Source organism: Novosphingobium panipatense (assembly GCF_900182875.1).
GTDB classification, from domain to species: Bacteria; Pseudomonadota; Alphaproteobacteria; order Sphingomonadales; family Sphingomonadaceae; genus Novosphingobium; species Novosphingobium panipatense.
In genome coordinates, this window is record NZ_FXUI01000007.1 from 1 (window position 1) to 56,427 (window position 56,427).

Annotated in this window: 56 protein-coding genes and 1 tRNA gene; 15 read left to right on the top strand and 42 right to left on the bottom strand. The window is 62.8% G+C overall.

Translation table 11 applies throughout. From position 1 onward, the window contains the following. Positions 1-73 precede the first annotated feature (73 nt). The 11 genes from QOL62_RS12030 to grxC all read right to left on the bottom strand — a co-directional run bounded on the left by QOL62_RS12030 (position 74) and on the right by grxC (position 7,649). Positions 74-484 carry a hypothetical protein gene (locus QOL62_RS12030; protein ID WP_283406431.1) on the bottom strand — a complete coding sequence of 137 codons (411 nt, stop codon included), beginning with the start codon at positions 482-484 and terminating at the stop codon, positions 74-76. Between the two features lie 250 nt (positions 485-734). Continuing rightward, on the bottom strand, positions 735-917 hold the full coding sequence (locus QOL62_RS12035; RefSeq protein WP_283406432.1) for a hypothetical protein: 183 nt from the start codon (positions 915-917) through the stop codon (positions 735-737). An 8-nt stretch (positions 918-925) separates the two neighbouring features. Then, positions 926-1,159, bottom strand: a complete 234-nt coding sequence (locus tag QOL62_RS12040) for a helix-turn-helix domain-containing protein (protein WP_283406433.1) — start codon at positions 1,157-1,159, stop codon at positions 926-928. Between the two features lie 94 nt (positions 1,160-1,253). Next, positions 1,254-1,751 (bottom strand): glycoside hydrolase family protein, encoded by a 498-nt coding sequence (locus QOL62_RS12045; protein ID WP_283406434.1) that lies wholly within the window; start codon positions 1,749-1,751, stop codon positions 1,254-1,256. 11 nt (positions 1,752-1,762) lie between these two features. Beyond that, positions 1,763-2,191, bottom strand: coding sequence for a hypothetical protein (locus QOL62_RS12050; protein WP_283406435.1), 429 nt, complete (start codon positions 2,189-2,191; stop codon positions 1,763-1,765). Further along, a complete protein-coding gene (locus QOL62_RS12055) occupies positions 2,191-2,874 on the bottom strand; it encodes an ssDNA-binding protein (protein ID WP_283406436.1) in 684 nt (227 codons plus the stop codon). Before QOL62_RS12055 ends, QOL62_RS12050 begins: the two co-directional genes overlap by 1 nt. A 215-nt stretch (positions 2,875-3,089) precedes the next feature. Continuing rightward, entirely contained in the window at positions 3,090-5,684 is a 2,595-nt protein-coding gene (locus QOL62_RS12060; RefSeq protein ID WP_283406437.1) for a DNA-directed RNA polymerase, read from the bottom strand. A gap of 182 nt (positions 5,685-5,866) precedes the next feature. Then, positions 5,867-6,007 (bottom strand) — tRNA-Arg (locus QOL62_RS12065). 41 nt (positions 6,008-6,048) lie between these two features. Continuing rightward, positions 6,049-6,546 (bottom strand): DUF1178 family protein, encoded by a 498-nt coding sequence (locus QOL62_RS12070; protein ID WP_283406438.1) that lies wholly within the window; start codon positions 6,544-6,546, stop codon positions 6,049-6,051. A 7-nt stretch (positions 6,547-6,553) separates the two neighbouring features. Further along, the gene (locus QOL62_RS12075; RefSeq protein ID WP_283406439.1) at positions 6,554-7,381 is read right to left on the bottom strand and encodes a carbon-nitrogen hydrolase family protein; all 828 of its coding nucleotides are present in this window, start codon (positions 7,379-7,381) and stop codon (positions 6,554-6,556) included. A 4-nt stretch (positions 7,382-7,385) separates the two neighbouring features. Continuing rightward, positions 7,386-7,649, bottom strand: a complete 264-nt coding sequence (grxC, locus tag QOL62_RS12080) for a glutaredoxin 3 (RefSeq protein ID WP_103730231.1) — start codon at positions 7,647-7,649, stop codon at positions 7,386-7,388. Between the two features lie 150 nt (positions 7,650-7,799). Between grxC and QOL62_RS12085 the strand changes: the two genes are divergently transcribed. Then, a complete protein-coding gene (locus QOL62_RS12085; RefSeq protein WP_103730232.1) occupies positions 7,800-8,267 on the top strand; it encodes an Hsp20 family protein in 468 nt (155 codons plus the stop codon). 152 nt (positions 8,268-8,419) lie between these two features. Here QOL62_RS12085 and QOL62_RS12090 read toward each other — a convergent pair whose 3' ends face one another. From QOL62_RS12090 to tpiA, 4 genes are all read right to left on the bottom strand, one after another. Continuing rightward, positions 8,420-9,814: an alkaline phosphatase family protein gene (locus tag QOL62_RS12090; RefSeq protein WP_283406440.1), complete on the bottom strand. Its 1,395-nt coding sequence runs from the start codon at positions 9,812-9,814 to the stop codon at positions 8,420-8,422. Between the two features lie 110 nt (positions 9,815-9,924). Next, on the bottom strand, positions 9,925-11,559 hold the full coding sequence (gene pyrG, locus QOL62_RS12095; RefSeq protein ID WP_283406441.1) for a CTP synthase: 1,635 nt from the start codon (positions 11,557-11,559) through the stop codon (positions 9,925-9,927). A gap of 143 nt (positions 11,560-11,702) precedes the next feature. After that, positions 11,703-12,104, bottom strand: coding sequence for a preprotein translocase subunit SecG (gene secG, locus QOL62_RS12100; RefSeq protein ID WP_283406442.1), 402 nt, complete (start codon positions 12,102-12,104; stop codon positions 11,703-11,705). Positions 12,105-12,231: 127 nt separating this feature from the next. Then, a complete protein-coding gene (gene tpiA / locus QOL62_RS12105) occupies positions 12,232-12,987 on the bottom strand; it encodes a triose-phosphate isomerase (protein ID WP_283406443.1) in 756 nt (251 codons plus the stop codon). A gap of 322 nt (positions 12,988-13,309) precedes the next feature. Between tpiA and QOL62_RS12110 the strand changes: the two genes are divergently transcribed. From QOL62_RS12110 to lexA, 9 genes are all read left to right on the top strand, one after another. After that, the gene (locus QOL62_RS12110; protein ID WP_283406444.1) at positions 13,310-15,256 is read left to right on the top strand and encodes a peptidylprolyl isomerase; all 1,947 of its coding nucleotides are present in this window, start codon (positions 13,310-13,312) and stop codon (positions 15,254-15,256) included. A 19-nt stretch (positions 15,257-15,275) separates the two neighbouring features. Beyond that, complete coding sequence (locus QOL62_RS12115) at positions 15,276-16,787, top strand: anthranilate synthase component I family protein (protein WP_283406445.1); 1,512 nt, start codon at positions 15,276-15,278, stop codon at positions 16,785-16,787. A gap of 37 nt (positions 16,788-16,824) precedes the next feature. Then, complete coding sequence (locus QOL62_RS12120; RefSeq protein ID WP_283406446.1) at positions 16,825-17,604, top strand: phosphodiester glycosidase family protein; 780 nt, start codon at positions 16,825-16,827, stop codon at positions 17,602-17,604. Then, the gene (locus QOL62_RS12125; RefSeq protein ID WP_103730614.1) at positions 17,601-18,206 is read left to right on the top strand and encodes an anthranilate synthase component II; all 606 of its coding nucleotides are present in this window, start codon (positions 17,601-17,603) and stop codon (positions 18,204-18,206) included. The genes QOL62_RS12120 and QOL62_RS12125 overlap by 4 nt, the downstream gene beginning before the upstream one ends. Then, a complete protein-coding gene (gene trpD / locus QOL62_RS12130) occupies positions 18,207-19,205 on the top strand; it encodes an anthranilate phosphoribosyltransferase (RefSeq protein WP_283406447.1) in 999 nt (332 codons plus the stop codon). 10 nt (positions 19,206-19,215) lie between these two features. Beyond that, the gene (gene trpC / locus QOL62_RS12135) at positions 19,216-20,007 is read left to right on the top strand and encodes an indole-3-glycerol phosphate synthase TrpC (RefSeq protein ID WP_283406448.1); all 792 of its coding nucleotides are present in this window, start codon (positions 19,216-19,218) and stop codon (positions 20,005-20,007) included. Positions 20,008-20,038: 31 nt separating this feature from the next. After that, positions 20,039-20,524 (top strand): cyclic pyranopterin monophosphate synthase MoaC, encoded by a 486-nt coding sequence (moaC, locus tag QOL62_RS12140; RefSeq protein ID WP_283406449.1) that lies wholly within the window; start codon positions 20,039-20,041, stop codon positions 20,522-20,524. Beyond that, entirely contained in the window at positions 20,521-21,741 is a 1,221-nt protein-coding gene (locus QOL62_RS12145) for a molybdopterin molybdotransferase MoeA (protein ID WP_283406450.1), read from the top strand. The genes moaC and QOL62_RS12145 overlap by 4 nt, the downstream gene beginning before the upstream one ends. A 96-nt stretch (positions 21,742-21,837) precedes the next feature. Beyond that, positions 21,838-22,530 carry a transcriptional repressor LexA gene (gene lexA, locus QOL62_RS12150; protein WP_283406451.1) on the top strand — a complete coding sequence of 231 codons (693 nt, stop codon included), beginning with the start codon at positions 21,838-21,840 and terminating at the stop codon, positions 22,528-22,530. Positions 22,531-22,577: 47 nt separating this feature from the next. Here lexA and QOL62_RS12155 read toward each other — a convergent pair whose 3' ends face one another. After that, positions 22,578-24,908: a ComEC/Rec2 family competence protein gene (locus tag QOL62_RS12155; protein ID WP_346770690.1), complete on the bottom strand. Its 2,331-nt coding sequence runs from the start codon at positions 24,906-24,908 to the stop codon at positions 22,578-22,580. On the opposite strand from QOL62_RS12155, the gene gltX reads away from it, so the two are divergent. The 3 genes from gltX (at position 24,822) to QOL62_RS12170 (ending at position 27,925) form a co-directional block, all read left to right on the top strand. Then, positions 24,822-26,273 carry a glutamate--tRNA ligase gene (gltX, locus tag QOL62_RS12160; protein ID WP_283406453.1) on the top strand — a complete coding sequence of 484 codons (1,452 nt, stop codon included), beginning with the start codon at positions 24,822-24,824 and terminating at the stop codon, positions 26,271-26,273. The two genes, QOL62_RS12155 and gltX, sit on opposite strands and share 87 nt — an antisense overlap. Positions 26,274-26,284: 11 nt before the next feature. Next, positions 26,285-27,568 (top strand): citrate synthase, encoded by a 1,284-nt coding sequence (locus QOL62_RS12165; RefSeq protein WP_103730607.1) that lies wholly within the window; start codon positions 26,285-26,287, stop codon positions 27,566-27,568. Between the two features lie 159 nt (positions 27,569-27,727). Beyond that, positions 27,728-27,925 (top strand): hypothetical protein, encoded by a 198-nt coding sequence (locus QOL62_RS12170; RefSeq protein ID WP_283406454.1) that lies wholly within the window; start codon positions 27,728-27,730, stop codon positions 27,923-27,925. Between the two features lies 1 nt (position 27,926). Here QOL62_RS12170 and QOL62_RS12175 read toward each other — a convergent pair whose 3' ends face one another. The 4 genes from QOL62_RS12175 to QOL62_RS12190 all read right to left on the bottom strand — a co-directional run bounded on the left by QOL62_RS12175 (position 27,927) and on the right by QOL62_RS12190 (position 31,703). Continuing rightward, the gene (locus QOL62_RS12175; RefSeq protein WP_283406455.1) at positions 27,927-29,288 is read right to left on the bottom strand and encodes a sensor histidine kinase; all 1,362 of its coding nucleotides are present in this window, start codon (positions 29,286-29,288) and stop codon (positions 27,927-27,929) included. 8 nt (positions 29,289-29,296) lie between these two features. Then, entirely contained in the window at positions 29,297-30,235 is a 939-nt protein-coding gene (locus QOL62_RS12180; protein WP_283406456.1) for a hypothetical protein, read from the bottom strand. Between the two features lie 35 nt (positions 30,236-30,270). Beyond that, a complete protein-coding gene (locus tag QOL62_RS12185) occupies positions 30,271-31,452 on the bottom strand; it encodes a hypothetical protein (RefSeq protein ID WP_283406457.1) in 1,182 nt (393 codons plus the stop codon). A 77-nt stretch (positions 31,453-31,529) separates the two neighbouring features. After that, positions 31,530-31,703 (bottom strand): hypothetical protein, encoded by a 174-nt coding sequence (locus QOL62_RS12190; RefSeq protein WP_283406458.1) that lies wholly within the window; start codon positions 31,701-31,703, stop codon positions 31,530-31,532. A gap of 68 nt (positions 31,704-31,771) precedes the next feature. Here QOL62_RS12190 and QOL62_RS12195 point away from each other — a divergent pair, with 68 nt between their 5' ends. Continuing rightward, entirely contained in the window at positions 31,772-34,402 is a 2,631-nt protein-coding gene (locus QOL62_RS12195; RefSeq protein ID WP_283406459.1) for a coiled-coil domain-containing protein, read from the top strand. Between the two features lie 44 nt (positions 34,403-34,446). Here QOL62_RS12195 and trhO read toward each other — a convergent pair whose 3' ends face one another. Genes trhO through QOL62_RS12300 form a run of 21 tightly spaced genes read right to left on the bottom strand, consistent with a single transcriptional unit; the run spans position 34,447 to position 54,086 of the window. After that, complete coding sequence (trhO, locus tag QOL62_RS12200) at positions 34,447-35,418, bottom strand: oxygen-dependent tRNA uridine(34) hydroxylase TrhO (protein WP_283406460.1); 972 nt, start codon at positions 35,416-35,418, stop codon at positions 34,447-34,449. Between the two features lie 43 nt (positions 35,419-35,461). Beyond that, positions 35,462-35,749, bottom strand: a complete 288-nt coding sequence (locus tag QOL62_RS12205) for a DUF1467 family protein (RefSeq protein ID WP_283406461.1) — start codon at positions 35,747-35,749, stop codon at positions 35,462-35,464. Positions 35,750-35,760: 11 nt separating this feature from the next. Then, positions 35,761-37,386 (bottom strand): ribonuclease J, encoded by a 1,626-nt coding sequence (locus QOL62_RS12210; protein ID WP_283406462.1) that lies wholly within the window; start codon positions 37,384-37,386, stop codon positions 35,761-35,763. Then, complete coding sequence (locus QOL62_RS12215) at positions 37,383-38,162, bottom strand: type III pantothenate kinase (RefSeq protein WP_283406463.1); 780 nt, start codon at positions 38,160-38,162, stop codon at positions 37,383-37,385. Before QOL62_RS12215 ends, QOL62_RS12210 begins: the two co-directional genes overlap by 4 nt. Before the next feature lie 20 nt (positions 38,163-38,182). Beyond that, positions 38,183-38,893 carry a biotin--[acetyl-CoA-carboxylase] ligase gene (locus tag QOL62_RS12220; protein WP_283406464.1) on the bottom strand — a complete coding sequence of 237 codons (711 nt, stop codon included), beginning with the start codon at positions 38,891-38,893 and terminating at the stop codon, positions 38,183-38,185. Next, on the bottom strand, positions 38,890-40,353 hold the full coding sequence (gene nuoN / locus QOL62_RS12225; RefSeq protein WP_103730599.1) for an NADH-quinone oxidoreductase subunit NuoN: 1,464 nt from the start codon (positions 40,351-40,353) through the stop codon (positions 38,890-38,892). The genes QOL62_RS12220 and nuoN overlap by 4 nt, the downstream gene beginning before the upstream one ends. Continuing rightward, complete coding sequence (locus QOL62_RS12230; RefSeq protein ID WP_283406465.1) at positions 40,353-41,885, bottom strand: NADH-quinone oxidoreductase subunit M; 1,533 nt, start codon at positions 41,883-41,885, stop codon at positions 40,353-40,355. Before QOL62_RS12230 ends, nuoN begins: the two co-directional genes overlap by 1 nt. 4 nt (positions 41,886-41,889) lie before the next feature. Further along, entirely contained in the window at positions 41,890-44,007 is a 2,118-nt protein-coding gene (nuoL, locus tag QOL62_RS12235; protein ID WP_283406466.1) for an NADH-quinone oxidoreductase subunit L, read from the bottom strand. Between the two features lie 4 nt (positions 44,008-44,011). Next, positions 44,012-44,317: an NADH-quinone oxidoreductase subunit NuoK gene (gene nuoK / locus QOL62_RS12240; protein ID WP_103730597.1), complete on the bottom strand. Its 306-nt coding sequence runs from the start codon at positions 44,315-44,317 to the stop codon at positions 44,012-44,014. Continuing rightward, the gene (locus QOL62_RS12245; RefSeq protein WP_283406467.1) at positions 44,314-44,931 is read right to left on the bottom strand and encodes an NADH-quinone oxidoreductase subunit J; all 618 of its coding nucleotides are present in this window, start codon (positions 44,929-44,931) and stop codon (positions 44,314-44,316) included. Before QOL62_RS12245 ends, nuoK begins: the two co-directional genes overlap by 4 nt. Before the next feature lie 27 nt (positions 44,932-44,958). Continuing rightward, positions 44,959-45,444 (bottom strand): NADH-quinone oxidoreductase subunit NuoI, encoded by a 486-nt coding sequence (gene nuoI / locus QOL62_RS12250; protein WP_103730595.1) that lies wholly within the window; start codon positions 45,442-45,444, stop codon positions 44,959-44,961. Then, positions 45,441-46,487 (bottom strand): NADH-quinone oxidoreductase subunit NuoH, encoded by a 1,047-nt coding sequence (nuoH, locus tag QOL62_RS12255; protein ID WP_283406468.1) that lies wholly within the window; start codon positions 46,485-46,487, stop codon positions 45,441-45,443. Before nuoH ends, nuoI begins: the two co-directional genes overlap by 4 nt. Continuing rightward, the gene (nuoG, locus tag QOL62_RS12260; RefSeq protein ID WP_283406469.1) at positions 46,484-48,502 is read right to left on the bottom strand and encodes an NADH-quinone oxidoreductase subunit NuoG; all 2,019 of its coding nucleotides are present in this window, start codon (positions 48,500-48,502) and stop codon (positions 46,484-46,486) included. Before nuoG ends, nuoH begins: the two co-directional genes overlap by 4 nt. Further along, complete coding sequence (gene nuoF, locus QOL62_RS12265) at positions 48,502-49,812, bottom strand: NADH-quinone oxidoreductase subunit NuoF (RefSeq protein ID WP_103730592.1); 1,311 nt, start codon at positions 49,810-49,812, stop codon at positions 48,502-48,504. The genes nuoG and nuoF overlap by 1 nt, the downstream gene beginning before the upstream one ends. After that, complete coding sequence (locus QOL62_RS12270) at positions 49,812-50,480, bottom strand: complex I 24 kDa subunit family protein (protein WP_283406470.1); 669 nt, start codon at positions 50,478-50,480, stop codon at positions 49,812-49,814. Before QOL62_RS12270 ends, nuoF begins: the two co-directional genes overlap by 1 nt. After that, complete coding sequence (locus QOL62_RS12275) at positions 50,473-50,676, bottom strand: hypothetical protein (protein WP_283406471.1); 204 nt, start codon at positions 50,674-50,676, stop codon at positions 50,473-50,475. The genes QOL62_RS12270 and QOL62_RS12275 overlap by 8 nt, the downstream gene beginning before the upstream one ends. Before the next feature lie 19 nt (positions 50,677-50,695). Beyond that, complete coding sequence (locus QOL62_RS12280; RefSeq protein WP_103730589.1) at positions 50,696-51,046, bottom strand: nuclear transport factor 2 family protein; 351 nt, start codon at positions 51,044-51,046, stop codon at positions 50,696-50,698. Then, a complete protein-coding gene (locus tag QOL62_RS12285; RefSeq protein WP_103730588.1) occupies positions 51,043-52,254 on the bottom strand; it encodes an NADH-quinone oxidoreductase subunit D in 1,212 nt (403 codons plus the stop codon). The genes QOL62_RS12280 and QOL62_RS12285 overlap by 4 nt, the downstream gene beginning before the upstream one ends. Before the next feature lie 2 nt (positions 52,255-52,256). Continuing rightward, positions 52,257-53,150, bottom strand: a complete 894-nt coding sequence (locus QOL62_RS12290) for an NADH-quinone oxidoreductase subunit C (RefSeq protein WP_283406472.1) — start codon at positions 53,148-53,150, stop codon at positions 52,257-52,259. 7 nt (positions 53,151-53,157) lie between these two features. Further along, on the bottom strand, positions 53,158-53,715 hold the full coding sequence (locus QOL62_RS12295; RefSeq protein WP_103730586.1) for a NuoB/complex I 20 kDa subunit family protein: 558 nt from the start codon (positions 53,713-53,715) through the stop codon (positions 53,158-53,160). Continuing rightward, positions 53,712-54,086: an NADH-quinone oxidoreductase subunit A gene (locus QOL62_RS12300; RefSeq protein ID WP_103730585.1), complete on the bottom strand. Its 375-nt coding sequence runs from the start codon at positions 54,084-54,086 to the stop codon at positions 53,712-53,714. Before QOL62_RS12300 ends, QOL62_RS12295 begins: the two co-directional genes overlap by 4 nt. Before the next feature lie 391 nt (positions 54,087-54,477). Here QOL62_RS12300 and QOL62_RS12305 point away from each other — a divergent pair, with 391 nt between their 5' ends. Continuing rightward, positions 54,478-55,671, top strand: coding sequence for an acetyl-CoA C-acyltransferase (locus QOL62_RS12305; RefSeq protein ID WP_283406473.1), 1,194 nt, complete (start codon positions 54,478-54,480; stop codon positions 55,669-55,671). 152 nt (positions 55,672-55,823) lie between these two features. Here QOL62_RS12305 and QOL62_RS12310 read toward each other — a convergent pair whose 3' ends face one another. Next, a complete protein-coding gene (locus tag QOL62_RS12310; RefSeq protein WP_283406474.1) occupies positions 55,824-56,309 on the bottom strand; it encodes an SH3 domain-containing protein in 486 nt (161 codons plus the stop codon). Positions 56,310-56,427: the final 118 nt, after the last annotated feature.

The following is a 56,427-nucleotide window of genomic DNA, read 5'->3' on the forward strand; positions in this document are numbered from 1 at the left end:
CCAGCGACAATCCGAACAGGCACTCACGGCAGCGCCGCGACAATCTGTTCTCATCCTGATTGACGCGCGCCTCTCATCCAGATCGTCGCGCTATACCTGTGGGTAGCGAAACGACGGGGTATTTGCCTTGGGTGAACTGGTAGTAGGCGGCAGCATCGCCCTCGCCCTCGAAGATGACCAGGGACCGCGTATCGCAGCCTTTGGCCCAACGATGCATGAGCCACAGCGGGGGCTTTCCGTCAGCGTGAGGGAAGCTGTAGGTCTTCTCCTCCTCACTGATCTTATACCTGATCTTCTGGCCCCATAGGGAGCCCTTCTCGTTGTGATAGTCGAAGGAGATGCAGGACTTGCGGGGCAGCGGCTCGCCATCCGGGTCTTTGCAGGACCAGGAGACGATTTTGATGCCGAGGGCCTTACAGGTCGGCAGGTCGATGCCATACGCATCGGCGATCGGGCGGAACTCACCCTCGATCGGATCAAACACTCGGGGTTTCCTTGGGGCCGCCTGGGCCTTGGCGTCGTCGGCAGGCTCCCAGTAGTTGCAGCCGAAGCAGTGGGCCCTGCCAGAGGCATAGCGGGCTAGGTTGTCTCGGGAGCCGCACTCAGGGCAGCTCTCGTGGCGTAGGAAGGCGCTGTCGTCGCGCTCGTATTCAGACATTTGGCAGTCGAAAAAAGACCCCCAGCACACAAGGTACCCGGGGGCCGCGTCAGGGACAGACGGGAGGTCGAACGCCTTAGCGGCGCTTCACCTCGACCAGCTCACCAGAGCCATTCGTGACGACGCGGTAGTCGCCCACGATCACGGTCTGGGAGGGGAGGACGGACACTGCAGCGACGAGTGCGTCGAGAGCATCCTTAGCTGCGCTATCGGCAGCCGGGGCCGCCTTGGGGGCGGCGTTGGGGGTCTTGGTAGCCATGGGGCTCCTTAACGGTGGAGGTCGTAGTAGTACCGCACGTAGCGGCGCTGGGAGACCGGATGGAACTTGGTCTCGCTGCGTATCGGGATGCCTGCCTCGCGCAGCTCGGTGATGCGGCGGGTGAACGATCCCGAGTTGATGTCGAGGTCGAGCATGGCTTCACGCGATGAAGCATTGCCCGTGCGCTGGAGGTAAGCGAGGACTTCCTTCGCTCGGGGCGAAAGGCGGATGTTGCGGGGCATGTGGATGGTCTCCGGGGAGCGAGGGGCGCCGATCAGCGGCGAATGATCTGGACGGTGCCGTCCGGGAAAACGTGGTAGAGCATGGGTGCGGGGCTCACTTCTTCGGGCCGAGCTTCATCAGCTCAGACAGACGTGTTGCGCGGGCGCCGACCTGGCTGGCCCAAAGGGACTGAAGCATTCCGGCTGCAGCGGCCTTGAAGTCTCCCCGCTGGATCATCGCGAGGGTGTTCTTGAAGCCGAGCAGTTTGGAGATGCCGAGGTTGAAGCACATATTCACCAGGACGCGCTTGCGGACCTGATCGAGACTCTCGACCCACGGCAGCCGCCTGGCGAGCTGTCGGAGACATTCGTCGATGTCGTTGTCGAGGAGGACCATGGCCTGGGCGCGGGTGATGCCCTTCGCCTTAACGCTGGCGAGAGTGATCTTCAGCGCTGCAGTCTCCGAAGGCCGAATGCCCACGTCGTCCAGATTACGCCCAACGCCGATCGACAGTTTGCCTGCGGTGCAGCGGTAGGTCTTGGCTCGAAAGCCTTCGTCTCGCTCCAGCTCAGCGCGGAGGATTTCTCGATTGATGGGTTCAAGCGTAATCATGGGAGGGTCCTTCAGGCCGAGGCCACGTCGATCGCTGCGAGGCGCCGCTCATCAGCGGGCTCGTCGATCCAGGCTTGCGGGATTGATTTGTCGGCGAACTGGAAGCCGTTCTTCAGGCACCAGTCGGCGTAGGTGGACTTCGCGCCCTTCCTCAGGGGGGACTTGGAGCGCGAGAAAACGAAGCGGACGTCCAGGTCCGGGTGCTGGCCTTTGAGCCAGGCGTGCTTCTTCCTGTCGTCGACGTCGAAGAGCCCTTTGGTCTCCACGATGACGCCATTCGGCAGAATGAAGTCAGGGGTATAGGTGTGCGGCGTCTCTGGCTGGATGTAGCGGAGCTTGACCTCTTCGTAGCGGAAGGGGACCCCACGAGATGTGAGGTCCTCTGCCGTCTTCGCTTCGAGGCCGGAGCGCCAGGAGACCGCCGCTCGGCGGGCAGGCATTAGATGTCGAGGCCGCCCTCGTCGCCGTCCGCATCTCCTGCGTCACGGTCGTCGCCGTCGTCGGCTGAAAGGTCGAGTGCATCCTCGTCGCCATCGTCACCGGAGTACGTGAAGCCGCCCTCGTAGCCCTCGTAGGCTCCGAAGCGCGATCCACCGCCGCCGTTGACCAGCTTCAGGAGCTGAATGCCGGTAAGGGTGAACGAGACGCCCTTGATCGTGATGACCTCGACTTCGCCGTCTGCGTTTCGGACGCGTTCGGTCGTCTCGTAATCGGTGAAGTAGCCTTCGATGCGGCCTTCGGAGCCCGCGCCGATCTTCATCTTCTTGAGGGCTTCCTTCGGGATCGGCTTGCCCGAGGCGTCGACGATGAGCGGGGCCCGGTTCGACTTGGCACGCAGGAAGAGCTTGCCGGTCTCCTGCTTCTTGCCGTCGACCTTCTCCATCTGCTTCTTCAGTGGGAGGTTGGTGCCCTTCGCCGGGAGGCCGACCTTCTTGAGAACGTCCTTGAGCGTTGCCTCGACTTCGGCGATGGCCTTGCTCTTGGGATCAGCTACGCCGTCGACCTTGTACTTGTTGTCGGCGAACTGCCCTTCTGTGTCCGGGGACGACAGGTGGACGTGAGAGAAAACGAACGGGCCAAGGATGGCGTCGACGTAGGTCTTCTTGGGTTTGGCTGCTGCCATGGGTAGAGAAACTCTGGTATTCTGGCGAATGTCGCCGATTGTGTAGAAAAAATGGGCAGCCATTGGATGACTGCCGGAAGCCACTTAAGGGAGCCTTAAGGGGAACGCATGGGGGTCGAACGCAGAACACCCCCAGCTCGGTGGAGCCAGAGGTGCCTGAGGAAGACTTGTGCATAGATCGGCACTAATGGAAACCATCGCCGATTGTGGACCTTTTAGGCAAAGGCAAACGGCGCCTCTAGGACCAAATTGAGGTCCAGGTTTCCTTTGGACGGGAGCGGTGGCAGCTTCTCGATACCTTCCTCGCTCAAGACGCTGCGGGCGTAGCGGTCCAGCTCCTGCAGCGGGCAATAGTCTTCATAGCATTCCACAAACGCTTCCCGAACGATGCGGCTAAAGGCCTCCATGTTGCCCAGGTGGGTCCCGAAGCTGTCGTGGATCATTGAGAAGGCCGTGATCCCCAGGGCGCGAGCCTTGGCTACAGACTTGTGGAGGTGCGCTGCGTCCATCGAGTGGATGACGTTCGGGCTTGCGGCGCTGCGCATGGTCTTTTTGTCCACGCGGCTCGTCGGGGCCTGACGGAGCAGGACACGGACGCGGGAGAGCGTGTTGCCCTCGTGGTCGACCTTATCGGTGCCCTGGGCCGGACGGATGGTCCGTGAGTAGAGCCACAGGTTGACCTCCTTCGTGGTGAACTCCGAATACCGCTGCACGACAGGAAAGCCCGTCTGGGTCCTCCAGATCATCGAGAGGCTCTCATGCGCCAGGGCCGCTGCAACCTGCTGTATCCAGTTGGCAGCCTCGTCAGCCTTGGCGGCAACCGTGGTCACTGCCGAGTAGATGTGTTCCGCAAGGGCACGGGCGCAGCTGTAGCCGCCGTCAGGTGCCCAGGTCTCCTCCTTGGTGTCCTTATTCACGCGAAGGGTGATCTGCTCGTATGGGTGCTTCTCCAGCTTCCCCATCGCGACCTTGTCGGCCAGCGGGCGCATGAGGTCCTGCATATGCTGCTCGCGCATCCCGAACCGGGCCGAGCCGTAGAAGTAGGTCATGACGTTGCGCTTGGCCTCGCCGCGACCGAAGCCGTTGTCGAGGATGATCTGGCAAGAGGCATCCCCCGCCTTAGCCTCAGCCTGAAGGGACGGCATGGCTGCGTCGGCTGTCACCTGGTAGATGTCGCCTACGTCCGAACGCGGGACCAGGTTGACGTGGTAGGCCTCGTCAGCGGAGCGGGTGATCGCGGAGTAGTGCTGCAGGCCCGAGCAGGAGCCGTCAGCCGCCCCAGGGATTTTCGACAGGAACTCGGGATCGAAGCCGCTCTCGGCCCATTCGACATACTCGAAGCAGGCCTGCAGGAAGCAGAAGGGGCTGTCGGCCTTCGTCCACCAGTCTGCCATGGCCTCCGGGTCCATCACGGTCGCAATGATGTTGGAGGCGTTCTCGTCGACCCAAGCCGTGCGGACCTCGAAAGGCTTCTTGGAGACCTTCTCGAAGTCGCCACAGTTGGCGAGGTGGATTTTCAGCCATCGGCCACCATCCTCCCCAAGAGGCACCCCATCGGCGAAGCGGAAGAGAGCCTTGAGGTGGTCGGAGCGTTGATGGTTGAAGTACGGCACGGCATAGGTCCGGCCCCGGAAGTCCAAGGAATGCGGCAGGTAGAAGCAATTGTGCTGCGCCATCTCCTGGGCTGTCGCCATGTCCCGATCGAAGTTGCCCTTATCCACAGCCAAGGCCTGGCAGACCTGGCGAACGGACCTACGCTGGCGGCGGCGGGCCGTCTGCTCCTCCTTCGACATCTTCTCCCATTCCTCTGGGCTCACCTTCTCAGGCACCTCGGGTGTCTTATCGGTCGGGAAGCTGGACGACGGACGCAGGCCGGTCTCACGGGCCCAAAGGATCACGTCTAGGACCCGGTCGTCGATCTCCCAGCGAGTGTCCTGGATGGCGTTGAGCGCGTCCAAGACCTCCTGCATCGACCCATCGGCGATCGCTTCCTTCACCAGCTTGCGCTGCTCCTTCGAGCGCGTGCGGACCATCGGGACCAGACGGGCCAGTCGGTGGCAGTAGTAGGCCCCGGAGCTGTTGCTCTCCCACTTGCGGGGCTGGGCGACCATCGGGAGGAGTGGAAGATGTTCCATGGCCGCGAGGTCCTCCATTTCGACAATCGCCGCTGCTGCCTGGTCCGTGAGCATGACCACGGCATGGCGAAGGCCGTTCTGGGTGATGGTCTTCTGATAGAACACGTCGGAGAGCTTGCGCAGGACGACATTGAGGATCGTCTGGCCGACCAGGACGCGGGTGTCGTCGTCCCAGTGCAGGGCTGCCTCATTCTCCTCCACGAGGGCGCGGAAGCGCTTCTCCAAGACGGCCTCCGTCAGGTCCCCTTGGCCCAGCTTGAGGAGGGCTTTCGCCGCCTTCGGGTCGGCAGCCTCCAGAGCCTTGCCCTCCAGCTCGATCTCAACGCGGCGTCCCATGTCCTGCGTCAGCTCAGCCACGCGCCCTGCCCTTCCGAGGCAACGAAACACACAGCACATGCCGATAGTGGCGATCGTGTCGACCGGCAGCTCCATGAGGGCCTTGAGGCTTGTCGGCTTGCGGCCCCTCGCCTTGCTGGACACGTCCATCCATTCCCGGACGCCTTCAGCCACGATAGGGATTGCGCCCCGGATTAGCTTCTGAACTTCGCTATGGTTTTCGTACCCGGAGCGCTTCACCTTCTCTCGATTGCGCTCGGCGAACCTGCGGCGTCCTTCTGCCACGGTCTTGATTTCGAGTGCCTTCTGGGCTTCACGCTCGGGCGAGATATTGATCATGTGCGGCTCCTGAGTTGTCCCATCCGTTTGGGGACTGTTGCTGAGCCGACATATTCCACAAACGGTAAGAGCGCAATCCAGGCACGCTTCGTTTCGTCGAAAAAAGGTCGACCGGCCTCAGGTGCTCACGGGATCAACGGGCACAAAAAATGCCGCCGAAGGGCGTCCCCCACGGCGACATCTGGTGCCCCTTGCGGGGGCTGTTGTAGTGAAAGGGCTGTAACCCGCAGGATTGCTTGATGTGGACTGTCTACAATCGGCAAATGTTGCTCATCGGAAAACCAGATTAGGAATCTGGTGCTCTATCCTGCTGAGCTACGGGCGCACACCGAGGCCTCCTAGCCGGTGAATACCGGGTTGGCAATCAATTCGCCTTCTCTGGCGTCACGATCGGGAACGGCAGCGGCACAAGTCCGACTCCCTCCTCCAGCAGTTCCCTTGCGTCAGCCGCTGTGGCCTGTCCGTGAATGGCTTCTGCGTCCTGCTCGCCGTAGTGCATGGCACGCGCTTCATCGACGAATTTATCGCCAACGTACCGCGACGACTTCAGCGCCTCAGCCTGCATCGTCGCCAGCGTCTGCAGTAGTTCCACGGCCTGCGGTGGCAGCGCATCACGTGCCGTTGGCTTAGCCAAAGGCGGAGAGGGTGCGGCTTTTGCGGCAGACACTCCGGCCCTCTCGGGCAACTGGTTTCCCTTGCGGGCAAGGCGCGGCGCCTGCACGGCCTTGGCTACATTGGTGGAACCACAGTGGGGACAGGCGACAAACCCTTGCTTCTGCTGCCGCGCATAGTCGCCCGAGGACTTGAACCATCCTTCGAATCGATGCTGCGCGGCACGGCATTCAAGGTCATAGACGATCATGACGCGGCTATTTGGCGATAGCGCGCCGATTGGCAAGACTTGGAAGCTGAGAGCGCACCTGCGCGATCCTTGCAGGATCAAGGTCGACAAACCCCAGGGCCGCTCCCCGACCATCGTCGGCTCCTCCCATGTCAAGCAGCACCTCTCCCCATGGATCCACCGCGAGCGAGTGCCCATAGGTTTCGCGTCCATCTTCATGGAGGCCCACCTGCGCTGCCGACAGGACAAACGCGCTCGCTTCCACCGCACGAGCCCGCTGCAAGAGATGCCAATGCGCGCGCCCGGTGGGGACGGTGAAGGCTGCCGGTATGGCGATGACGTCGCAGCCGGCCTTGCCCAAAGCCTCAAAAAGAGCAGGAAACCGCACATCATAGCAGATGGCAAGTCCAAGCCGGCCAACCGGCGTCTCAACGCTGACCACAGCATCGCCAGCCGTGTAGGCGCTGGATTCCCGCCAGGTCTCTCCCGTCGCCAGATCTACATCGAACATGTGGATCTTGTCGTAGCGACTGCGTATCTCGCCCTTGTCGTCGATGACGAAGCTTCGATTCGCCCACTTCCCATCGTCGCGAGCAATGGCAAGCGACCCGACATGAACCCACATGCCGTTGCGCCGCGCTGCTTCGCGAGTAGTGGCGAGGACCGGATCGTCTTCTTCCCTGCGGATCGCGGTCTTGGCACGGTCGCGCTTTCGATCCAGCAGGCCAGACATTTCCGGCGTAAACAGCATCACCGCCCCGCCCGCGCGTGCCCTGCCCACGGCATCGTCGATGGCAGCGGCGTTCGCTGCAGGATCGATGCCGGTCGTCATCTGGAACAAGGCGACGCGCGTCATAAGGTCACAATCCAAGGATCGGGTTGAGCTTGCCGGCCCGATCGAGGGCGTTGATGTCGTCGAAGCCGCCGTAGGCCTTTCCGTTGATCAGGATCTGCGGAACCGTGGTTGCTCCAGGCACCCGCTCGAGCATTTCCGCCCGCTTGGGACCGCCCATCGTGAGGTCGTATTCCTGATAGGAAACGCCCTTCTTGTCCAGCAGCGACTTCGCGGCGACGCAGTAGGGGCAGCCCCACTTGGTGTAAATTTCGATCTTAGGCTGAGTCATGCCAAGCTCCTGTTTCGCAGCCCTTGAAAGGTGGGCGGCTTACCATATCTAGGTATGCAGGTCATGGCCCGCCAAGGGGATGGCCTGAAGAAGGGGCGCCGCGTCGCGGGCCCTTGATAAACGAAGATTGCTCATCGGAGGATTTTTGTCATGAACCGTATCGATTTCTCGCCCTATCGCCGCACGATGGTCGGCTTCGACCGCCTTTTCGACATGATCGAAAATCAGGCACGGGCGACTTCTGGCGATAAGTACCCCCCCTTCAATATCGAACGTCGCGGACAGGATGCTTATCGCATCACACTTGCCGTTGCCGGTTTCAAGCCTGCCGACATCGACATCACAGCACAGGCGAACCTCCTGGTCGTCAAGGGCAACAAGCCCGAAGAAACACCAGAGGGTGAACTGCTGCACGTTGGTATCGCTCAGCGTGGCTTCGAACGTCGTTTCGAATTGGCCGACTACGTGCGTGTCGACGGTGCCGATCTGGCGGACGGCTTGCTCGTCATCGATCTGGTCCGCGAAGTGCCCGAGGCCATGAAGCCGAAGAAGGTGGCGATCGGCGGCAGCAAGCTGACCGTCATCGAAAATGGCGAGGAAAGCAGCGCCGCTGCTTGAAACCTGACGTAAGCTGCTTGCCTCTCCGTCCCTTGAAGCAGGCGGCTCACGATGGAAGGGTGGTTGGAGGAAGATCCGGCCACCCTTTCTCATGGAGCGGCCCTTTTTGGCGCGACATGCATCCGCAGCCTGTCAGACAACCGTCCTGCCGATCAGGCGGCCGCTCTTCCTGTTCCTTCAGCGAAGAGGGAGCACGCCTTGAACTCTCCCGGCACTTCAAGCAGATCAGCGAGCGTTGGAGCGACCATCCGTAGCGAAACGGTCTCTTGCACCTGTGCTGATGCAATTCCAGGGCCTTTAATCCAGAACGCCCCTTCGGGATGATGCTTTCCGCTCCGCAGAGCGTCGAGCGGGTAGAAAATGTCGAAGAAGTCGGCTGACGTCTTGCCGTTCGGTGCGACGACGCGGATGCCCTCCGGAGGCGTCTTCTCGATCATGCATCCGGCATCCAGGCTACTCCCTTTCCGGCGAGCCCACATCGGTTGCCGACCGTCAGTAAGCCACAGCGCCTCGATCTGTGCGGCGGCGGACGTGGCTGCCTGTTCGTTCTGGAAATGAAGCAAAAACTGCTGCGACATGATGGGGGCGTATGTCCACCCCTGCTCAACTCCCGCCAGTTCAAGCAAGACTTTGATATCTCGATGGCGGAAGATCTGACGCCCCCCATCTTCCTCATGTGTCAGCATCGGCTGCTGGCTAAGGGCAGTCAGCAGCACGAGGTTTGCCTCGTCCCTCGCCATCGACAGTGCCTCTCCCACGATGCGGTCCATGTTCTGATAGCCCGCAAGAATAGCGTCGCCGTACGTCTGGCGTTGCTTCTCCGACGACTGGATCCTGAACAGACCCGGTTCGAACTCCCTCCAATGAAAGTGCTGGAAGTGCGCGGTGCTGTTGATGAAGAACGTAGAGAGATACGGCTGCATGGACTTGTAGACGGAGCGGAACACATCCCACTGCAGCCTGTCGAGCATCATGGCCCTGCGCCATTTCACGTCGCGGCGCCTCTCCTGCGCAAGTTGCTTGATCAACGCTGCCACGGAACTGGCAGAAAGGCCGTGCCTGAGCATGAACTGCCCAAACCGCAGAACGTCGACTGGAGAGACCTCCGGCCGGCCGCTATGCTCCTGGACGTAGCTTCGGACCAGACGAGCGTAGGGCCTGAACATGTTCAGCGGCACGGGCTCTGCCGAAGTGGCCCAGGGGTCGGGAAGGAAGCAGCCGCGAAACCCCGGCTGGACCGCGGCGTTCATGCTGCCGCAGATCCAGTTCGTCTGGTCTGCACGGCTGACGAGGTCCCACAGACGCGGCGCGGTCAGGTCGCTGCCCTCGTTGAGATTGAAGCAGCCATGCTCCGCGAAGGAGAGCCCGGTGTGAACCGTGACCCACTGAATCCACGGCTCGAGATTGGGCGCCGTCTCCTCCGCGTCGGTGACCGCGACCATGGCGGAGTCCCGGAAGCGACGAAAGTTCGGCAGATGCCCTTGCTCTATGAAGCGATCGAGCAACTGCGGTGAAAGTTCGTTGAATTCCAGGACAATCGTTCGCATTCAACCAGCCCCCACGTGGAGGGAGCAGAATGCCTCGCCCGCCTGCCCGATAGCCAGGGCAGTCTGTTCCGTTCCGGACCCACCGCCAGGCGATGGGGCCGGAACTGCGATCAAACCAGGCGTGCCTGACGCAAGGCAGCCGCGATGAAACCGGCGAACAGCGGATGCGGCTCAAACGGACGCGACTTCAGCTCGGGATGGAACTGCACGCCCACAAACCACGGGTGATCGGGACGCTCCACGATCTCCGGCAGCAACCCGTCGGGAGACATGCCCGAGAAAATAAGGCCGTTCCCTTCAAGCGCCTCACGGTACTTGCCGTTCACCTCGTAGCGATGGCGGTGACGTTCGCTGATTTCCGCCGCGCCGTAGATCGATGCGACATGGCTGTTCGGAGAGAGCGCAGCGGTATAGGCGCCGAGGCGCATGGTGCCGCCCAGATCGCCACCTTCCGCCCGGGTCTGGAGACCGTCCTGCGTCATCCATTCCGTGATAATACCGACGACCGGCTCCTCAGTCGGACCGAACTCCGTCGAACTCGCCTTCTCGATCCCGGCTGCGCGCGCGCCTTCGATGCAGGCCATCTGCATGCCAAGACAGATCCCGAAGAACGGAACGCCACGCTCACGCGCGAAGCGAACCGAGGCGATCTTGCCTTCGGTACCGCGCTCGCCAAAGCCGCCGGGCACGAGGATGCCGTGCATCGGCTCCAGCGCCGCTGCGATTTCGGAATCTTCCTTCTCGAAGACTTCCGCGTCGATCCACCGCACGTTCACCTTGACGCGGTTTGCCATGCCGCCGTGCACCAGCGCCTCGTTCAGCGACTTGTACGCGTCCTGCAGGCCGACATACTTGCCCACGACGCCGATCGTCACTTCGCCCTCGGGGTTCTGGTAACGGTCCGTGATATCTTCCCAACGGGACAGTTCCGGAGCCTTTGACGATTCCAGCATGCCGAAGTGATGCAGAACCTCCGCATCCAGCCCTTCGTGATGGTACTGCAGCGGAACCGCATAGATGTTCGGCGCGTCAAGCGCCTGGATCACCGCCTGCGGACGCACGTTGCAGAACAGCGCGATCTTGCGACGCTCGCTCTCCGGCAGTTCGCGATCGGCACGGCAGAGGAGAATATCCGGCTGGATACCCAGACCAGTCAGCTCGCGCACCGAGTGTTGCGTCGGTTTGGTCTTCAACTCACCCGCTGCAGCGATGAACGGAACCAGGGTGACGTGCACGAAGCAGGTCTGTTCCCGGCCGAGTTCATTGCGCAGCTGGCGCATCGCCTCGACGAATGGCAGGCCTTCGATGTCGCCGACGGTTCCGCCGATCTCGCAGAGGACGAAATCGAGATCCTCGGTTTCGGTCAGCGCGAAGTCCTTGATGGCGTCGGTTACATGCGGAATCACCTGAACTGTCGCGCCGAGGTAGTCGCCACGGCGCTCCTTGGCGATGATGTCCTGGTAGATGCGTCCCGAGGTGATGTTGTCCGCCTTGCTGCCGGAAACGCCCGTGAACCGCTCGTAGTGACCGAGATCAAGATCGGTTTCCGCTCCGTCATCGGTCACGAAAACCTCGCCATGCTGATACGGACTCATGGTGCCCGGATCGACGTTGAGATAGGGGTCGAACTTGCGAATACGGACCTTATAGCCCCGCGCCTGAAGCAGAGCCGCGAGGCTCGCCGCCATCAGACCCTTGCCCAGCGAGGAGACCACGCCGCCGGTGATGAAAATATGCCGCGCCATGGGAGTCGGGCCTTAAATTGCATGGGGGCCCAAAGGCAAGCGCCCAGAGCCTCATTCCACAGGTCAAACACATGGAAATGCCGTCTGACAGCGCCAGACGGCATTCCGGTTACGGTGAAGCGCCGCGAGGACGCTTGCCGGGGTTACTGCTTGGCAGCACCCGAAAGAGGGTCGGCCCGAACGGATTCGCCAACCGGAGCGCCCTGCACCTGTGGCGCAGGCGCCGCCGGATTGGCGGCCCCACCGAGCGGGTCCGCCGGCTGAGCCGGCGCCGACGGCGCGGCATTGCGTTCCAGCGAGGTGTCGATATCGCGGCCCGAGGTCTCATTAACCGCGAGAGCCGCAAGAGCGATGCTCAGGATGACGAAGACGGAAGCCAGGATCGCCGTGGCGCGGGTCAGGAAGTTGGCGGCACCACGTGCCGACATAAGCCCCGAGGGACTGCCGCCGACACCAAGGCCGCCGCCTTCGGACTTCTGCACCAGGATCACGCCAACCAGCATGGCAGCGACCAGCGCCTGGACCACGGTCAGAAAAAGGAACATCTTCGTCTCAGCCTTCTTACGAGGACATACCCCGTATGGTTCGCGGCGCAGATAGGCTCTCGAGGGCGAGTGCGCAACCCGGCAACTTTATTACCACACCGACTCTCGTCAATGCGTATCCGTCTTGTCATTCCGTAAGCGAGGCGGCCGCACCCACGATAGACAGGAAGCTTTCCGCCGTGAGGCTGGCGCCCCCCACGAGTGCACCGTCCACATCCGGAACTGCAAGCAGTTCAGCCGCGTTCTCGGCCTTCACCGATCCACCGTACAGGATACGCACGTCCACGCAGCTCTCACCGTAGATGGCGACGAGGCGGGTGCGAATCGCCTTGTGCATCGCCGCCACGTCCTCCACCGACGGCACGCGTCCGGTGCCAATCGCCCAGATCGGCTCATACGCGATCGAAAGCTTGTCCGGTGCGCCGTCCATGCGCGGGCATGAGCCTTCAAGCTGCGCCGTCACGACGGCCTCGGCGTGTCCGGCGTCGCGCTGCGCTTCGGTCTCACCGATGCAGAGAATGACCGAAAGGCCGGCGGACAAGGCAGCTTCCGCCTTCGCCTTGACGTCCGCGTCGCTTTCCCGGTGGTAATCGCGGCGCTCGGAGTGCCCGACGATAGTGAAGTCCGCTCCCGCATCCTTCAGCATCAGGGCAGACACGTTGCCCGTGTAGGCGCCGTTCTCGCTGGCGTGGCAGTCTTGCCCGCCCACACCAATCAGTTCAACCGCATCACGCATACGGAAGAGCAGTGTCGCGGGCGGCGCCAGCCCTACCTGCACCTTGGGGAAGCGCGCGGCGGCACGGTCAATTGCGCGGGCTTCGTTGAGCATGGCGCGCGTGCCATTCATTTTCCAGTTTCCGACGATGTAAGGCAATCCGGCCATTTCAATCCCTTGATCCGATCTCGGCGAACCTTGAGAGCTTTCTCGACAGAGTGCCCCCGGCGATTCCCGTTGCTGTTTCAAAACCGGGAATCAGTCGTCGCTTTCGCGGGCAGCTAGGCCAGTGTGCACGACCTTGTCAAAACTCGTCGCGGCGTCACCGATCGTATTACCCACCCCTGTCGCGCAAACGCAACGTACCGCGCTTTTGCCCGGCCCGTGCGCGACCGCCATTGCAGGATAGGCGAAGGCACCCTAAAGCCTGCGACCGTTTACAGGCGATACCCCAAGGTTTCGCGCAGATAATCGCTGATTGGCACGGTCCATGCTCAATTTCTTCCGAACGTTTCTCAAGTCCAAAGTCGGCGCCTTCGTGGGCCTGGCAGTCCTTGCCCTCATCGCCATCGCGTTTGCCAGCGGCGACATGATCGGGCTTGGAGGCCCGGCGGGTGGTGGGACCGGAGCCTCCGTGGCGACGGCCGGCGACGAGAAGGTCACAGCCGACGAACTCGATCAAAGTGCGAAGCGCGCACTGGAACGTGTCAAGCAACAAAGCCCGACCGCGACGATGAAGCAGCTCATCGCTGAAGGCGGCCTTGAGCAGGTGCTCGACAGCCTGATCGACGGAGCGGCCTTCGCTGCTTTCGGAGACGAGCATGGCATTACCGTGAGCGATCGCCTCGTCGACAGCGAGCTCACTCAGATACCCGGCTTTCAGGGCGTCGACGGCAAATTCGATCAGACCGTCTTCCGTCAGGCGCTCGCACAGCAGCGCATTTCCGAAGCGTCCCTGCGCAGCGACATCCGCAAGAACCTGATCGCGCAGGAACTTGTGGTGTCCGCCCAGTTCGGAACGGTGATGCCGCAGTTTGTGGCCAAGCGCTACGCGGCGCTGCTCGGCGAAACCCGCAGCGGCAGCGTCATCGCGCTGCCCTCCCCGTTGTTCGCCCCCGACAAAGCGCCCACCGATGCGGAACTTGCAGCTTACTACAAGGAGCATGCGGCGCAGTTTGTCCGTCCCGAGCGCCGGACGATCCGCTACGCACTGGTCAAGGCCGAAGCGATCCCGGCGGCCGCGGCGCCGACGGACGCGGAGATCGCCGCGCGGTTTGAAGCGAACACGGCGAACTACGCCGCCAAGGACAATCGCCGCATCACGCAGTTGATCGTTCCCACCGAAGCGGCGGCACAGGCAATCGTGGCCGAAGTGCAGAAGGGCAAGTCGCTCGAAGCCGCAGCGCAGCAGAAGGGGCTCTCGGCGGCCAAACTGGAATCGTTCAGCCGCGAGGAGCTGGCGAGCCAGTTCTCGCAGGGCGTGGCCCAAGCCGTCTTTGCGGCTCCTGTCGGGAAGCTGGCGACGCCGCAGAAGAGTGTCCTTGGCTGGCACGTCATCCGCGTGGACGAGGAGCAGAAGACCCCTGCAAGGACGCTGGCGGACGCGAAGTCCGAGATTCGCGAGCAACTGGCCGCGGAGAAGGCGCGCAAGGCGTTCAGCGATGCCATCGGCCGTGTGGATGAGCAGTTCTCCAGCGGCGCGAACCTCACGGAAGTTGCGCGGTCCCTCGGCGCTGGGGTGGCCCGCACGCAGCCCGTCACCGCTGATGGGCGGGTATACATGAAGCCGGGTGAGGCTCTCCCGGCAGAATTGCGCCCGATCCTCGCCACCGCGTTCAGCATGGAGCAGGAGCAGCCTCAGGTCGCCGAGGTTGAGAAGGGCAAGTCGTTCGTCCTTTATGACGTGACCGACGTTCAGGCCTCTGCCCCCGCGCCGCTCGCACAGATCACGGACGACGTCACCTTTGCCTGGAAGGTTGACGCCGGCTCCAGGGCGGCCAAAGTGGCTGCCGTGAAGATCCAGGCTGCTCTGCGCAAGGGACAGTCGATTGATCAGGCCATCGCTGCAACGGGCAAGAACCTTCCTCCGGTCGAGCAGGTCTCGATGTCGCGGCCCACGCTGGCGGCGGCGCTTCGGGCTGGCCAACAGGTTCCTCCCCCGGTTTCGCTGATGTTCCACATGGCCAAGGGCACCATCAAGGTGCAGTCGGCTGCGGGCGGAAGAGGCTGGTTCGTGGTCATGCTCAAGGACATCGTGCCGGCCAAGGTGGAATCGGACGCCATGATCCGCAGCGCGCAAACCGAACTGGGGCAGCAGCTTGGCCAGGCCTACGCCTCCGCCCTTGCGGGCGCGGTCCGCAAGGACGTGGGCGTCAAGCGTCACGACGCTGCCATTCGCGCGGTGCGCGACCAGCTTGCCGGCTCCGCCACCAACTGATCGGATCGAAGGAATAGCGATGCAGCGCCATTACGACCGCCGGGCGGCTCAGACGCAGCTTGAGCAAGGCCGTCCTGCCCTGGTCTGGCGCCGACTGGTTGCCGACACGGAAACGCCTGTCGGCGCTGCTCTCAAGCTGATCGAGGACGGCCGCGGCGATTTCCTGCTGGAGTCGGTCGAGGGCGGAGAGACCCGCGGCCGCTACAGCCTGCTCGGCCTCGATCCCGACCTCGTCTTTCGGGCGAGCGGCGCCACCTGCGAAATCAACACACGGTGGAAACAGGACCGCAACGCCTTCTCGGCTCTGGAAGGGGACAGCCTCACCGAGCTTCGCGCCCTTGTCGAGCGGTGTCGCTGCGACGTTCCGGCCGAGCTTCCGAAGGCCATGGCGTGCCTGGTAGGCTATTTCGGCTACGAGACCATTGGTCTGGTCGAGAAGCTTCCGCGCGCGCCTCAGAGCACGCTGGAAGTGCCGGACATGCTATTCGTGCGTCCGTCTCTCCTACTTATCTTCGACAGGCTTTCGGACGAACTGTTCTGTGTCGCGCCTGTGTGGCCCGGCGTTCAGGATCCCGGCAGCGCACTTGACCAGGCATCGGACAGCATCGACACCGCACTGCGCCGTCTCGCGGCACCCGCGCCTGCCGCTCCGGCGGCCGTGAACCTGCCGGAACCCGTGCAGACCGCGGTTGTGGCTCCGGCGGACTACAAGGCGATGGCTCTGCGCGCGAAGGAGTACATCGAAGCCGGCGATATCTTCCAGGTGGTGCTGGCCCAGCGCTTCACCTGCGACTTTCCGCTTCCGCCGCTGGCGCTTTATCGCAGCCTGCGGCGGGTCAATCCGTCGCCCTTCCTCTATTATCTCGACTTCCCAGGCTTTGCGCTGATCGGTTCGAGCCCGGAGATCCTCGTCCGTGTCCGCGAAGGCGAGGTAACCATCCGTCCCATTGCCGGCACGCGCCCGCGCGGCAAGACGCCCGCCGAGGACCGGAGTAACGAAATCAGCCTCCTGGCCGATCCCAAGGAGCGCGCCGAGCATCTGATGCTTCTGGATCTGGGTCGCAATGATGTCGGCCGTGTCGCCGCGGCCGGCTCCGTCGAAGTCACCGACAGCTACACGGTCGAGCGGTACAGCCACGTCATGCACATCGTGTCGAACGTAGTGGGCAGGCTCGACACGGCGCGACACGATGCTCTCGATGCCGTCTTCGCGGGATTTCCAGCCGGGACGGTCTCGGGTGCACCCAAGGTGCGGGCTTGTGAGGTAATCGCAGAGCTCGAGCCCGAAACCAGGGGCGCCTATGCCGGTGGCGTCGGGTACTTCGCGCCTGACGGTTCTGTCGACAGCTGCATTGTGCTGCGCACCGGCGTTCTCAAGGACGGCGTCCTCCATGTTCAGGCGGGCGCCGGCATCGTTGCGGACAGCGATCCTGACTACGAGCAGCGCGAGTGCGAAGCCAAGAGCGGCGCCCTTTTCGCCGCCGCGCGGGAAGCCATTCGCGTTGCCGGGGAACCCGGGTTCGGCCAGTGAACCCAGCAGCTGTGCTTCGTCGGGCATTTGCCCTGCGATGCTGAAGCCGCTCGCTGCATCGGCCCTGTGCGTGCTTGCGTCCTGTTCCAGCGAACCAGCCCGCCAGCCCACCGCACCGCCCCCGCCTTCCTGTCAGGGGACGAGCTTCGAAGGCGTGAGCTTCACGCACTGCGTGGCAGTGCCTGGGCGGCACGGGATAAGGACGGTCGTGGGCCCGAAAGGCGGTCAACCCTACCGCAGCCTCTCCCAGCTCGCCGTCGATCGCCCAGACCGGAGCGCGCCGGTCGCTTTCGCGATGAACGGCGGCATGTTCGATGCCGAGGGCGGACCCATCGGCTACTACGTGGAAGACGGCGAGAAGGGAAAATCGCTCAATACCAACGAGGGCTTTGGAAACTTTCACCTGCTGCCGAATGGGGTCTTTTTTGGAGACACCAACGGCAAGTGGCAGATCCGCACCAGCACCGACTTCGAGCAATCGGTGCACGACCGGCCGGACTTCGGCACCCAGTCGGGCCCCATGCTGGTGATCGACGGCAACCTCCATCCGAAGATAGACCCCGACGGCAAGTCCTTGAAATTGCGCAATGGTGTAGGCATAGACAATAAGGGCCGGGCGCACTTCGTCATCTCCGATGAACCCGTGTCCTTCGGCAAGCTTGCCCGCTACTTTCGAGACACGTTAAAATGCCCGAACGCGCTGTTTCTTGACGGTAGCGTCTCCTCCCTTTGGGACCCCGAGCATGGCCGCGTGGACGGCGGACCGCGTCTCGGCCCCTTGATCGTCGTCGAGAAAAGGACGAAAGCGGACACATGATCCTCGTCATTGACAATTACGACAGTTTCACCTGGAACCTCGTCCATTACGTCATGGAACTCGGCGTCGAAGTCCAGGTCGTGCGCAATGACGCGCTGTCTGCCGCAGATGCGATTTCCAGCGGGGCTGCGGGCTTTCTGCTGTCGCCAGGCCCCTGTACGCCTAACGAAGCTGGAATCAGCCTCGAGCTGGTCGGCGCTGCGGCTGAGGCGGGAGTGCCGCTGCTCGGCGTGTGCCTCGGTCACCAGTCCATCGGCCAGTTCTTCGGCGGCAAGGTTGTTCGCGGCGGGCTGATGCACGGCAAGACCTCACCCGTCACACATGATGGCACCGGCGTTTTCACAGGCCTCCCCTCTCCGTTCACGGCTACGCGGTACCACTCGCTGATCGTTGAAGACATCCCGGATTGCCTCCACGTCAACGCCCGCTCCGACGACGGGCATGTAATGGGCTTTCGCCATGCAAGCCTGCCCATCCATGGTGTGCAGTTCCATCCGGAAAGCATCGCCACCGAGCATGGCCACGCCATGCTGGCGAACTTCCTCGGCGACTGTGGCATCGAAGCCAGGCTGCCCGAACGCCTCTCATCCGTGGAGGTGTGAATGGTGGTTGACCTGCCCGACCCGCTTCACCCCATCGCTGAGGAAGACGCACACACGGCCTTCTGCGCTATCCTCGACGGCAAGGTGCCCGAACCCGAGATCGGCACCTTCCTGATCGCCATGTCGGAGCGCGGCGAGACTGCAGCCGAGATCGCGGGTGCGGCCCGTGCGATGCGAGAGCGGATGGTGCCGATCACGGCTCCCGCGACCGCCATCGATGTCTGCGGCACGGGAGGCGACGGCCACCACACACTCAATGTCTCCACCGCTGTCTCCCTCGTGGTGGCGGCTGCGGGCGTGCCCGTGGCCAAGCATGGCAACCGTGCCGCCAGTTCAAAGGCGGGCGCGGCCGACACTCTGGAGGCGCTTGGGCTCAACCTCGATCGCGCTGTTGAAACGGCCGAGTCCACCCTCTCCGAAATCGGCATCGGCTTTCTGTTCGCGGCGCGGCATCACCCCGCGCTGGGACGGCTTATGCCGCTGCGCAAGTCGCTCGGCCGGCGCACGATCTTCAACCTGATGGGGCCACTGGCGAATCCGGCGGGGGTTTCACGCCAACTCGTCGGCATTGCCCGTCCCGGGTACGTGCCCATCTACGCCGATGCCCTCCTGCGTCTTGGAACGGATCACTCGATGGTCATTTCGGGCGATGAGGGGCTCGACGAGTTGAGCATCGCTGGTGGCAATGAGGTTGCCGACATTCGCGGCAGCGAGCTTTCGATGCGCCGTGTGAACCCCGGCGACGCGAGCCTCGCGACCTCTCCGATCGGAGCCATTCGCGGAGGCGATCCGGCCTACAACGCCGAAGCGCTGCGCCGGCTTCTTCTTGGTGAGCATGGTCCCTACCGGGATGCGGTGCTCTTCAATTCAGCTGGCGCCTTGCTGGTCGCAGGCGAAGTGGAAAGCTGGAGCGACGGCGTGGAAGAAGCCGCCGAGACGATCGACAAGGGGCTCGCAAAAGCCCTGCTGGACTGCTGGATCGCAGCAACACGTTCGTGACGGGAACTACATGGCCGACAAATTGACCGAAATCTGCGACACCAAGCGTGAGGAAGTTGCCGCTCGCAAAGGTTTCGCGACGATTGCCGACCTTGATGACAGGGCGACACAGGAAAGTGCACCCCGCGGGTTCGAGGCTGCATTGCGGTCCAGGGCGGCTAATGGCTTCGCGCTCATCGCGGAAATCAAGAAAGCTTCGCCCTCTAAGGGGCTGATCCGGCCTGATTTTCGCCCTGCGGAGCACGCTGTAGCTTACGAAAGAGGCGGCGCCGCGTGCTTGTCTGTCCTCACGGACGCACCCTATTTCCAAGGTCATGAAGATTATCTGATGGACGCGCGCGCCGCATGCAGGCTGCCGGTCATCCGCAAGGACTTCATGGTGGACACCTGGCAGGTCGCCGAAGCGCGCGCTATGGGGGCCGACGCTATCCTGATCATTGTCGCCGCACTCGACGATGTTCTCATGGCTGAAATCGAAGCTGCCGCGCTGGAGCGTGGCATGGACTGCCTGGTGGAAGTTCATGACGAAGCCGAGATGGACCGTGCGAGCCGCCTGAAGTCACGGCTCATCGGCGTCAACAATCGCGACCTCAAGCGGTTCGTCACAGATCTTGGCACGACGGAACGCCTGGCTCCTCTTGCCCCGGACGGTACTTTGCTTGTCAGTGAGAGCGGCATCAACAGTCATGCGGACCTGCAACGCCTCTCGCGGTGCGGCGCGCGCACCTTCCTGGTGGGAGAAAGCCTCATGCGCCAGCCTGATGTGGAGCTTGCCACACGCGCACTCCTGACGGGAATCTGACCATTCTTCCTCACGCCATTCGGAGCCGGATATGACGAAATCTCTGACGCACATCGATGCTGAGGGGACCGCCCGGATGGTCGATGTCGGCGCCAAACCTTCCACGCAACGGACCGCCGTGGCAGCGGGGCAGATCGCGATGAGCACGGCTGCACTGGCGGCCATACAGGCGGGTGACGCCCCCAAGGGCGACGTTCTGGGCACCGCACGAATTGCCGGCATCATGGCAGCGAAGCGCACGGCTGAGCTGATCCCGATGTGTCATCCGTTGATGCTGGACGCCGTCAACTTAGACTTCCGATTCGACGACCGTGCCATCCACGTCAGAGCCACGGCGAGTCTCACCGGCCCGACCGGTGTAGAAATGGAAGCCATGACAGCAGCTTCTGTGGCGCTTTTGACAATCTATGACATGGCGAAAGCCTTAGACAAGGGGATGGTCATCGGCGAGGTACGCGTTGTGGAGAAGACGGGGGGGAAATCAGGCCATTGGATTGCGGAAGGCTACAGCGCGTGACGTCGCCGGGGCTGCTCTCTCTTGAAGAAGCGCAGAGCCGGCTTCTGCGCCTCGTCACACCTTTGGCGACCGAACGTGTCGATGTTGAAGGCTCCCTCGGCCGCTATCTGGCCGGAGCCCTCCAGGCACGGCGAACGCAGCCTGCCGCTGATTTATCCGCCATGGACGGGTACGCGGTGAGGCCGGACGACATGGCCGGGCCCTGGCGCGTGGTGGGCGAAAGTGCTGCAGGTCACCCCTACCCGCGAAACTTCGAACGGGGCGAAGCGGTGCGAATCTCAACCGGTGCCCTTCTTCCCGCGGGCTCAGGCGCCGTGATCCTTCAGGAAGATCTCGCGCGCGATGGTGAAGTCATCGCTCTCGCGGGAACGCCGCCGGAGCCGCCGCACAAGCACGTCCGGCGCTGCGGCATGGATTTCAAAGCAGGCGAAGAGATACTGGCGTCGGGAATCCGGATCGGCCCTGCGCAAGCCGCTTTGGCGATGGCGGCCGGTCACAAGCATCTGGCCGTCCACCGTCTTCCCCGCATTGCCATTGTCGACAGCGGTGACGAACTGGCAGCTGATCCGGAATGCTGTGAAGCGCACCAGATCCCCGCAACTAACGGCACGATGCTGGCAGCTCTCGCCGCGCCGCTCGCAAGCGAGATCTTGCGGCTAGGACCAGTTGCCGACACCGTGGAAGATCTCACTGCCGCTCTCGACCGCGCGGCCGGGTGCGACATCATCGTCACGACGGGCGGGGCATCCGTTGGAGATCACGACTTGATACGCCCGGCGCTGGAAAGCTGGGGAGCGGACATCGCTTTCTGGCGGGTCGCCATCAAGCCCGGCAAGCCCATCCTCGTCGCCACGCGTAAGCAGAATGGGCGAGTACAGGTCATACTCGGTCTGCCCGGCAACCCGGTGTCCAGCTACGTCACCGCCTACATGTTTCTCCTGCCGCTTCTCCGGGCAGCAGCGGGTGCGGCCCGGGTGCTGCCCATCCGCTGCAAGGCCAGGATCGCGGCACCGCTTCGCCAGAACGGTCACCGCCGCGAATTCCTGCGCGGCACATGGGATGGTGAATTCGTCTGCCCGAATCCCCTTCAGGACAGCGGAGCACTCTCCTCTCTTGCCGCCAGCAACGCCCTGATCGACCGACTGCCTCTTGCCGAGGCCGCTGTACCGGGGGACGACGTCCATGTCTTCCTGCTGGAGGGTGCCGGTTCGATGTGAAAACGGGTGCAATTCGTTGCTTGCTTGTTCTCCGAATGTTCACTAGGAGAACAGAAGATCGATTTCCCGTTCGCACCCGACGAAAAGGCAGCGACCATGTTGACGCGCAAGCAGCACGAACTGCTCCGGTTCATTCAGACCCGGCTCGACGAAAGCGGCATTTCTCCCAGCTTTGAGGAGATGAAGGAGGCGCTGGATCTCAAGTCGAAGTCCGGGGTGCACCGGCTCATCTCCGCGCTTGAGGAGCGTGGCTTCATTCGACGCCTGCCCAACAGGGCCCGCGCTCTCGAGGTCCTGCGTCAGCCGGATGACGCGAGCCTTCGCGCTACGCGCCCCGCCATGGCGGCGAACAGCAATGACCAGTCAGCGCCGGCCACCAGTCGTCCCGCCGCGCAACCCGCCAATGACGTCATCGAAATCCCTCTGCACGGCCGGATCGCCGCTGGCGTTCCCATCGAGGCGCTGGAAGGGCAGTCGACCTTGCCGGTACCTGCAGCGCTGCTGGGCACCGGGGAACATTATGCGCTTGAGGTTTCAGGCGATTCGATGATCGAAGCTGGCATACTGGACGGCGACTTTGCGCTGGTGAAGCGCACCAGCTCCGCCCGGGACGGTGAAATTGTGGTCGCGCTGGTCCGCGGCGAAGAAGCGACGCTCAAGTACCTTCGTCGCGAAGCCGGCATGGTTCGGCTGGACCCTGCGAATGCCGCTTATGAACCGCAGATCTACGGACCGGACGAGGTTGAGGTCCAAGGCAAGCTGGCAGGTTTGCTCCGCCGTTATCACTGAACAAAACCTCGTTCGATGACGGACGTTGAGGAACAGGATGCGGCGACTTAAGGCCGCCGCGGCCTGTCCAAGGCGTCGGGACGCCTTACCCACCACCCATGTTCTCCCTGGGTTTGAGCGACGGTGTCGATCCTCTGCTCACCCAGGTGGATAGCAAGTCCTCCGCTTTGTTTCAGACTGCGGCGGTCGGCTTTAAACCACCGGGGGCGGCAACTCCTGGGCAGCCAGCGATCCGCTATGACGATATCGCTGCGCTCACATGCGGCGGCAAGCGCGCGCTCGGGGACGGTATCGCGTCCGCGTGACAAGAGCAGTCGCCAGTTCCTGCCCTCACGTACGATGGTGAAGGTGCAGAAGTCCTGGTTGCAACGGGCATTCGGCCAGCGAGCCAGAGAAAGAGGTTCCGCTTCCATGCCGGTAAATTCCATCAGGTTGTCGCGCACGAAGCCGCCGTCGCTGTTCCTGAGGAGGAACAACCGCTGCCCGCCCTCCTCCACCACGCCGACCTGTCGGCCGTCGCCCGGCACGAGAATGTCTGCAGACGGTGACATGGCCAACAGGAAGGCTCCGCCTAGCGCCGGGGGCAGGCCAAGCCAGCGCACACGACCGCTCCATAAGCCGAGCCACAGTCCGCCGAGGATGAAGACGAGGAATGCGCCGTTGCCGGTCGCAGGCAGCAGGTTGACGGCTCCTGGCAGCGAAGCGAACGTATGGGCAAGTGCCAGCAGGGCCTCGATGGCGTGGGCGGCCAACCACCAGAGGGGGGTTCCCGCTCCGACGAGATCCAGCAGAAGCGCTCCGGCCAGCAGAGGCATGACAATGAAGGTCGTAAGCGGAATTGCCACCACATTGGCGAGCGCGCCGTATACGCCGGCGCGGTGGAAGTGAAAAAGCCCGATCGGCATCAGCGCCAGATCGATGACGATGCCGGTCACAAGCAGCAAGACCAGGCTGCGCAGAGCGCGGATGATCAACGCCTCGTCTCGTGGCGCCATGAAGCGGCGAACCGGCGCTGCCCCGCTGATCGCAACCAGGGCGAGGACCGCCCCGAAGCTCATCTGAAAGCTCGGACCCATCACCGCTTCTGGCCAGAGCATCATGACGCAGAAGGCCGCCACCGCCAGCATCCGCAGCGACAAAGGCTCACGCCCGAGCGCGAGGGCGATCAGCACCAGCAAGGCACCCACGCAGGACCGCACGGTCGGCACTTCCGCCCCTGAGATTAGCGTGTAGCCGATGCCCGCCAGCGCACCGCCGCCCGCGGCGAGAACGGGCAGCCGGACTCTGAGCGCCAGCCACGGGAACAGCGCAGCAAGCCGCAGGACCAGAAGATACACGGCGCCCACAAGAGCGCTCACATGCAGGCCGCTGATGGAGAGAAGGTGCGCGAGGCCTGAGTCCCGCATCGCCTGATCATCCACAGCCACTATGCCACCCCGGTCACCCGTTACAAAGGCGGCCGCAAGCCCTGAGGCGCTTTCGCCGATCCGGCTGCGGACGTGGTCCGTAAGCTTCTGGCGCAGTTCGGCAAGCCGTCCCGCCGGGCGGCCCCGCTCAACATGTAGCACCGGGCCGAGAACCGACCCGGTCGCAGCGATGCCGGAAAACCACGCCGTGCGGGCGAAGTTGTAAGCACCCGGCAGCATTGGCGGCGCAGGCGGCATCAACCTTCCTTGAAAGCGGATCACGTCCCCCGTCTGCAGCCGCAGGTGGGATCCATCGCGAGCCCGATTGACGCGGATCTTGATTGCACGGCCCGAATCTGTGGTAGGATCGCGCATAGCCAGCAGCAGGCGATCGCGGCCCCGGGCGGGTTGCGGCTCTATACCAAGCAACCGGCCTTCGAAGACACCGGAGATTGGCCGCTCGATCGGCGCTGCTCCAACCAGTTCCGACCGGACCCACGCTACCGATAGGCCACCCGCCATTATCAACACTACCGCAGTCGTCCCTCGGAGAAGATAAGGGTAAGTCTGACGGGCGGAAAAGGACGCGGAGCCAGTTGCAATGAACGCAAGGGCGATGCCCAGGAAGGCTGCCCACCAGATGGGCGTAGGCAACGCAAACCAGGCGGTTATCCCCGCACCGAAGGCGACGGAGAGCCACGGTCCCTGCTCGAATCCTGCTTGGTGAAGAAATCTTTCCGAGGCGGCCAAACCCCTCGACAAGAGGCGCTTGCAGGTCCATGGCCCATGCTGCAATGCAGCGGCTTCGGACGCGTCCGTGAGCGAATTTTCAAAGACTGCGGCTTGAATCCCCATGGCCGCGTATAGGACAGGAAGGTCGAGTTGATGGCAAGCGGCAGTGCATCGGGCGGAGCGGCAGGCAGCAAGGCCGTCGTGACGCGCTTTGCCCCCTCGCCCACCGGTTATCTGCATATCGGCGGCGCCCGGACGGCCCTTTTCAACTGGCTTTTTGCCCGTCACCATAGCGGGAAATATCTTCTTCGTATCGAGGACACCGACCGCGCTCGCTCCACCGATGCCGCGATTGATGCCATTTTCGATGGACTCTCCTGGCTCGGCCTCGACGGGGATGAAGCGCCGGTTTTTCAGTTCGAACGGTCAGACCGCCACGCACAGGTTGCCGCGCAACTGATGGAACGCGGCAGAGCCTATCGCTGCTACCTCAGCAGCGACGAACTGGCCGAACGCCGTCAGAAGGCGCAGGAAGAGCGTCGGCCGTTCCGCGTGGAAAGCGAATGGCGCGATGCGGACCCTTCGACCTGGCCGGATGACAAGCCGTGGGTCGTGCGCGTCAAGGCGCCGCGCACAGGGCAGACCACGATCAACGATCTCGTACAGGGTGCGGTCACTGTCCAGAACGAAGAGATCGACGACTTCGTCATCCTCCGCAGCGACGGCACGCCGACCTACATGCTGGCGGTGGTGGTGGACGACCACGACATGGGCGTCACGCATGTGCTGCGCGGCGATGACCACCTGAACAATGCGTTCCGCCAGCTGGTGATCATTCACGGCATGAACTGGGATGAGCCGGTCTACGGTCACGTTCCCCTCATCCACGGCGCGGACGGGGCCAAGCTGTCGAAGCGTCACGGCGCCTTGGGTGTCGATGCCTATCGTGACGAGATGGGCGTCCTGCCCGAAGCGCTGTTCAACTATCTGCTTCGCCTCGGCTGGGGCCATGGCGACGACGAGATCATCTCGCGCGAACAGGCGATCGAATGGTTCGACATGGCCGATGTCGGCAAATCGCCCTCCCGCTTCGATGTGGCGAAGCTGCAGAATCTCAACGGACATTACTTGCGTGAGGCGGAGGATGTTCGGCTTGCAGGTCTCGTCCTCTCCCGTCTCGACGGTGTGGAAGGCGACGATGCTGCAGAGCTTCTCGTTCGTGCCATGCCCGTGCTCAAGGTCCGCGCAAAGGACCTCAACGAACTTGCAGAAGGTTCGGCCTTCCTGTTCGCCAAGCGTCCTCTCGCCATGAGCGAGAAGGCGCTGGCTCTCCTGAGCGACGAAGGGCGACAGCGCCTCGCGGCGATCCATGAGAGCCTGTCCCGTCTGCATGACTGGACTCTCGAGGGACTGGAAGCCAATCTGAAAGCAATGGCCGAGAACCTTGGACTGGGCCTCGGCAAGCTCGCGCAACCCTTGCGGGCAGCCCTGACGGGTCAAACGACCTCGCCGGGAATTTTTGACGTACTTGTATTGCTCGGACGGGACGAAAGCCTTGCGCGGATTGCCGCGCAGACTGAAGAACCCGCCGGGTCGCAGGCATAAGGAGATAATAGGTGGGTGATCAGGCTAAACTGAGCGCTGGTGGCGCGGACTTCGAATACCCGGTTCTGAAAGGCAGCGTCGGTCCGGACGTCATCGACATCCGCAAGCTCTACGCCCAGACGGGGAAGTTCACGTTCGACCCCGGCTTCACCTCTACCGCGAGCTGCGAATCGGCCCTGACATACATCGACGGTGACGAAGGCGTTCTGCTCCACCGTGGCTATCCGATCGGCCAGCTCGCCGAGAATTCGTCGTTCATGGAAGTCAGCTACCTGCTCCTGAACGGCGAACTGCCGAACAAGGCCGAACTCGAGAACTTCGAGTACACGATCAGCCGCCACACCATGCTGCACGAGCAGCTTCGCCATTTCTACCAGGGTTTTCGCCGTGACGCGCACCCGATGGCGATCATGTGCGGTGTCGTCGGCGCCCTTTCGGCCTTCTACCACGACTCCACCGACATCGCGGATCCAGAACATCGCAAGATCAGCTCGCATCGCCTGATCGCCAAGATGCCGACCATCGCCGCGATGGCCTACAAGTATTCGGTCGGCCAGCCGTTCGTCTATCCGGACAACAAGCTGAGCTACACCGGCAACTTCCTGCGCATGACCTTCGGCGTTCCCGCCGAGGAATACGAAGTGATCCCCGCCGTCGAAAAGGCGATGGACCGTATCTTCATCCTTCACGCCGACCATGAGCAGAACGCGTCGACTTCGACGGTTCGTCTGGCAGGGTCTTCCGGCGCCAATCCGTTCGCCTGCATCGCGGCCGGCATCGCCTGCCTCTGGGGCCCGGCACACGGCGGCGCCAACGAAGCTGCGCTGAACATGCTGAAGGAAATCGGCACCCCCGACCGCATTCAGCACTATATCGATCGCGCCAAGGACAAGAACGATCCGTTCCGCCTGATGGGCTTCGGCCATCGCGTCTACAAGAACTACGATCCGCGTGCGACAGTCATGCAGTCCACTGTTCGCGAGGTCTTCGACGCGCTCAAGGTTAATGATCCGCTCTTCGAAACCGCGCTGCGCCTGGAAGAGATTGCTCTCAACGATCCGTACTTCGTCGAGAAGAAGCTCTTCCCGAACGTTGACTTCTACTCGGGCATCATCCTTTCGGCGATCGGTTTCCCGACCACCATGTTCACCGTGCTCTTCGCTCTGGCTCGGACGGTCGGCTGGGTCGCACAGTGGAACGAAATGATTTCGGATCCAGGCCAGAAGATCGGGCGTCCGCGCCAGCTCTACACCGGCCCGACTCAGCGCGACTATGTTCCGGTCGACAAGCGCTGATCAAGATGGGATCACCGCAGACGTTTGCGGTCGACAGGAAGGAGGCTCCCGCGTTTGCGGGGGCCTTTTTTCGTTTCAGGCTGATAGAAACGAACAGGGCCCAGTGCCATGATGCCGTCGCATCATACGCTTATGCGAACGGGAAAAGGGGCTCGGACCATGCCATTCATCCGCTTCGTTGCCGTCATCCTCGGACTTGCGGCGGTCGTCTTTGGAGTGATCGTGGCTCTTCAGGGCACCGCCGTGCTGCGCTGGCCTGAGGGGAACGTGATGGTGGGCGATCGAGGGTGGGCGATCCGCGGCGCCATCCTCACGATGGTCGGCGGCATCGTGGTGTGGCTCGCCCGCCGAACCTAGATCAGCCTTCGGGTTCCGCCGGCACCGCAAGCACAAAGCGGGCGCCCTCGCCCGGCGCGCTCTCGACTGTGAGATCGCCGCCCATCGCGCGGGCCAGTCGGCGGGAGATATAAAGGCCAAGGCCTGATCCGCCGTCGCCGCTGCGACCCAGACGTTCAAACCTGTCGAAAACCCTCGCCTGTTCGGCGGCACTGAGGCCCGGGCCTTGATCCTGCACGATCGCACGAGCGCAGGCGCCATCCATCTCCACCGTCAGGTCGATGCCGGAACCTTCCGGGGAGTAGCGGATCGAATTGCCGATAAGATTGAGGAGTATCTGCAGGACCCGACGGAACTCGGCGCGCGCGGGCGCCACCTCGTTGTCCGCTGGTGACCGGATCGCGATGTTCTTCTCGCGCGCGCGGACACCAAGGATCCCGGCCGCCTGTCGAGCGACCTCGCCCAGTTCGATGAAGTCGGCAGCCGTCGAGAAATCGTCCGCCTCAAGCGCTTCAAGGTCCGCCATGTCATCAAGCAGCCCGAGCAGCAATTTGCCCGCCCCGGCGATTTCACCAGCGTATTCGGCGTAAGCATCGGGCAGCGGTCCTGCCAGACGCGTGCGTATCGTCTCCGCATTCGCCACGATCCGGGCGATCGGCTGCTTGAGGACGGGAGCCAGGTCTTGTCCGACCAGGCTGCGGCGATGCGTCGGCCGCATTCCCGCCTGTCCGGTACTGTCTTCCGGAGGGGCCGTTTCGGACAGCAGGAGAAGTTCAAATCCTGATGGCTCGTGACCGGGACGCGCCTGCGGTATCAGCCTAACGCGCCATGTCCGGGAAGCGCCGGGGACATCGACCTTGATGCCGTCCAGAAGGCGCCAGTGCAGCGGCTGCTGGCAGGTCATGTCTGCCGGGGGCAGGAAGGTGGTCCAGCACTGGCCAGTGCCTCGCTCCATAGCGGCCGCGACCGGCTCCAGCTCAGGCGATGCCGTTGACGCGGCAAGCAGCCTCTGCCGGGAGTCCAGAAACGCCGACAACTCGGCGAGATGGCGATCGATCGTCGCCCGGCGCTGTTCCGCAGCCGCGCCGTCTTCCGGCATGCAGGGGGACGTCTGCCAGGACTTCACCTGTACCGCGCAGCCGTCCCCCGCCGGTTCCGCTTCGATCCAGGCCGCGATGGTATCGCTTCCGTCCTGCGCCCGTATCGTACGTCCGAGAGGCAGCTTTATCCGCCGAACCGTACGAACGAGATCGAGCAGTTCGGGCACCGCTATCGTGCCCGGCAGTTCCCCGCCACAGCGCATCTGCAACCCTGCGAGTGGCTCCTCGGCGTGGAGCATGCGGTCCTGCTCGTCGGACGTGGCACGGGCCAGGACGGTAGCCATGGGCAGGTTCATCGAACGCCTGCTGTCAGAAGGGCAGCCGCACGGCCGGCGTCGATACCGTCGAGCCCAGACGGCAGTTGCGCCCGGGGCGTAAGAACCAGCAATTGCGTCTCCACCATACGGTGGCTCGCTCCCGCCGCCAGCAAGGCCAGCGCCAACCGCGTACTGCGCCCGGGATGTATAGAAACGACGAGAACGTCGCGCGGCTGATCCGAGAACCGGGAAAGACCCGAGCAGAAAAGCGCCAGTCCGGCCTCACAGACTGAGAGGACCTGATCCCGCCGCTTCAACCCGTCGCACAGGAGCAGGGCCAGATCCAGGCGACCGGAAACTTCGGTTCGAATCCTTCGCACGCGCGCTTCCACGTCGGACACGCGCGCCGACAACGCCGCGTCGGCTCCGACGAGCTTGCGCAGGCTCTCGATCGCGCTCTGCAACACGTTCAGCGGCAGCTCCGCCAGCGGAAGAGCCATGCGCCGCTGAGCCTGGCACCATTGAGCCTGAGATTTCAGGAACCGGCGAGCCGGCTCACCCAACTGCTCATCCTGCAAAAGCCTCTGCAGCAGCGGAGGGCTCACGGGATCGAGGGCCATGCTCTCCTGGAGTGTTTCGGTGAGTTGCCACTCCAGCGCCAGCGCGTGAACGTGTTGCAGCAAGCGCTCGTCCTGAAGGAACGTACGCGTCAGCAGGCCAACATCGTCCGGCGCATGCATCCCCCTGTCGGTGTCTCCGATAAGGCCATCGAGCACCTGCGACGCAACGTCAGCCAGCATGCCGCGAACGCGGGCCAGCACCTCTTCACTGAGAAGTGCCGTTTCCTCGGCCGCCACGAGATGCCGCAGTACCGGCAGCGCGGCCGCCCCCACAGCGTCGCCCCGCGCCAGCTCGCGCCTCAGCGCGGCTTCAGCGCCTGGTAAGTCAGCCTGGAAAGCGGCTTGATCGGTCATATGATCCGTCTAACCGTCATCAAGTTAATTCAAGGTTATGCGTCGCGGCGACGTGGCAGGACCAATGCGGCAGCAACAAGGCACGCGGACAGCCCCTTCACGACCAGCAGAACCTGACCGAAACCGGATGCAAATGCCAGTAACAATCCGAGCAAGGCCCTATCACCTGCCAGGCTACTCACCCGTCCGGCAGCAACGCGAGGAAGGAGGACCAGCAGCATCAACAGAATTGCAGGTGTACAAAGCCACGCCAGGACCGGTTCGCCGGGGAAACGGGGCGTATCGAGAAGAATCAGTCCCGCAAAGGCTACGTCGACCAGCCAGACCAGAGCGTCCGCACGGGGTATCGGCGGCGCAGGCTGTCCAAGCGCCTGTCGCTCGGCCGCTCGCAGCAGACGACTTGCCTCGACGAGAAGCCAACTGACCGCGACCAGCGCGAAAGCACACCACAGAACGCCCAGCCACCCCGCACCCGCCGCGATGAGCAGGGTGACGATGACGGCCACCGACACAACGTCGCTCGCATTACCGGCGTGAAGCAGCGAAGAGCCGAAACTGAGCACCGCGAAGCGAGCGATCGTGCGGCCGGGCGTACGGGCACCATCCTGCGCAAACCGCGACCGCATCCACTCGTCTTCAAGTGCGTAGGCTTCGGCTTCACTGCGGATCATGCGCCAACCCGCGCCCGCTCGCGCTGCGGCGGGAACCTCACGCATCGTCGTGCCTGATTGCAGCGCAATGCGCGTCAGCGCTGAAACGGCGTCGACGTCTATCGGCAACTCGTGCAGTCGCTCCACGAGCGAACCGGGCGCTCTCATCACACCTGCGGTGGCCCGGTTGATGTCAATACGCTCGAACCCGGCAGCCAGCGCACCCTCTACGGGCTGGACCAGAACGACGGGCGCATGGCCTTCCAGTAGGGAGACGGTCTGCGCCGCGTCAGCAAACAGGCCTTCGGAAATCACCACCAACTCATCTGCCGCGGTAACCAGACCGGACAGCTGGTTCGCCGCCGTCACGACCGCGAACTGCAGGCCTGCATCTTCAGCGTCATGTTGGAGGGCCGCCAGTTCCGGCGACATGCCTCTCGCCATGCAGATCACCCGCTGACAGCCGAGCGCGATGACAGTTCCAAGTTGGTGCTGCGCCACGCTGCTGCCTGCCACGCGCAGGAACGCGCGGGGGAACGGCTGCCCTGTTACGGCAGGCTCCATCATGGCCAACAAGGCAATCCGCAAATTCGAAACTCCAGCACCCAGCCTTAGATGTAGGCAGCCGCCGCGCAGGTGCCAAGTTAAAGCGACCGCTCAGTTCCCGGATATTTCGGCCAGTACGCCTTCAGCTTCCAAACGGAGATGGGTTCTTCCGGCGGCGCATCGCATGCCGCCTGCGCCAAATTCCACAGCCGCGCCGAGTGAAAGCTTGCCGCAGGCGCGATGCGGCGCTCGGCCGCTGCCTCCTGCGCCATTTCCCCAGCTTAATTGCATAACTCCTAAAGTGGGGTTTATCGCTCCGACGGCCGTGGTATCTTCAGGCATGGTTGGGGAACACAGGATCATCGCCTTCGGCAACGGTGAAATGCCGGAGGCGCAAGTTGCAGCGGACGACACGCGATCTGCCACAGATAGCGTGTCGTTGGATGACGGTGCGGATCTGGCGGACTCGTCCGACAGCGGGGAGCCGGCGGGACTGACTTATCGTCCCTGGGCGGCTCCCGCCGCGGCGGGCGTTGCGGTCGCCGCATGGACCGGTCTGTTCCTCGCAGCACGTCTCCCGTCATTTTCGCCCGGGCTGGCGCTGGCCCGCGTTCCGACCCTTGTAGTGGAGTGGACGGTTCCCGTTCTCCTGATCGGCGTCGCGTGGTTGCTGTTCATGCGACACAGCGCGCGTGAAGGCCGCCGCTTTGGTGATGTCGCACGTGCGCTCTCGGTTGAGTCCGCCCGCATGGAGACGCGGCTGACCGCCGTAAACCGGGAGTTGAGCCTCGCGCGTGAGTTCATCGCGGCACAGTCGCGCGATCTTGAGACGCTGGGCCGCTTGGCGACCGAACGCCTGTCGCAGAACGCCGACCGCCTGCAGGAGCTTGTGCGGGAAAACGGGACGCGCGTGGAATCGATCAGCACCGTCAGTGCGGCCGCTTTGGAGAACATGGAGAAGCTGCGCGGCCAGCTTCCGGTCATTGCCAGTTCCGCCAAGGACGTGACCAACAACATCGCCAATGCGGGGCGAACCGCGCATGGTAACCTTGAGGACATGATCCACGGCTTCAATCGCCTTAACGAGTTCGGCTCCGCCAGCACGCGCCAGGTCACCATGCTGCGCGAGCAGGTGAACGAGACGCTGGAGGGCTTCATCGCCCGCTGCGACCAGCTCGAAGCGTTGGCCGATGGACGGTTCGCCGCTCTGCGGGCGCGTGGCGAAGAGTTCCGCAGCCAGCTCGAGAAGCACGAAGTCGAAGCTCTCGCCGCCATCCGCGTTCGCGCGAAGTCCCTGGGCGAAGAGATCGACGAGACACGCCGTCAGTTGGACCACAACGAGGCCGAAAGCCTCACATCGCTTCGCGCCCGCCTGGTCGCGTTGCGCGACGAGAGCGATGTGGTCACCCGGGCGTTTTCACAAGCCGAGGAAAGAGCAACCGAGACCTTAAGGGCGTCGCTGGCGAACCTTTCGGAAGAACAGACCGCTGCCGGCGTGGCGATCGCCGAGGCGCACCAGAGCGCCATCGACGCCTTGTGTGAGCGGCTCGCAGCCATATCGACCGAGGCATGCCAGATCGATGAGGCGATCGGGCTGCGGGCGGAGCGCCTCGCCATGGAAGCGCAGGATCGCCAGTCGCGCCAGGTTGAGCAGGAACGCCATGCCATTGCCCGGATCGACCATATGCTTGGCGACCTCGACGCCTCGATAGCCGAACGCCTGGAACGGCACCGGATCCAGGCGGCAATGCTTGCGGAAAGGGCGAGCGAAGTAACCGGGGAACTCGGACGTTTCGAAGCGCGCATGGAAACGATCGCAGCACAGGCAGGAGAGGCCGAAGGTCGGCTCAGCTCAAGTCTGTCGACGCTGACGGACGCACTTGCTGCGGCCCGGACGACGCTCGCCGTGACGGACGAAGAGGTCGAAAAGCTGGCTGAAGACAGCGTACGCTTGCTGGAACTCCTTCAGGCGAGCGCCCGCCAGACCAACCACGCCCTGCCCGAAGCGCTTGCGCTCTCCGAAGATCGGCTGCGCCACCTGCAGGAAACCATGAGCGTGGTGCTCACGCAGTTGCAGCAGGCTGCTCGTGAGGGCGAGGAGGTCACCGCCGAAATCGGGAACTCCGGTCGCGACCTGGATGCACTGATCACAAGCGTTTCGCACGCGCATGCAGATATCTCCGCCCGGGCGGAAGACCATGCGGCGCTCCTCGTTCGCCTGCAGGAAAGCGTCAGCGAGATCGACGCTGCGACCCAGGAAGCCGCTGACAGGGCCGGCGGAGCTTTGATCGCCGCCCTCGCCGCGCTTGGTACCACCCTCGACGACGCAGTCTCCTCCATAGAGGATGACAGCGCCGAACGGATCAACCGCGTTGCGGAGAATCTCGCCAATGACAGCGCGGCGGCCATAGACAGGGCCATGCGTGCCAAAGCCGCCGAGGTCTCCGGGCAACTCGAACAGGCCGTGGCCCATGCTTCAGGCGTTACGCGCGAGGCGGCCGCGCAACTGCGCGAGCAACTGGAGAAGGTGGACGAACTCGTCGGCAATCTCGAAGGCCGCGTCGCCGAGGCGCGCGAGCGGGCCGAAGAGCAGGTCGATAACGACTTCGCGCGGCGCGCAGCGGTGATCACCGATTCGCTCAAGTCCAACGCGATCGACATCGCCACAGTGCTTTCCAGCGATATCGCCGACGACGCATGGGCGGCCTATCTGCGCGGCGACCGTGGCATCTTCACACGCCGCGCCGTCTCCCTTCTCGAGGCCGGCGAAGCCAAGGCGATCCAGCAGATCTTCGAACGAGACGATGCCTTCCGTGCGAATGTCAGCCGCTACATTCATGATTTTGAAGGCATTCTTCGCCAGGTCCTGTCCACACGGGACGGTAACGCACTGGGCGTGACGCTCCTGTCGTCGGATCTCGGCAAGCTCTACGTGGCCCTTGCGCAGGGCATCGAACGGCTGCGCAGTTAAGCATCGGTGCGGGCGAAGCGCCTGGAACTTCGCCCGTTTTCCCTTCAATCGGCCGCGCCGCCTTCTCGCTTCGGATAGGCTGCCCCGACGTGTGCCTCGCCTCGCATGGCAGCGAGCGTCTCCTGACGATGACGCTCCCGGTACGTTGCCCTCTGCTCGTCCGTCCGCTCGCCGTGGCAAGCGGGACAACTCACACCCTCCTCGTAAAGCGATGATACGCGGTCTTCATCGCTCACCGGTCGGCGGCAGGCATGGCAAAGGCCGTAGCTGCCCTGCGACAGCCCATGCCCGATCGTCACGCGCTGGTCGAAGACGAAGCACTCACCCCGCCAGAGGCTTTGCTCCTGTGGCACGGTCTCAAGATACTTGAGAATGCCCCCCTTCAGGTGATAGACCTCCTCGACACCTTCCTGCTTCAGGAACGCCGTCGACTTCTCGCAGCGGATGCCGCCTGTGCAGAACATCGCAACTTTTGTCTTGCCATCCGCGAGAAGTGTTTCGCGTTCCTGCCTGAACCACGCCGGAAAGTCGCGGAAGCTGCGCGTTTCCGGATCGACCGCCCCCGCGAATGTGCCGACGGCGACTTCGTAGTCATTCCGCGTGTCGATGACGATCGTATCCGGATCGGAGATGAGTGTATTCCAATCCTCCGGTTCGACGTAAGTGCCGACACTCGCCTGAGGATCGATGCCTTCTTCACCCATCGTGACGATCTCGCGCTTGATGCGCACCTTCATCCGATGGAACGGCATTTGCACCGCCTCCGAATACTTTACGTCCACGTCCACGCAGCCCGGCAACGAGCGCACGTGGCCAAGCACCGCCTCGATGCCGCTCCGGCTGCCTGCAATTGTGCCGTTGATGCCTTCTTGCGCCAGCAGCAACGTCCCGCGAATACCGTTTTCGCGGCAAACAGCGTCGAGCGGTGCCTTGAGGGCCAGCGGATCGTCAAATCGTGCAAAACGGTAGAGCGCGGCCACGCAAAGGCGCGGCGGTGTCAGTGTGTCGGAGTCCATGGCGCGCATCTAGCGCCAAATGCCCGCGATGCCAAAGAGCACCTCAGTAACCCAGATCCTTCACCGGAGCGTCGAAGAAATTGATATCCTCCACGGTGAACCATCCCAGCGCGTAATTGGCGTAGTAGAGGCCGAACAGCACGGCAGCCAGCACCGTTGCCCGCTTGGCTACAAGCATAGGCCGGAAGTTCACCGGAGCGCTGTCTGCGTGCCCTCGTCCCACTACGTGGCCATCCACCTCATCGGGTGTTCTCAGTCCAATCGGCAGGACGATGAAGGCGCTCATCACCCAGAAGAGCACGTAGATCGCTGCGATTGAGGTCCAGTTCATTGCCATCGGTCCTAATCCTCCAGCAGCAGCACCTGGACCTGTGGCTTCTTGCCGGACCAGCGTGTCGCCGCCCGCCGTGCCGCAAGCCGTGCAGCCTCGGCCCGTCCATCGCGATCCGCCTTCTTCGCTCGCGACAGCGCCTCGGCCACGTCGCGCTTCGCCTCCTCGATGAAAGCGGGATAGTCCTCGTCCAGCGGAAGCCCCACCGCGGACACCTCCACGTGCCCCTTCCGGTCGGCGGCGACCGAAACGACACCGTTGAAGGCGATGCGGCGGCGCATGACGATCGCCTCTCCATCCGCCGGCGCAATGATGTCGCCGTCCAGTACGAGCCGCCCGGACCGCACTTCGCCAAACTTTCCGGGCTGAGTTGGCGCCAGTCGCACCAGGTCGCCATTCTTCTGGAAGATTGCCTTCCGAATGCCACTCGCCAGGCCAAGCCGCGCCTGTTCCTTCATGTGACGGATTTCGCCATGCACAGGCACGAGTATATCGGGCCGCAGCCAACCATACAGCGCTTCGAGCTCCGGGCGACCCGGATGGCCTGACACGTGAATCGGGCTCTGCCGGTCGGTCACGATGATGATGCCCGCATCAGCCAGACGGTTCTGGATGCGCCCGATCTGCAGCTCATTGCCTGGAATCTGGCGGCTGGAAAAGAGGACGACATCGCCCTTGTCCAGTTTGATGGGATGACTGCCGTCCGTGATCCGGGCCAGCGCTGCACGTGGCTCACCCTGTCCCCCCGTCGCCACGATCAGGACGTCGCCGCGCGGCAGATCCATGGCGGTGTCAGGATCAACCAGGTCCGGCAAGTCCCTCAGGTAGCCGCACGCCTGCCCCGTCTGGATCATCCGATCCAACGACCGCCCGGCAACGCAGAGCTGACGCCCCGTCTTCCTTGCCACGTCCCCCAGCGTCTGAAGCCGCGCCACGTTCGAGGCGAAAGTGGTCACCAGCACCCGTCGCCCGGCATGCTTCTTCACTTCAGCCAGAAGGCCGCGATAGACTTCGCCTTCCGAACCGGACGCTTCCGGATTGAACACGTTTGTCGAATCGCACACAAGCGCGAGCACGCCCTCGTCGCCGATCGCGGTCAGTTCAGCCTGAGTCGCCGGCGTACCGATCTGCGGCTCGTCGTCGAGCTTCCAATCGCCTGTGTGGAAGATCCGTCCGTACGGCGTCTCGATTAGAAGCGCGTTGCCCTCTGCAATGGAGTGCGCCAGCGGGACATACCGCACGCCGAACGGACCCAACTGGAACGTCTCGAGATCCTCGATCACGATCAGTTCGACTCTATCCAGTATCCCCGCCTCTTCCAGCTTTGCCGCCACCAGCCTCGCCGTGAACGGCGTTGCGTAAAGAGGCACCCCCAGATCCTCAGCGAAATAGGGCACCGCGCCGATATGGTCCTCGTGCGCGTGAGTCAGGACGATGCCGAGAAGGTTTTCGCGCTCATTTTCTATGAACTCGAGATCGGCGAATACGAGATCGACACCAGGGTATTCGTTACCCGAGAACGTCATCCCGAGATCGACCATCAGCCACTTGCCCTGGCATCCGTAGAGATTGACGTTCATGCCGATCTCGCCCGATCCGCCAAGCGCGCAAAACAGAAGTTCCTTACCGGGAATCACTTGGAAGCTGCCCTTTCGGCAATGATTGCGAGACCGTCGATCGTGAGATCCGCGTCGACGGCATCGAAGATTTCAGTCGCCTCATCGAACAGAACGGCCAGTCCGCCCGTAGCGATCACCTTGGCCGGCCTTCCGATTTCGGTTCGGAGGCGTGCGATAAGCCCCTCCATCATCGCCACGTAACCCCAGAAGACGCCAATGAGCATCTGGTCCTCGGTGTTGCGACCGACCACGCTTGTACTTTTCGGGGCTTCGATCGCAATCCTCGGCAGCTTCGCCGTGTTCCCGACCAGCGCGTCAAGAGACAGGTTGATACCGGGTGCTATGATGCCCCCCTTGTACGCGCCATTGAAGTCGACAACGTCGAATGTCGTGGCGGTCCCGAAATCCACGACGATAAGATCACCACTGTGTTTCGCGTGGGCCGCCACCGCGTTGATCGCGCGATCCGCCCCCAGGGAGCGCGGTTCATCGACATCGATGTCGATGCCATATTCCGCCCGCCCCTGCCCGGCGACCAGTGGCTCGACGTTGAAGTAATGGCGGGCGAGGATCTCGAGGTTGTGCAGCGCCCGAGGCACTACAGTGGAGATGATGATCTGAGTGACCGCATCAGCCTTGACGCCGCGAATGGCGAGAAGCTGCATCAGCCAGACGGCGTATTCATCCCCGGTGCGCCGCGGATCCGTCGCTATCCGCCAGCGGCCGCGAATGCTGCGGCCCTCGTGCAAGGCGAAGACGACATTGGTATTGCCGGCATCAATGGCGAGAAGCATCGGTCTTGAAATCCTCACGCTCAGGTGTTCGGAAGTACAACGTCGCCTGCGTGGATGACCCGGATGGACCCGTCATCCAGTTGAAGCAGCAGGTTACCATCCTCGCTCAATCCCGCGAAGCTACCCTCGACCGCGCCTTCTCCCGGCGGTAAAACGGTTAAAGCAGCGCCCTTTGGGTGCGCCACACTTTGCCAGCGCCGCAGCAGTGGAGCAAGCCCTCCATGCCGCCAGCGCTGCAGTTCCCGTTCGAATGAGTCAGCCAGTGCCCGGGCAAATTCATCGCGCGTTGGCGCAGGGCCGCCTTCCGCCAGCGCCGCCGTCCGCCGCCCGGCGACTTCAGGTGCGTGCCGGATGTTGACCCCCACACCGATCACCACAACGCCATGGATCATTTCCAGGAGAATACCGGCGGCCTTCCCTCCTCTGAATAGGAGATCGTTCGGCCACTTCAACATCAATCCTTCGGGCGCGAACAGGGCCGCAGTCTCATGGACCGCGACCCCGCTCAGCAGTGCGAGCGAGGCCGGTGCGGGGTCCGCCGAGGTCACTCGGACGACGGTGGACCCCATGAAGTTACCCGCGTCACCGTCCCACGAGCGCCCGAGACGACCCCGTCCCGCCGTCTGCCGATCCGCCACCAGCCAGTGCCCTTCGGGCACGCGGTCCCCAGCGGCGAGGCGCCCAGACAGCTCCGCGTTTGTCGAGCCGGTCTCGGCGATTACCTCGATCAAAGCGCTTGGAACAGAGCGGTCGCCGCCGTGTCGGTGAGACCCTGCAGCCAGCCACTCGCGAGATAGCCCAGTGGCGAGATGAACACGCAGGTCACCACCAGGATGGCCTTGTGCCAGATGTCGTTCTCACCCTTCACCGCATCGGCCGGCTCATCGAAGTAGATGACCTTGACGATCTTCAGGTAGTAGAACGCGCCGATGACAGAAGCCGCAAAGCCCAGGAAGGCGAGCGCCATCATGTCGGCATCCACAGCCGCCTTGAACACGAGGAACTTGCCCCAAAAGCCGAACAGCGGCGGAATACCAGCAAGGCTGAACATCACGATCGCCAGAGCCAGCGCCAGGCCCGGACGGGTACGCGACAGGCCCGAGAACTTTGCAATCTCCTCGACCTGGTTGCCGTTCTCGTCCTTGAGCATCAGCATCGCCGCGAAGCCCGCCACCGTCATGGCAATGTAAAGCACGAGGTAGAACAGCATGGCCGAAGCGCCCTGCACGTTCGCCGCAGCAAGGCCGATCAGAATGAAGCCGACGTTATTGATGGACGAATAGGCCATCAGACGTTTGATGTTCTTCTGCCCGATCGCGCCGAGTGCGCCGACCACGATCGACGCCAGAGCGACGAACACGATGATCTGACGCCAGGCGTCCACCTGGTCTCCGAACGCGCCCAACATCACACGCATGGTCAGGCCGATGGCGGCCACCTTGCCGGACGTCGCGAAGAACTTCGTAACCGGAGTGGGTGCGCCTTCGTAGACGTCAGGCGTCCACATGTGGAACGGAACGGCGCTGATCTTGAAGGCCAGGCCGGCGAGGATAAAGACGATGCCGAACAGCGCGCCGGTCGACAGGCCCCCCGCGAGAGATGCATCTATGCCCGAAAAGGCGGTCGTGCCGGTGAAACCGTAGGTCAGGCTCATGCCGAACAGCAGAATGCCCGACGCCAGTGCACCCAGAACGAAGTACTTGAGCCCGGCTTCTGCCGAGCGGTCATCCGTCCGCGCGAACGAGGCAAGGACATAGGCTGCGAGCGAGTTCATCTCGAGGCCGATGTAGAGCGCAAGGAGGTCACCCGCCGACACCATCATGCCGCTGCCCAATGCCGCAAACACGATCAGCACCGGGAATTCCGGACGCATTGCGCCCAATCGGTTGAGGAACGCCGGGGCAACCACAAGAGCCGATGCGGCTGACAGGTAGATCAGGATCTTTGCAAAGCTCGAGAAGGCATCGGCGTGAACCTGCCCGAAGAACGCGGCGTAGTCCGGCCCCATCGCCCCCTGACACAGGGCGGGCGCGACGAGGAACGACGCTCCCACCAGCGCCGCGACGGCAAGGATCGAAATGAGGCGACTTGCCTTGTCACCACCCCAGGCGGCGATCAGGAGCAGGATAAGGCCTGCAATGCTCAGCGTTTCTTCCGGCGCGATAAGGCGCAGGGAGTGCGACCAGTCCATCAGTGTGACCCCCCATGCGCACTATCATCCGTGTGCGCAGGTTTAACTTTTCCAGGTGTAGGCGCGCTGTCGCCCTGCGGCTTTGCACGGGCAAGGCGGGCATCGAGCGCGGCAATGTCGGCGCGCATCGGAGCGATGAAGCTTTCCGGATAGATACCCATCCACAGGGCGGCCAGCGCGAGCGGCACGACCATGGCCAATTCCCGGCCGTCGAGATCCGGCATGGCGGCTGCATCGGCGTTCTTCTGCTCGCCGAACACGACCCGGCGGTACAGGTAGAGCATGTAGGCCGCGCCAAGGATGATACCCGTCGTGCAGATCAGCGCCGCCCAGGTCGAGACCTGGTAGATGCCTCCCAGGCTCAGGAATTCACCGACGAACCCGCTCGTACCCGGCAGACCAATGGATGCCATCGTGAACAGCAGGAAGAACAGTGCGTAGCGCGGCATGTTGATCGCAAGTCCGCCGTAGCGGTTGATTTCACGCGTGTGCAGACGGTCGTAGATGACGCCGACACAAAGGAACAGTGCACCCGAAACGAGGCCGTGGCTGAGCATCACGAGCATAGAGCCTTCGAGACCCTGCACGTTGAAGGCGAACAGGCCGATCGTGACGATCGCCATGTGCGCGACCGACGAATAGGCGATCAGCTTCTTCATGTCGCTCTGCACAAGCGCGATCAGCGACGTAATCACCACCGCAGCCATCGACAGGCCCCATACCAGCGGCGCGAAGTAGACCGAAGCCTCCGGGAACATCGGCAGCGAGAAGCGAATGAACCCGTAACCACCCATCTTCAGCAGCACACCCGCCAGGATGACCGACCCGGCCGTGGGCGCCTGAACGTGCGCAGCCGGAAGCCAGGTATGGACCGGCCACATCGGCATCTTCACTGCAAAGCTGGCGAAGAACGCGAGCCAGAGCCAGTTCTGGGCCGAGGGCGGGAAATCGTAAGCCATCAGTGTCGGGATATCGTTCGTGCCTGCGGTATTCACCATCCACAGCATCGCCACCAGCATCAGCACCGAGCCGAGGAGCGTGTACAGGAAGAACTTGTAGCTTGCGTAGATGCGATCGGCCCCACCCCAGATCCCAATGATGAGGTACATCGGGATCAGGCCGGCTTCAAAGAACATGTAGAACAGGAAGATATCCTGCGCCATGAACACGCCGAGCATGAGCGTTTCCACTGCAAGAAACGCCGCCATGTACTCGCCAACGCGCTTCTCGATCGAACGGCTGGCACCGATGCAGATCGGCATCAGGAACACCGACAGCATGATCAGCAGCAACGCGATGCCATCGATGCCGAGCGCCCATGAGAACCCGGAGAAGATCTCGAGCCGTTCAGTGAACTGCCACTGCGGTCCACCGATGTCGAAATTCGCCCAGAGCACCACGCCGAGGGCAAGGTCCACGAGGGTAGCGAGCAGCGCAACTGTGCGCGCTGCTTTGGCTTCAAGAAAGAGGCAAGCCAGCGCCGCTGCCAGCGGCACGGCCAGCATCAGGCTGAGGATCGGAAAACCACTCATCATCTTATCCCGCGATCACCCAGCTGATGGCGCCGACAAGGCCCAGCAGCATGACAAGAGCGTAGCTGTACAGATAGCCCGACTGGACCTTCTGCGCGTAAGTCGAACCCCGTGCGACGACAGCCGCCGCGCCGTCCGGACCGAACCGGTCAATGATGCCGATATCAAGCACCTTCCAGAACACCTTGCCGAGCCAAAACGCGGGTTTGACGAAAATGGCATTGTAGAGCTCATCGAACATCCACTTGCGGTACACGAAGGTGTAAACCGGACCGAGTTGATCGGCGACTGCTTTGGGGAACGAGGTGTTCTTGATGTAGCCGTACCACGCGGTCAGCAGGCCCAGCGACATGACCGTGAACGGAGTCCACTTCACCCAGGTCGGCACGCCGTGCATGGCGTGGATGAGGTGCTCGTGGAAGACCAGCGAGCCCTTCCAGAATTCACCCTCTCCGTCAGAGATGAAGGCGTCGTGGAAGATGTAGCCCGCAGCTACGGCACCAACCGAAAGCAACAGCAACGGCAACAGCATGACAAGCGGGCTCTCGTGCGGATGATAGCCGCCCGTACCGTCACCGGCAGTATCCACCGCATGATGCGCCCCCCCTTCCGCGTGGCCACCGTGGCCGGCGGCGTGCGCGTCATGGCGATCCGTCATCTCGCCCGCATCCTCCTCGGCCGGCGCACCACGATGCTCATGGTCGTCACGACCATGCGCATCGTGAACCGCGTGCTGGATGTGCTCCGACTGGATCCAGCGGGGCTTGCCGAAGAAGGTGAGGAAGACGAGGCGCCACGAGTAGAAGCTCGTCATCAGCGCAGCGGCGATGCCCATCCAGAAGGCGAATGTGCCGACCGAAGTGCCAGAGCCGAAGGCCGCCTCGAGGATCGCGTCCTTCGAGTAGAACCCTGCGAAGCCCACGAAACCGGCAATACCGACCCCGGTGATGGCGAGCGTGCCTGCGGTCATGGTCCAGAACGTGATCGGGATGTGCTTACGCAGCGCACCGTAGAACCGCATGTCCTGCTCATGATGCATGGCATGGATCACCGAGCCGGCACCAAGGAACAGGAGCGCCTTGAAGAACGCGTGCGTGAACAGGTGGAACATCGCCGCGCCATAGGCGCCCACACCCGCCGCAAAGAACATGTATCCCAGCTGCGAGCAGGTCGAATACGCGATCACGCGCTTGATGTCCCACTGGGTGCAGCCGACGGTCGCAGCGAAGAAGCAGGTCGCGGCACCGACGACGGCGATGACGTTCATAGCGGTTTCGGTCTGCTCAAACATCGGCGACAGACGACAAACCATGAAAACACCGGCCGTGACCATCGTCGCAGCGTGAATTAGCGCCGAGACCGGCGTGGGCCCCTCCATGGCATCAGGCAGCCAGGTGTGAAGACCCAACTGAGCCGACTTGCCCATAGCGCCGACAAACAGCAGGAGGCACAGCACCGTCATGGTGTCGAACCGGGCGCCGAGGAACCCGATCGTAGAGCCCGCCATCGAAGGCGCGGCTTCCAGGATTTCGGGGATCGATACCGTGCCGAAGACAAGGAACGTGCCGAAGATGCCGAGCATGAAACCAAGGTCGCCAACGCGGTTCACCACGAACGCCTTGATTGCTGCAGCGCCGGCTGAGGGCTTGCGGAACCAGAAGCCGATGAGAAGATAGGACGCCAGGCCCACGCCTTCCCAACCGAAGAACATCTGTACGAGGTTGTTGGCGGTCACCAGCATCAGCATGGCGAACGTGAAGAGCGACAGATAGGCGAAGAAACGCGGCTGATCCGGCTCCTCGCTCATGTAGCCCCAGGAGTAGAGGTGAACGAGAGCCGAAACCGACGTGATGACGACGAGCATGACCGCCGTCAGGGAGTCGACGCTCAGCGTCCAGTCGAACGTCATCGTGCCCGAGGCGACCCACTTGAGGACATGGACCTCATAGGCTGCCCCAGCTCCCCCCAAAAACGAGAGGAAGATCGGCCACGACAGCGCACAAGCGACGAACAGCGCACCGGTTGTCAGCACCTTGGGCACCACCAGGCCGAGAGACTTGTTCCCCAGCCCGGCGACGAGAGACGCCAGCAGCGGCAGGAAGACGATAAGGAGGATAGACACGACCTTACCCCTTCATCCGGTTGACGTCGTCAACGGCGATGGTGCCGCGGCCACGGAAATAGATCACGAGGATTGCAAGCCCCACCGAAGTCTCGCCGGCAGCCACCGTCAGCACGAACATGGCGAAGATTTGGCCAGTCAGGTCCTGAAGGAAGGCGCTGAAAGCGACAAAATTTATATTCACCGCAAGCAGGATGAGCTCGATCGCCATAAGGATGACGATGATATTCTTGCGATTTATGAAGATGCCGAGAACGCCGAGCACGAAGAGGATCGAGCTCACCACGACATAATGTTCGACGCCGATCACAGCTGAACCCCCTTGCCGGATTCCGGCTTGACGTTGACCGTCGCCTCATCCGGTCGACGCATATTTTGCTTCCGGATGTTCTGGACACGGGTGCCGCTGCGTTGACGCAGGGTCAGGACAATCGCGCCCACCATCGCCACGAGAAGGATCACGCCTGCAGCCTCGAAGAGAAACAGGTAGCGGCTATAAAGCAGCGCGCCGACCGCTTCGATGTTCGAGAGGCCTGCTCCTGCTGCGGCCGTGCCATCCGGCGTGCCGAGGTCCAGCGACCCGGCTCTGTACGCGCCGATACCGAGCACGATTTCCGCCAGCAGCACAAGCGCCACAAGGGCGCCGAACGGCAGGTACCGGACAAAGCCAGCGCGCAGTTCGGCAAAATCGATATCGAGCATCATCACCACGAAGAGGAACAGCACGGCGACGGCGCCCACATACACGATGACAAGCAGCATCGCGATGAACTCGGCCCCCGTCAGAACCATGAGCCCGGCGGCGTTGAAGAACGCGAGGATCAACCAGAGCACCGAGTGCACCGGGTTGCGCGCCAGAATGGTGATCGCGCCGGAGCCGACGGTCATCACCGCGAAGAGATAGAAGGCGATTACGTGAATCATGGAGCCCTGTTTCCTTGCGCGCGCCGGTTAGCGGTACGGTGCATCGGCTTCAAGGTTGGCAGCGATCGCGCGCTCCCACTTGTCCCCGTTCGCCAAGAGCTTGGCCTTGTCATAGAGCAGTTCCTCGCGCGACTCCGTCGCATATTCGAAGTTCGGGCCCTCGACGATGGCATCCACGGGGCACGCTTCCTGACAGAACCCGCAGTAGATGCACTTGGTCATGTCGATGTCGTAGCGCGTGGTGCGACGCGAACCGTCGCTGCGCGGGGCTGCCTCGATCGTAATCGCCTGCGCCGGACAGATCGCTTCGCACAGCTTGCAGGCAATGCACCGCTCCTCGCCATTGGGATAACGGCGAAGGGCATGCTCGCCGCGAAATCGGGGTGAAAGCGGGTTCTTCTCGAACGGGTAGTTGATGGTCGCCTTGGGCTTGAAGAAATACTTCAAGGTCAGCCAGTGCGCCTTCACGAACTCCCAGAGCGTGAAGCTCTTGATGAGATATCCGACGGTCATGCGAAGTGTCCGGTAGCCATGAGGTAGCCGCTGACGATCACAACGAACAGCAGCGAAACGGGGAGAAAGACCTTCCAACCCAGTCGCATCAACTGGTCGTAGCGATAACGGGGAACCGTCGCCTTCACCCAGCTGAACACAAAGAAGAAGAAGAAGACCTTGAGCAGGAACCAGACGAAGCCCGGGACCAGGTAAAGTACGGGAATGTCGAGCGGCGGGAGCCAGCCACCCCAGAACAGCGTCGCATTGAGCGCGCACATCAGGAGCACGTTCGCGTACTCACCGAGCCAGTAGGCTGCGAACGCCATCGACGAGTACTCGGTCTGATAGCCAGCGACGAGCTCGGATTCGGCCTCGGTAAGGTCGAAGGGAGCACGCTGCGTTTCCGCCATGCCGGAGATCAGGAACAGTACCCACATCGGGAACAGCAGCGGATTGAATACAAAGCCGTTGACGATGCCGAAGAGATGGCCCTTCTGCGCCAAAACGATGCCGTTCATGTTGAAGGTGCCGGCCCACAGGACGACACAAATCAAGATGAAGCCGATGGAAACTTCATACGAGATCATCTGGGCCGACGCGCGCATCGCCGAAAAGAACGGGTACTTCGAGTTCGACGCCCAGCCCGCCATAATTGTGCCGTAGACGCCCAGCGAACTGATCGCGAAGACGTAGAGCAAACCGACGTTAATATCGGCCAATATCGCGTTGGAATTGAACGGAATTACAGCCCAGGCCATCAGTGCGACGGTGAACGTCACCACCGGCGCAATAAGGAAGAGGCCCTTGTTCGCCGCCGAAGGAACGATGGTTTCCTGCAGAAAGACCTTGAGCCCGTCAGCGAAGGATTGCAGCAGACCGAAAGGCCCGACCACGTTCGGCCCACGGCGCAGCGCCATTGCGGCCCAAATCTTACGGTCGACGTAGATGATCATCGCCACCGCAAGCATGAGCGGCAGCGCAATGAGCAGGATGCCGCAGATCGTCGAGACGAACCACGCCCAGTCGTAGGACATCCCGAGAGACTGGAAGAACGGGGTCATTCCGCTGCCTCCGCAAAGTCCTCACCATGCAGCAGCTCGGCCGAGCAACGCTGCATCGTCGCGCTGGCGCGGGCGATGGGGTTGGTCATGTAGAAATCCTTGATCGGATAGGCAATCGCACCCGAAGCCGAGCCGCCGCCCGACGGAAGCGCGCTTCCGTAGTCGGCCAGGCCCTCAACACCGAGCGCCGGCACAGCAGCCACCATTGCGGCGCGAAGTTGCTCGAAGCTGTCGAAGCCTACGGTCACGCCGAATGCATCTGCCAAAGCCCGCAGGATCGTCCAGTCTTCGCGAGCGTCGCCGGGCGCAAAGACCGCCTTGTCCGACAACTGGACGCGGCCTTCTGTGTTCACGTAGGTTCCCGCCTTCTCGGTGAAGGCCGAGGCTGGCAGGATGACGTCTGCGGCATGAGCGCCCTTGTCGCCGTGATGACCGATGTAGACGATCATCGAATCCGCGAAGCGGGTGTAATCCACTTCATCCGCGCCAAGCGACAGGAGAACTTTCGGCTTCGCCGCGATAAGGTCGGCAACGCCGCCCTGCTGAGCATAGCCCAACATCAGGCCGCCCATGCGCGACGCTGCCAGATGGAGCACGTTGAAGCCGTTCCAGGCAGTCCCATCCTCCAGCGTGCGCACCAGGTTGAACTGCCCGGCCAGCGACAGGCCGGCCTGCAGACCCCCGCGGCCAAGAGCCGCACCGCCAAGGATGATGGCTGGCCGCTTGGCACCGGAAAGTACCTCGACCACGTGCTGCGGAAGGCTCCCCATTACCGAGAGGTCCTCACCGAGGAACTCGCCGCCGAACGTGGTCTCCCACTCCGGCCCGATGAGGAAGACACGCGCGCCGCGCTTGACCGCCTTGCGCAGTCGCACATTCACGGACGGCGCTTCCCAGCGCACCATCGATCCAACGATCAGGACGGCGTCAGCCGTCTCGATCCCGTTGAAGGTGCTGTTGAAGTTGACGGCTGCGAGACTGGACGTGTCGTAGTCCATCCCCGTCTGGCGGCCCTCGAGAAGAGTCGAACCCAGCGCACCCAGAAGAGCCTTGGCTGCGAACATCGTCTCGCAATCAACCATGTCGCCCGCAACAGCGGCTATGGAGGCGCCCGGATTTAGCGTCGAAAGGGCTGCGAAGGCCTCGTTCCACGTTGCTGGCACGAGCTTGCCGTCGCGGCGCAGGAACGGCTTGTCCAGGCGGCGCTTCATGAGACCGTCCACCTGGAAACGAGCCTTGTCGCTCAGCCACTCCTCGTTGACGTCGTCGTTGTTGCGCGGAAGCACGCGAAGGACTTCGCGGCCACGTGCGTCGATCCGGATGTTGGCGCCGGTCGCGTCCGAAACGTCGATACCCAGCGTCTTCTTCAGTTCCCAAGGGCGGGCTTCGAAGGCGTAGGGACGGCTGGTAAGCGCGCCGACCGGGCAAAGATCGATCACGTTCGCGCTCATCTCATGCCTTGCCGCATGTTCAAGGTACGTGGTGATCTGCATGGATTCGCCGCGATACAGCGCGCCGATTTCATCGACGCCCGCAACCTCCTCGGAGAAGCGGACGCAACGGGTGCAGTGAATGCAGCGCGTCATCGTCGTCTTGATGAGCGGCCCCATGTACTTGTCCGTCACAGCGCGCTTGTTCTCGTGGTAGCGCGAGCCGCCGCGGCCGTAGGCGACAGACTGGTCCTGCAGGTCGCACTCGCCGCCCTGGTCACAAATGGGGCAATCGAGGGGGTGGTTGATCAGGAGGAACTCCATGACCCCTTCCCGCGCCTTCTTGACCATCTCGGAGTCGGTGCGGATTTCCTGGCCTTCGGTGGCCGGCAGCGCGCAGGAGGCCTGCGGCTTGGGCGGCCCCGGCTTCACTTCGACCAGGCACATGCGGCAGTTGCCGGCGATGCTCAGGCGCTCATGATAGCAGAAGCGCGGGATTTCCTTGCCGGCGAGTTCGGCGGCCTGCAGCACGGTGGCGCCTGCAGGGACGTCGATCTCGACGCCGTCTACTTTGACCTTGGGCATTATTCAGCTGCCTGTTGCAGAGATCCGTGCCGCTCTTCGATGCGGCGCTCGATCTCGGGACGGAAGTGGCGGATGAGGCCCTGGATCGGCCACGCGGCGGCATCGCCGAGTGCGCAGATCGTATGGCCTTCGACCTGCTTGGTGACCTGCTGCAGCATGTCGATCTCCTCGACATGGGCATCGCCGGTGCGCAGGCGTTCCATCACGCGCCACATCCAGCCGGTGCCTTCGCGGCACGGAGTGCACTGGCCGCAGCTCTCATGCTTGTAGAAGTACGAAATGCGGCTGATGGCGCGGACGATATCCGTGGATTTGTCCATGACGATAACGGCAGCGGTGCCCAGGCCCGAACCGACCGCTTTCAGACCGTCGAAGTCCATCGGCGCGTCCCAGATGTCGGCGGCCGGGACCAGCGGAACCGACGAACCGCCAGGAATGACCGCCAGCAGGTTGTCCTTGCCGCCGCGAATGCCGCCGCAGTGACGCTCGATCAGTTCGCTGAACGGGATCGACATCTCTTCCTCGACCACGCAGGGACGATTCACGTGCCCGCTGATCTGGAAGAGTTTGGTGCCTTTGTTGTTCTCGCGACCAAACGAAGAGAACCACGACGCGCCTCGCCGCAGGATCGTAGGGGCGACCGCGATCGATTCCACGTTGTTCACCGTGGTTGGACAGCCGTAAAGACCTGCTCCGGCCGGGAACGGCGGCTTCAGGCGGGGTTGACCCTTCTTCCCTTCAAGGCTCTCGATCATCGCGGTTTCTTCACCGCAGATGTAGGCTCCCGCACCGCGGTGCACGAAGACGTCGAAGTCGTAGCCCGAACCGGCGGCGTTCCTGCCAAGCAGCCCCGCCGCATAGGCTTCCTCACGTGCCGCGAAGAGCACTTCGGCCTCACGGATGTATTCGCCGCGGATGTAAATGTAGGCCGCGCGCGCACCCATCGCGAAACCGGCCACCAGCGCGCCTTCGAACAGAAGGTGCGGGTCATGGCGCATGATCTCGCGGTCTTTGCACGAACCCGGCTCGGATTCGTCGGCGTTGATCACGAGGAAGCTGGGCTTTGGATTGCCGTTCTGATCGAGCGGCGGCTGCTTGGGCATGAAGGACCACTTCATTCCGGTGGGGAAGCCCGCACCGCCACGGCCCCGCAGACCCGAGGCCTTCATCTCGTCGATGATGGCGTCGCGTCCGCGCGCGATCAGATCCTTGGTGTTGTCCCAGGCTCCGCGCGCCTGCGCTTCCTTCAGGTTCCACGGCTGGAAGCCGTAAACATTGGTGAAGATGCGGTCCTTATCGAGGAGAGCCATTACCACTCACTCCGATAGTCATGGTTTTCGGTCCTCATGGCTACAAGGCTCGTTGGCTCACCGACCGGTTCGACCGTGTGGCGGGCCGGATCCTGCGTTCCTGCCTTGGGCGTCTCGCCGCGCAGCAGTGCCTCGAGCACCGCATCGAGGCGGTCGGGGGTCAGGTCCTCGTAATTGTCGTCGTTGATCTGGACCATCGGAGCCGAAGCACAGTTGCCCATGCACTCGACCTCGGTGAACGACCAGATGCCGTCGGCCGTGGTGGCGCCCTTCTTCATTCCACGCGCCTTGCACGCATCGATGAGGTCGTCCGAGCCACGAAGCATGCACGGCGTCGTGCCGCAGACCTGGACATGGAAGCGTCCGATGGGCGCAATGTTGTACATCGTGTAGAACGTCGCCACCTCGACGACGCGGATAATGGGCATGTCGAGTTGGGCCGCGACATATTCCATCACGGGGATCGGCAGCCAGCCCTGGGTGTTCTCTTGGGCGCCGACCTGCCGCTGGGCGAGGTCAAGCAAAGGCATCACTGCCGAGCGCTGGCGCCCTTCGGGGTAGCGCGCGATGATTTCTTTCGCCTTCGCGGCGTTCACCTCAGTCCAGGCGAAGTTACCCCAACGCGCCCTCAATTCGGGCGTATCGGGTTCGATATAGCGGTCAGCCATGCTTACCTCTGCGCTTCAGCCACTGGTCCTGGCCGAAAAAGAAAATCTCGAAGCCGCCGATGGCCGTCGCGAGCATCGCGATAATCGGCGAGGGCACGATCCCGAGCCAGAGAACCGCGAAATACAACGTGACGAGGAAGAGCCCCGTCAGCGTTGCCCAGATCCGGATCATCTCGACCGTGTTGAACTTCGTCATAGGTCCCGCCCCTTCCCGCTCAACGGATGAATTCGACGCGCGAACATTTGTCGCCTTCGAAGCTGTAGACGGCCACTACGTCGAACGGCTCAACCAACTCCGAACCGTCGGTCGCGGGGCCGCGCGTCACATGCTCGCGCATGAGCACGTAGGCACCGATCTCCTCGGCGGTGATGATCTCGGCGCTGTTCTGCGGCCAGCGCTGGAACGCAGCCGCCAGTCCGGATCGGGTTCCTTCCCGGCCTTCGCGAACAATGGCGCCGCGATAGCTGGCCTCGCAGGCGTCGTCCGTCATGTACGAGACGTAGAGATCGGCGTCCTGGGCATTATACGCCGCGATCATGGCTTTCGCCGTGTCAAGGTTGCTCACCGGTCGCACTCCCCGAACACGACGTCGATGGCGCCCAGAATCGCGGTAGCGTCCGGAAGCATGTGTCCCTTCGACATGAAGTCCATGGCCTGGAGGTGACTGAAGGCTGTGGGTCGGATCTTGCAGCGATACGGTTTGTTCGACCCGTCCGACACCAGATAGACGCCGAATTCACCCTTGGGGCTTTCCGTCGCCACGTAGACTTCGCCTGCGGGAACATGGAAGCCTTCGGTGTAGAGCTTGAAATGATGGATCAGCGATTCCATCGAGCTCTTCATCTCGGCGCGCTTTGGCGGCACGACCTTGCGATCCGTAGAAGCGACCGGCCCTTCCGGCATTTCCGCCAGACACTGCTTCATGATTCGAGCCGACTGGCGCACTTCCTCGACGCGAACCATGAACCGGTCATAGCAGTCCGAGTTCGTGCCGACCGGGATCTCGAAGTCCATGCGATCGTAAACGTCGTAGGGCTGTGCCTTGCGGAGATCCCAAGGAATGCCTGCCGCGCGGATCATGGGGCCGGAGAAGCCCCATGCCAGCGCATCCTGCTTGGATACCTTGGCGATGTCGACATTGCGCTGCTTGAAGATGCGGTTGTCGACCACAAGACTCATCGCGTCTTCGAACAGCCGCGGAAGCCGCGTGTCCAGCCAGTCGCCGATGTCGGCAAGCAGCTTCAGCGACACGTCCTGATGGACGCCGCCCGGCCGGAACCACGCCGCGTGCATGCGCGCACCCGAAGCGCGCTCGTAGAAGTTCATGCAATCTTCGCGCAGTTCGAACAGCCACAGGTTCGGCGTCATAGCGCCCACGTCCATGACGTGTGAACCCATGTTGAGCATGTGGTTCTTGATCCGCGTCAGCTCCGCGAAGAGCACGCGCAGATACTGCGCACGCAGCGGAACCTCCAGGTTCAGCAGCTTCTCGACCGCCAGAACGTAGGAATGCTCCATCGCCATCGGCGAGCAGTAGTCGAGGCGGTCAAAGTACGGCAGCGCCTGGAGATAAGTCTTGTGCTCGATCAGCTTTTCGGTGCCGCGGTGAAGCAGCCCGACATGCGGATCGATCCGCTCGATGATTTCGCCGTCAAGCTCCATGACCATGCGCAGCACGCCGTGCGCAGCCGGGTGCTGGGGGCCGAAGTTGATGGTGTAGTTGGTGATGACCTCGTCGCCGGTCGTGGGCGACTGTTCAAGCTGCATGCTCATCTTCAGCTTCCCTCCGGCGCCGGGCCGGTGCCTTCCTTGGCGGCTGCGCCTCCGGTGGCGCCACGATCGGGACGGCTGCCGGTCGGATCCGGAGCCCCTGGCTCGTTTTTGCCGGTGGTGACCGGTGCGGGATCGCCCTGCCCTTCGCCGGCGACAGTTCCGGTCGATGCGGCAGGCGCCACCTTCTCGGCCGCCTTGTCATTGGCCTTTTCACCCGCACCGGTGTCAGCCTTTGAGTCCGTCACCTTCTTTTCGACGACGGGCGGAGGCGTTGCGGCTTCCGCCGCCTTCTCGTCGCCGGGGAGCACGTAATCCGCACCTTCCCACGGGCTCATGAAGTCGAAGCTACGCAGATCCTGCGAGAGGCGGACCGGTTCGTAAACGACCCGCTTGTCCTCTTCCGAGTACCGCAGTTCGGTGTACCCGGTGAGCGGGAAATCCTTGCGGAAGGGATGCCCTTCAAAGCCGTAGTCGGTGAGGATACGGCGAAGGTCCGGGTTGCCGGCGAAGATGACGCCGTACAGATCGAAAACTTCACGCTCCAACCACCCGGCATTGGGCCACAGGGTCGTGACCGTGGGAACAGGCGTGGTTTCGCTGGCGGCCACCTTGACGAGCAGACGATGGTTCTTCGTCACGGACAGCAGCATGTAGACGACTTCGAAACGCTCAGGCCGCGACGGGTAGTCAACGCCGGCGATTTCCATCAACTGCTGGTACTGGTGATCGTCACGAAGGATGCGCAACGCTTCCTCGATCTCGTCGCGCGGGACGGTGAGCACGATTTCGCCGTGCTCCTCCTTCGAGGCGACAACCTTCGAGCCCAGCGCGGCTGCGAGCGTATCCAGCACGCCCACGTTCGAGCTGATCTTCGGCGCGGAATGCAAAACGGGCATCTGGTCCTTACCTCTCGACAGTGCCCACGCGGCGGATCTTCCGCTGAAGCTGCATCACGCCATAGAGCAGCGCTTCGGCACTCGGCGGGCAGCCGGGTACGTAGATGTCCACTGGTACGATACGGTCACAGCCGCGCACCACCGAGTAGCTGTAGTGATAGTAGCCGCCGCCGTTGGCGCAGCTTCCCATCGAAATGACATACTTGGGCTCGGACATCTGGTCGTAGACCTTGCGCAACGCAGGCGCCATCTTGTTGCACAGCGTGCCGGCAACGATCATGACGTCCGACTGGCGAGGCGAAGCGCGCGGGGCGGCGCCAAAGCGCTCCATATCATAGCGAGGCATATTGACGTGGATCATCTCGACCGCGCAGCACGCGAGGCCGAAGGTCATCCACCACAGCGAACCCGTGCGGGCCCACTGGAACAGCTCTTCCGTTGATGTGACCAGGAAACCCTTGTCGGACACTTCCTGGTTGAGGTCCTTGAAAAACGACTGGTCCGGCGGCGTGATCGCGCCACCGGCTGCCAGAGGCTGGCCTGCTGAGTTAACGAGCGTGCTCATTCCCAGTCCAGAGCTCCCTTCTTCCATGCATAGGCGAGGCCGATGGTCAGTTCGCCGAGGAACACCATCATCGTCAGCCAGCCGGCCCAGCCGGTCATGTCGAGCGAGACGGCCCAGGGAAACAGGAACGCGGCTTCCAGGTCGAAGATGATGAAGAGGATCGCCACCAGGTAGAAGCGCACGTCGAACTGGCTGCGGGGATCCTCGAACGCGGGGAAGCCGCACTCATATTCACTGTTCTTGTCGGCGTTGGGCTGGTGCGTGCCTGTCAGCCGGGCGACGCCCAGCGGCAGGAACACGATCACCGAAGAAAGGCCCAGCGCGATCACCAGGAAGATGAGGATCGGCAGGTATTGCGACAGATCGGTCAATGGTCTCTTGCCTTCTTACCGCGGATGCGACGTCGGCGGACTCGTAAAGGTCATGGGAGTCCGTCAAGTTGAGGCGCTCTTAGGCCCACAAACCGCTCGTCGCAAGGTGTAGCGGAGCATTAATCCGACCACCTGCGTTGCAGCGCAGCAGCTAAGTCCGTGCAACGCTGCCGTTTCCGTGATCATACGGGGCAATGTGTCGGGCCGTGCAATCTTTTGTTCGAATTCCGCAAGCGCCTTTTGCGAATAGGTCGCGGCTAGCGAGCGTACGGGCTCACGTGATCCGGCCGGGCGATACCGCGGTCTCGCACACTGTCGCCTCATTGCAATTGATGCAGCGCAACATTATTCGACGAGGCAATCATAGTCGATAAGTTTGAAAGGCACGCAAATGGCCCAGCTCTCCGCGTCAGATCCGATCGTCATCCTCTCTTATGCGCGCACGCCCATGGGCGGTCTTCAAGGTGCTCTTGCCGATGTCTCCGCCACGGATCTCGGCGCGACCGCAGTGAAGGCGGCGGTCGAGCGTGCCGGCGTGGCAGGCGAAGACATCGAGCGTATCTACATGGGCTGCGTGCTCCCGGCAGGACTGGGCCAGGCTCCCGCGCGCCAGGCTGCTATCAAGGCCGGTCTGCCCAAGTCCGTGCAGGCCACCACGGTCAACAAGGTCTGCGGTTCAGGTATGCAGACCGTCATCATGGGCGCAGAGGCACTGGCGGCGGGCTCGCTCGATTTCGTCGTGGCCGGTGGCATGGAGTCGATGACCAATGCGCCATACCTGTCGAAGAAGCATCGCTCCGGTGCCCGTGCCGGACATGACACCATCTACGACCACATGTTCCTCGATGGCCTGGAAGATGCCTACGAAGGCGGTTCGATGGGCTCTTTCGCGCAGGTAACGGCGGATGAGTACCAGCTCACCCGCGAACACCAGGACGATTACTCGATTGAATCGCTTCGGCGTGCGCAGGAAGCCATCAACTCCGGCGCCTTCAGGGATGAGATCGTCCCGGTCACCGTTAAAACCCGCAAGGGCGAACTCGTCGTCGACACTGACGAGCAGCCCGGCAAGGGCAACCCGGACAAGATCCGCGCCCTGCGGGCGGCGTTCGCCAAGGAAGGCACCATCACCGCCGCCAGCTCAAGCTCCATCTCGGACGGCGCTGCAGCCGTGGTTCTGACGCGCAAGAGCGTGGCCGAAGACAAGGGGCTTTCACCCGTCGCAGCGATCGTCGGCGTCGAGGCCCATGCACAGGAGCCTTCGAAGTTCACCACGGCACCCGTCGGCGCCATCACCAAGCTTTTGAAGAAGATCGGCTGGGATCTCGGCGACGTGGACCTCTTCGAGGTCAATGAGGCATTCGCATGCGTCGCCATGTTCGCGATGCGCGACCTTGGCATTCCGCACGACAAGATCAACATCCATGGCGGCGCTACTGCGCTTGGTCATCCGATCGGGGCTTCGGGCACCCGCATCATCGTCACCCTTATCAACGCTCTGAAGGAAAAGGGCATGAAGAAGGGCGTGGCGAGCCTGTGCATCGGTGGCGGCGAAGCTACGGCCATTGCCGTGGAACTTGCCTGACTTTCCCAAGCCCATCGTGAAAACCCCCGCCGTTTCGGCGGGGGTTTTCATTTGCGGGTCAAAGGACATCTCCGCAGTGGGTCATTGTTCGGAACAGAAACGCACGATGAGCCGGCCACCGACGCGCGGGAGACTGGAAACGCCTTACTCAATCAGGGCGCACCGGCTCCCCAAAGCCGCTCCTCGCGAACAAAGCCCTTGTGCCCTTGAGCATCGAACGGGCACCAGCCGTCCTTGCACTCACCCAGGAGCCCAACGACCCCGGGTTCGACCCGCCAGAGCATGGGCGCGCCCGAACGGCCCTCTGCGCGCACATCGACAAGTTCGCCTTTCTTGACGATGGCGGCGCGCTGCCGCGACAGAAGAAGGTCGCGCATCCATCCTTGCGCGCCATCCGGATCCTCCACCAGGCGCCACGGCCCCTCCCTGCGAAGCACCTTCACGGGAAGATGCGGCCGACGGTACACCCAGTCGATGCGGTACGAGTCCCCCGGCCCGACCCGCATGTTCGCAACCTCGGCGTCCACAGACGCCCAGTACGGGACCTTGTCCTCGTTGGCAGCCGTCGCCGGCGCGGCATTCACACCGAGAACACAGGCACAAAGCAGGAAAGCGTAACGGATTTGGCGCGGTTTCATTCCGCCAGTCTACGCAGCACTGGTCCACTGCTTCAAGCATGACCATGCACGGCTCTGTGGATGCAGCCGCACAAGGCAACTCGAACTTGGCCCGCCTCTGCCGCATGGCCGACGCGGC

Excerpts from the sequence above, each read along its gene's own strand:
- QOL62_RS12035 (WP_283406432.1), bottom strand. The coding sequence starts at position 917 with ATGGCTACCAAGACCCCCAACGCCGCCCCCAAGGCGGCCCCGGCTGCC.
- QOL62_RS12040 (WP_283406433.1), bottom strand. The coding sequence starts at position 1,159 with ATGCCCCGCAACATCCGCCTTTCGCCCCGAGCGAAGGAAGTCCTCGCT.
- QOL62_RS12045 (WP_283406434.1), bottom strand. The coding sequence starts at position 1,751 with ATGATTACGCTTGAACCCATCAATCGAGAAATCCTCCGCGCTGAGCTG.
- QOL62_RS12050 (WP_283406435.1), bottom strand. The coding sequence starts at position 2,191 with ATGCCTGCCCGCCGAGCGGCGGTCTCCTGGCGCTCCGGCCTCGAAGCG.
- QOL62_RS12055 (WP_283406436.1), bottom strand. The coding sequence starts at position 2,874 with ATGGCAGCAGCCAAACCCAAGAAGACCTACGTCGACGCCATCCTTGGC.
- QOL62_RS12060 (WP_283406437.1), bottom strand. The coding sequence starts at position 5,684 with ATGATCAATATCTCGCCCGAGCGTGAAGCCCAGAAGGCACTCGAAATC.
- QOL62_RS12070 (WP_283406438.1), bottom strand. The coding sequence starts at position 6,546 with ATGATCGTCTATGACCTTGAATGCCGTGCCGCGCAGCATCGATTCGAA.
- QOL62_RS12075 (WP_283406439.1), bottom strand. The coding sequence starts at position 7,381 with ATGACGCGCGTCGCCTTGTTCCAGATGACGACCGGCATCGATCCTGCA.
- grxC (WP_103730231.1), bottom strand. The coding sequence starts at position 7,649 with ATGACTCAGCCTAAGATCGAAATTTACACCAAGTGGGGCTGCCCCTAC.
- QOL62_RS12085 (WP_103730232.1), top strand. The coding sequence starts at position 7,800 with ATGAACCGTATCGATTTCTCGCCCTATCGCCGCACGATGGTCGGCTTC.
- QOL62_RS12090 (WP_283406440.1), bottom strand. The coding sequence starts at position 9,814 with ATGCGAACGATTGTCCTGGAATTCAACGAACTTTCACCGCAGTTGCTC.
- pyrG (WP_283406441.1), bottom strand. The coding sequence starts at position 11,559 with ATGGCGCGGCATATTTTCATCACCGGCGGCGTGGTCTCCTCGCTGGGC.
- secG (WP_283406442.1), bottom strand. The coding sequence starts at position 12,104 with ATGTTCCTTTTTCTGACCGTGGTCCAGGCGCTGGTCGCTGCCATGCTG.
- tpiA (WP_283406443.1), bottom strand. The coding sequence starts at position 12,987 with ATGGCCGGATTGCCTTACATCGTCGGAAACTGGAAAATGAATGGCACG.
- QOL62_RS12110 (WP_283406444.1), top strand. The coding sequence starts at position 13,310 with ATGCTCAATTTCTTCCGAACGTTTCTCAAGTCCAAAGTCGGCGCCTTC.
- QOL62_RS12115 (WP_283406445.1), top strand. The coding sequence starts at position 15,276 with ATGCAGCGCCATTACGACCGCCGGGCGGCTCAGACGCAGCTTGAGCAA.
- QOL62_RS12120 (WP_283406446.1), top strand. The coding sequence starts at position 16,825 with ATGCTGAAGCCGCTCGCTGCATCGGCCCTGTGCGTGCTTGCGTCCTGT.
- QOL62_RS12125 (WP_103730614.1), top strand. The coding sequence starts at position 17,601 with ATGATCCTCGTCATTGACAATTACGACAGTTTCACCTGGAACCTCGTC.
- trpD (WP_283406447.1), top strand. The coding sequence starts at position 18,207 with ATGGTGGTTGACCTGCCCGACCCGCTTCACCCCATCGCTGAGGAAGAC.
- trpC (WP_283406448.1), top strand. The coding sequence starts at position 19,216 with ATGGCCGACAAATTGACCGAAATCTGCGACACCAAGCGTGAGGAAGTT.
- moaC (WP_283406449.1), top strand. The coding sequence starts at position 20,039 with ATGACGAAATCTCTGACGCACATCGATGCTGAGGGGACCGCCCGGATG.
- lexA (WP_283406451.1), top strand. The coding sequence starts at position 21,838 with ATGTTGACGCGCAAGCAGCACGAACTGCTCCGGTTCATTCAGACCCGG.
- gltX (WP_283406453.1), top strand. The coding sequence starts at position 24,822 with ATGGCAAGCGGCAGTGCATCGGGCGGAGCGGCAGGCAGCAAGGCCGTC.
- QOL62_RS12155 (WP_346770690.1), bottom strand. The coding sequence starts at position 24,908 with ATGCAGATAACCGGTGGGCGAGGGGGCAAAGCGCGTCACGACGGCCTT.
- QOL62_RS12170 (WP_283406454.1), top strand. The coding sequence starts at position 27,728 with ATGCCATTCATCCGCTTCGTTGCCGTCATCCTCGGACTTGCGGCGGTC.
- QOL62_RS12175 (WP_283406455.1), bottom strand. The coding sequence starts at position 29,288 with ATGGCTACCGTCCTGGCCCGTGCCACGTCCGACGAGCAGGACCGCATG.
- QOL62_RS12180 (WP_283406456.1), bottom strand. The coding sequence starts at position 30,235 with ATGACCGATCAAGCCGCTTTCCAGGCTGACTTACCAGGCGCTGAAGCC.
- QOL62_RS12185 (WP_283406457.1), bottom strand. The coding sequence starts at position 31,452 with ATGATGGAGCCTGCCGTAACAGGGCAGCCGTTCCCCCGCGCGTTCCTG.
- QOL62_RS12190 (WP_283406458.1), bottom strand. The coding sequence starts at position 31,703 with ATGGCGCAGGAGGCAGCGGCCGAGCGCCGCATCGCGCCTGCGGCAAGC.
- QOL62_RS12195 (WP_283406459.1), top strand. The coding sequence starts at position 31,772 with ATGGTTGGGGAACACAGGATCATCGCCTTCGGCAACGGTGAAATGCCG.
- trhO (WP_283406460.1), bottom strand. The coding sequence starts at position 35,418 with ATGGACTCCGACACACTGACACCGCCGCGCCTTTGCGTGGCCGCGCTC.
- QOL62_RS12205 (WP_283406461.1), bottom strand. The coding sequence starts at position 35,749 with ATGAACTGGACCTCAATCGCAGCGATCTACGTGCTCTTCTGGGTGATG.
- QOL62_RS12215 (WP_283406463.1), bottom strand. The coding sequence starts at position 38,162 with ATGCTTCTCGCCATTGATGCCGGCAATACCAATGTCGTCTTCGCCTTG.
- nuoN (WP_103730599.1), bottom strand. The coding sequence starts at position 40,353 with ATGGACTGGTCGCACTCCCTGCGCCTTATCGCGCCGGAAGAAACGCTG.
- QOL62_RS12230 (WP_283406465.1), bottom strand. The coding sequence starts at position 41,885 with ATGAGTGGTTTTCCGATCCTCAGCCTGATGCTGGCCGTGCCGCTGGCA.
- QOL62_RS12245 (WP_283406467.1), bottom strand. The coding sequence starts at position 44,931 with ATGATTCACGTAATCGCCTTCTATCTCTTCGCGGTGATGACCGTCGGC.
- nuoI (WP_103730595.1), bottom strand. The coding sequence starts at position 45,444 with ATGACCGTCGGATATCTCATCAAGAGCTTCACGCTCTGGGAGTTCGTG.
- nuoH (WP_283406468.1), bottom strand. The coding sequence starts at position 46,487 with ATGACCCCGTTCTTCCAGTCTCTCGGGATGTCCTACGACTGGGCGTGG.
- nuoG (WP_283406469.1), bottom strand. The coding sequence starts at position 48,502 with ATGCCCAAGGTCAAAGTAGACGGCGTCGAGATCGACGTCCCTGCAGGC.
- nuoF (WP_103730592.1), bottom strand. The coding sequence starts at position 49,812 with ATGGCTCTCCTCGATAAGGACCGCATCTTCACCAATGTTTACGGCTTC.
- QOL62_RS12270 (WP_283406470.1), bottom strand. The coding sequence starts at position 50,480 with ATGGCTGACCGCTATATCGAACCCGATACGCCCGAATTGAGGGCGCGT.
- QOL62_RS12275 (WP_283406471.1), bottom strand. The coding sequence starts at position 50,676 with ATGACGAAGTTCAACACGGTCGAGATGATCCGGATCTGGGCAACGCTG.
- QOL62_RS12285 (WP_103730588.1), bottom strand. The coding sequence starts at position 52,254 with ATGAGCATGCAGCTTGAACAGTCGCCCACGACCGGCGACGAGGTCATC.
- QOL62_RS12290 (WP_283406472.1), bottom strand. The coding sequence starts at position 53,150 with ATGCCCGTTTTGCATTCCGCGCCGAAGATCAGCTCGAACGTGGGCGTG.
- QOL62_RS12295 (WP_103730586.1), bottom strand. The coding sequence starts at position 53,715 with ATGAGCACGCTCGTTAACTCAGCAGGCCAGCCTCTGGCAGCCGGTGGC.
- QOL62_RS12305 (WP_283406473.1), top strand. The coding sequence starts at position 54,478 with ATGGCCCAGCTCTCCGCGTCAGATCCGATCGTCATCCTCTCTTATGCG.
- QOL62_RS12310 (WP_283406474.1), bottom strand. The coding sequence starts at position 56,309 with ATGAAACCGCGCCAAATCCGTTACGCTTTCCTGCTTTGTGCCTGTGTT.